Below are 56,857 nucleotides of genomic sequence, written 5' to 3'. Positions count from 1 at the left end.
CAAAGGCTGTATTATTCGGTGGTGGAACTGCGGCAATAATCTCATTATTATTTGCAACACAGGGCGGATTAAGCTTCCTGGATGCTGCTGATTACTTTATTAACCAGTTTGGTGTAGCTTTCATTGGACTTGTTGAGGTAGTGGTAATAGCATGGTTCTTGCGTAAACTAGGAGATTTCAAGGAACATGCAAATGAAATTTCAGATATTAAGCTTGGCTGGTGGTGGACACTAAGTTTAAGTGTTATTACACCACTTGTACTAGGATATACAATGTTTGGCTTGTTTAAGCAGAATCTAATGAAACTATTTGAAACAGAAACGGGTAACTATGGAAACTATTCTGATACGTTTATCCTGTTTGGAGGATGGTTTGTTGCTGCTGGCGCATTAGTAATTGGTGTCCTGTTAGCATTAACGAAATGGAAATCGCCAGAATCTGCAGAAGAAGAATCAAAGAAAACTGGGGAGGGGTAACAAAATGAGTGGTGGAGCGATATTCGTTATGATCCTTGGTATGGTAATTATTTGGGGAGGATTAGCAGCTAGTATCACAAACGCTGTGAAGAAATCCAAACAACAATAAGTAATAAATTATTAAGAGCCTTTACCGTATTCGGTAGAGGCTCTAATTTGTTTATGTTAGCTTTTATCCTTCGCCATTTTCTCCCATTTACGTAAGTACGGAAATGGATCAAACGAAAATTCGCTATAACCGTTGTCTTTATACATTCCATAATGTAAATGTGGCGGAAATTTACCTGAGGTTCCGGGTGGCCCATATCCAGTTGAGCCAACACTGCCAAGAACATCTCCGGGTTTCACTACTTGTCCGACCTTAATATCATCCTCATACCCGCTTAAATGACCATAGTAGTGATAAATATTGTATATATCCCGAATACCAATTCTCCATCCTCCATACAGGTTCCAGCCTTTTAATTCAACAACGCCGTATGTTGTGGATTTAACAGGAGTTCCATATCCAGCAAAGATATCTGTTCCTTCGTGGATTCTTAAACCACCAAAACCCCGTCTGTTTCCCCATGTACTTCGATAACTGTAATTATAGTTTAGCGAAACCGGAAAATCGCGATCTGTCAGATTAATACTCTTGAACTTACGGAATACTTTAGCTGTATTCATGATGGTTTGAACTGTAAGGTCCCGTTTATAGTGATTCCAGAGTGCAATTTTCACTTCATCTTTAGCTGGTCCGTATTCCAAAATTATATTAGCCATCGTATACAGAACATCTTCAGGCTGTTTTGGATTAGCCTTATTATCTCCATTTCCGTCTTTTCCATTTCCGTGAAAAAATTGTATAATATCTTCATCTTTAATCAAGGAAGTATTTCCAAGACCGTACCAGAGTTCATCCGGAATTGTTATTGATACTACTTTTTCTTCGGAGTCATCTTTCTTGCTATTCCGTTCATATTGATCGATTGCTGCTATATAATACCAGGGGACTTGCGTCAATGCCTCGGTTTTTTTGTATAATGCCATACGTTCATCATATAACTGCTCTTCTGCCAGTATCTCCTGTCCTCCGCAGTATAATCCAATCATTAAAATTGGTAACAGAAGTGTATATAGTTTCACCGACATGGACGTTTCACCTCCTTAGTGTTCTACTATAGTAATCAGCAGTTATTTATTCTCCCATCCCCTGTGGTGATTTCTTCATCTCTTTAATTATCCGGTTTATTGTATTGTCATAATTATTATCTTGAACACTTGAATTATGGAGACTTTGTATATCCTGCATCAGTAACTCATTTTCAGATACATAAATATCGAAGTACCCAGGCATTACAGAAACAGCTGATTTTTTGGCCATATCTGCTGCTTTCATGGAGTCCATTTCCTCACTTTTAGAATACGCGATAAGCACTTCTTCATCAGTTACGAGAGTAGCAACTTCTTCAAAACCATCATTCCGCAATATGATTCGAGTAATCATATTAGCCATCTTTGTTCGATCGATGGTTACGGAGTGATTTTTTTCAGGATCATTGTTCAATTGATCTTTCGTGTATCGTACATAACCTAATTTGTTATCACCGGCAGGGTTAGCAGGTTGGTTTTCCTGAGCCGGGTCCAGTTCATCAGTCATCTGCTCCCGTTCGTCTGAAGTGTTTTCTGTATCACCACATCCTGTAAGTACGAAAGTTACAATTATAAAATAAGATAGAAAAAGTTTCCTGTTCATAATTCTCCTCCTAAAGTAATTTCACATAACCTTAGTTTGTTGTATTGTGACGAAATCATTCACCAAATTATTGTAAAAATTGGTGGTTGTTAATTGCATGGATGTGATAAACTATAGTCAGCACAAGTGGGGTGACTTAATTGATTGAAATTCAAGGGAAAAAATACGAAATTATAGAAAATATAAAAGATGCTTTCCAAGAGGAAAAATTTAATGAACGATTTTCAGACATATTGTCAAAGTATGATTTTATAGTTGGGGACTGGGGATATGAGCAGCTTCGACTTAAGGGCTTTTATGATGACCAAAACTCAAAAGCTGCATTCGATACGAAAATAAGTACATTAGATGACTATTTGTACGAGTATTGTAATTTTGGCTGTGCTTATTTTATTATAAAAAAAATTGATTAAAAAAAGCAGTAGTTCCAAAAGGAACTACTGCTTTTCTTCTTCTGGGCGAACATCGCCTGGTTCATCATGAATAGGATGCGCACCAGGTGTTTGTCTTGGCAAGTCTTCATGTTGCTCTTTGTCTGGATAAACAAACGCACTCTGACGGCGTTGACCCTTTTCCCATGGTGTTGACTTACTAAAGACTGGTTCCTCATCATTAATAGCAGATCCAAAAGGTCCTTCAGGAAATTCTTCAGGTATTAAGTTGTTCTGGTTATTAACATTTGAAAAATTACTATACTTCTTCTTATCTTTCTTTGACACGCAACATCATCCTTTCTTTTTTAATCTCTGCAACTTAGTATTAAAATATCATGTTAATTTAATCCAATATAAATGGTTAATTTCGACTATAAAAATAGTTTGAATTTAAGATAAAAGGCAATTATTTAATAATTTGAATAAATAAATAATAATAACTAGTTAGTTAACAATTATTTACATTTAATTGGATACTTTTAGGTAATTATACCTATTATTTGTTTATTTGTTAGGTAACAAATTGGAAATTATTACAAAATTTATAGGTATTAATAACTCAGCAGTAACGCTTATTATTTGTAACAATATTGACACAATTGGTATTTATGTAATGATGTATTGTATATATTACTTATGTTTAATCGTATATATTGAAGAGAGAAAGAGGGTCAATAAATGCTTGAATCGAAACGGAAGGCAATTATATTTTTTCTAATCGCACTTGTATTAGCATTAGTTTCTGGATTTCTTGTATTAAAGAAAGTTCAAGCCTTAAACAGTAACCTTGGAACCATTGTGGAGGTTTATGTCGCTAACAACGATATTCCTTCAAGATCAATGATTAATCCAGAAGATATCACTACAGACGAGATACCAAAGAAATATTTACGTGATGAACATATTACAAATATTGAATCATTGAAAAATATAGTATCTGTTGTACCACTGTCATCTGGAGAGATTATTACTAAAAGTATATTGAAAAAAACTTCAACAATCACGGAAACAGATAATCGGTTGATAACATTGTTGAATTCTTCCGAAAAAATTTTTTTTGACCAAGAGTTATTTGCGCTGGATCGTGTGGATATTATCATTTCAAGCAGCTTTGGAGAAGAGCCTGTAACTGAGGTTTTCATGAAAGACGTAAAAGTTGCCAGGGTAGCTACCCAAAAAAAGGAATTTTCTGGCGTGCAGTTAGAGATTCCTTTTGAAAAGGTACCAGAACTTATACATATGCAAAATTATGCCGATAGCCTAAGAATTGTGAAATCAAATGTTGGCCAAATGCAAAAGCGAGCAGATAAAGAAGAAACTGAGGCTGAAAACAAACAAGTAGTAGAGGAAGTACCGGAGAAGGATAAAGAAAAGAAAGCAAATGCAGAAAAGGAAAAAAAGGATAATAAAGAATAAGAAAAGAATAGTGTATTTATTTCAGTATTTGGAGGAAGCGTATGGCTAAAGTAAATGATATTTATGTTATTGGAAAGAATGAGGAATTGATTTCGTCTTTAGGTGAACATATAAATGAATCATTTCAGATCCATTTTATAGCTGCTACAGATTTAAAAAAATACAACGCACAAATTGTCATTTTGTTAAATAGTAATAATTCAGCCGTCGATGATGCACAGGTTGTGTTATCAGACTCTCCTAATGCATCCATCATATGTTTGAATGATGAAGAGGATTTTGAATTGCTACGAGGATTAATAAGGCTGGGCATTTCTGATTATTATGTGTTTCCCGGTGAGGAGTTGATATTTCAAGAACATCTTGAAATATTAGCAAGAGAAGTGAAACAACGAATTGAAAAGGCTGATGAAACTGAGAGCTTCAAACGCGGTGGAGGTAAGATATTTGCCTTTTATAGCGGAAGCGGGGGAACAGGAAAGTCACTATTAAGTACTACATTTGCTCAGACGTTAAAATTAGAGTCGACAGCAAAAGTATTATTTATAGATTTAAATTTACAATTTGGTGGTGCTGAGACATTTTTGGGCATAGACAGTAATCGATCAATAATCGACTTGCTTCCGGTAATTGATGAATTAAATGAACCACATTTGCGAAACATTGCTGAAAAGGAAGAACACTCCGACTTAAATGTGCTGGTAAGTCCAAGAGACGCCGAGATGGCCGAGAAAATCAATGATGAATTTATTATAAAACTTTTACGAGCCAGTAAACGTAGCTATGATTTTATTATTGTTGATTTACCCAATTGGATTGATGAGCGGGTTTTTACCGTTTTAGAAGAGGCATACCGAATTTATTATGTAATGGATATTGATACAGTAGCTATTAGAGTATTAAAAGGTGTTGAAAATCTGTTTAATAGATTAGGAATTATAACAGATGATCGACTTGAACTTGTAATGAACTTTAAAGGTAAAGATAAGGAATTGACGAAGAAAGATATGGACCGTTTTGTATCCTACACAATTGCTGCAGAAATTAGAAAGGATATTAAAAATGTTCAGTCATATATTAATCAAGGTGAAACACTGCGTAAGGAGGTACAAGAGAAGAAATTGACTCCTGTTGCTAAAGATATACATAAATGGGTAAATTCGATGTTGAAATAATAAACAGGTGAGGTGGTATCATGTCTCTTTTTCAAAATAAAGGAGAAGCCAATGCACGTAATGATATTGATGCTAGCTTTGTCGCCAATTCCGGATATATAGATGAATTGGTAGAACACTATAAAACCAGACTTTTAACTGAAGTTAACCTGGAACAAATTACGAGTTTAAAAGAGTCAGACAAACGTTTGAAAATTGAACGATATGTTAGTCAGTTTATGGCTGAGGAAAAAGTAGTCATACCAAGACAGGATAAAGAAAAACTTCTTTCCAATCTTATTGATGAAAGTGTTGGATTCGGACCGTTGGAACCCCTTTTAAAAGATGATTCCATTACCGAAATTCTGGTAAATAGCCCAAGAGAAGTTTATGTTGAACGAAACGGTAGACTTGAGCGGACGAACGTTTCTTTTAAGGATGAATCCCATGTGCGTCACATTGTTGACCGGGTTGTTGCCCCCCTTGGTCGAAGAATTGATGAAAGCTCTCCAATGGTTGATGCTAGATTGCCTGATGGTAGCCGTGTGAACGCAATAATTTCACCAATTAGTCTAGCGGGTACGATAATATCCATTCGTAAGTTCAGAAAAACCCCATTTACTATGGATGATCTAGAAACATACAACACGTTCACAAATAAAATGTCTATCTTCTTGAAGGTATTAGTAGAAACGAAATTAAATGTATTAATCTCTGGTGGAACAGGAAGTGGTAAAACTACTTTGCTAAATGCTTTGGCAAAATCAATTCCACATGGTGAAAGGGTAATAACAATTGAAGATTCTGCAGAACTTAAACTTGACAGATCCAATGTTGTTGGAATGGAATCCCGCCCCCCAAACGTTGAAGGCAGTGGGGAAATAACCATTCGGAACTTGGTCAAAAACTCGTTACGGATGAGACCCGACCGGATTATAGTTGGAGAGGTTCGTGGAGCAGAGGCATTTGACATGCTCCAAGCAATGAATACTGGTCATGAAGGATCGTTAACAACTGTTCACTCAAACACTCCAATAGATGCAATTAATCGTGTAGAAGGGATGGTAGTCATGGCAGGAATGGATTTACCTACACATATAATTCGCGATTATATTGTTGGAGCATTGGATTATATCGTCCAGGTTCAACGCTTAACCGACGGAACTCGTAAGATCACGAACATATCAGAACTTGAAAAAATAGAAGGTAACAAAATAGAAGTAAGGGACATATTCAGATTTCAACGAACAGGTGTAGACAGTGATGGAAATATAAGGGGTGATTACACACCAACAGGGGTAATCCCGAAATGTTTACCACATCTTAAGATCTTTGGAATAGAATTGGAGAGGGATTTCTTCACCCCAAAGGAGGAAGTGGACTATGAACATAGCGGTGTCTATACTTTATAGTTTAGCAGTTTTGTCTCTTTTATTGTTTGTGTATTTTTACTTAGGTTATCGCTCCCAAAAGAAAGAATGGAAACAAATAGTAAGACAGTGGTACCCAGAAGAAGAGCGGAAAAGCTTTATTAGTAAATGGGGGGATCGTTTTGATGAGCAGGAATCCTCCCAAGCATTACGTAATAAACTGCAAAATGCAAATTTGAAATTGTTGCCTTCGGAGTATTTAGGAATATTGGTTACTGGCTATATCACATTACTTGTAATGTTTTTTTCCATATTCGGGATGCCATTCCACATAGCAATGTTGCTGCCAATACTATTACTTCTAGTAGCAAATTACTTATTATTTTATTTTAGAAAAAATAATTATGAAAAACGATTTAATGAACAACTTGGGGAAATTTGCAGGATTCTTGGAAATGCTGCACGGTCCGGGTTAACAATCAATCAGGGGATTGACATAGCAGCAAGAGAAATTGTAGCACCAGCGGGGGATGAATTCAAACGCATCTCCAATGAGCTGAAACTGGGTATCACGATGGAAGCTGCATTTCGTTCCGTACAAAAGCGAAATAAGTCACGTGAATTTAATCTGTTTATTGCAACACTTCTAATTCAAAAGCAAACCGGTGGGAACTTAGCATTAACGCTTGACACAATGGCAGATACATTTGAAGAAAGAAAAGTATTAGATCAAGTAATTAAGACAATGACCTCGGAAGAAAAGTATATTTCGTTTATTGTTCCTGCACTGCCTGTATTCTTGTTGCTTGTAATGAATAATGTGATTGATGGCTTTATTGATCCATTGTTTTCCGGATTTGGATTAATAATATTAATAATATTTATAGTATCGATTGTTTTATCATTTTTCCTGATACGAAAAATTACGAATATAAAGGTGTAGTATATGGATGCATTAATAATATTATCAATCATAGCTTTTTGGTTCTGTTGCCTTATCGGGATGAAACATTTCTGGTCTTTCATTCAGGAAAAACGTGTTGCATTAGACCATATTTCTGAGGTAACGCATGTTGATCCATTTGAAAAAAAAGTAAAGAAAAAAAACAGAAGAGCAGAGATTTTCAGTCGAGTTACAAATTATGCAGATGACTTTGCTGATTTAGGACAGCGTATTAACTTTTTTAGTGAAAACCATATGGTGAAAGAATGGCTGAGAAGGTCCGGTAATCCATTACAGTTAACTGTTGCCCGTTTTCAAGGCTTGAAAATATTTTTATTTATTGCGGGTTTTTTTACCGGCATATTAGCAATGATTATTGGGCTGCCATTCTCGCAATATATGATTATATTTAACCCAGTTATTGGTTACTTTATACCTATAATTCTAGTAAGAAGGGAAGCAAAAAAGCGTCAACAATTAATCAGAGTGGACTTACCTGACTTCATGGATACGGTAAGTACCAGCCTACAAGCAGGGGTTAGTTTAGACCATGCATTAAGGGAGGTGATTCGATATTTCGATGGTCCAATTCGAGAGGAATTTTCTCGATTTAATCAGGAAATTCATCTTGGTGTTCCTCGGGAGAAAGCATATCGCGAACTATTACAGCGGAATGACAATGAGGAATTCCAATCATTAATCAAAGCATTAATACAAGGGATGGACCTAGGAATACCGATAGCTAAGACGTTTAAGATACAAGCGGATGACTTGAGGCAAATACGACAGGAACAAGTGAAGGAATTGGCAGCTAAAGCATCTCCAAAAGTAACATTAGTGACCACATTTTTAATCGCACCCGTATCCATATTGATGATTGCTGGATTAATGATCATGAATATGTTAATGGGTGAAAATAGTATTTTTAATTTATTTTAAAAAATCAGGAGGGATTTAAGTGAACTTTATTCAAAAAATTTATGTAAAGGCAATGAACGGGTTTGAGACTTTAAAAAAGGATGAAAGAGGTTCACAGACGTTGGAATGGATTGGTATAGCGGCTGTAATAGTTATAATTGTTGGTGTTGTTTCACAGGCATTTAGTGGTGGAGATTTTGGGACTAAACTCGTTCAAAAATTTAGTGATCTAATTAGTAAAATTGGCAGCGGCGGTAGCTGAGGATGATTTATAGTTGATTAAAATATTACCGATAAGTAAGGGGACTTTAATTCATGTTAAAGAAGTTTTGCTATGTATTTTCAATCATCGCAGTCCTAATAGTTACTTCAGGTTGCAATGATAATGAAGAAGAAAACAAAGCGTTGAATGAGGAAGAGAATGCAACTGAGCATGAAGAACCAATAATAGATGAGAAAGAAACCACTGGCGATAATAATGATATGACATCACAAAATGATGATGCTAATACAGATAGCAATGATATTCTGAAACAGGTAAAGCCAATACCAACGAACATATCTGGATTTATATCTCAAAAGCAAGGAATGTTTGCCAATAAGAGTGTCTATGACAATGAAAAAGAAGTCAAAAAACAACTAAAAATGTTACCACCTTTGAGTGAAAATGCATCTGAAAAAGAGTTAAAAAAATATTTAGCCTATATGTATTGGCTAGTTGCAGAGGATTTACCGAATCCAAAAGATATGATTAAAAAATGGGAATTTTCTTCATTTGGTAACCCGGATTTACCTGACTCACGTTACCACTTTAAAGAAAATTATAATATCGAAGTTATTCTTGACTCGAGTGGAAGCATGGCTGCAGTTACTACTGTTGGCAAAACCCGTATGGAACTCGCAAAGGAAACTATAAATAACTTTCTTAAGAACATTCCTGAGAAAGCTAACGTATCGTTGCGAGTTTATGGTCATAAGGGGTCTGGTTCCGATGCAGATAAAGATATGTCATGTAGCGCAATTGAGCAGGTATACGGGTTCGCACCATATAACGCCAATAAAATTCAACAAGCTTTGAACAAATTTTCTCCTAAGGGCTGGACACCAATAGCTGCAGCACTCAAGCAATCCAAAGAAGCGCTGAAACAATTTGAAGCTAAGAATAATTCAAATTTAATTTATTTGGTTAGTGATGGTGTAAGCACTTGTGATGGAGACCCGGTAAAAGTTGCTAAATCCCTTTCCAATTCAAACGCGAAACCAGTTATTAATATAATTGGTTACCAGGCAGATGGAAAAGCACAGGAACAATTACAAAAAATGGCTGAAGCGTCAAATGGCGTTTATACAACTGCGAATGATCAAAATGAATTAGAAGAAGAATTCGACCGTGCGGAAGAAGTTTTAGAGTTGTGGAAGGAATGGAAAGAAGATGCATTGCAAGACTTGGATGCAATGAGTGTTAATAACGGTTTTGATATTATGGAACTATCCAACAATTGGCATTTTAGGTCCCTATCACAGGGGAATCATTTATTAGATACAATAAATTTGGCAGAAGAAGTGGGAATAGTAACCTTTGAACAAGAGCAAAAATTACAGAAAAGGGCTCATAAAGTAAATGATATGGTAACACAATTGGATGGTGAAATCGAAGAAAACCTAAAGAACATAAGTACGGAAAATATTAAAAAGACTAAGAAATCTATCAACGAAAAGTTTAATAAACAAACTCAGAATTAACACCCAGCGTACATTTAATAGAATAACGGGGTGATGGAAATTGGTAGATGGATAAAGAAACTATTAGTTTTGTTAACAATAATATTCATCGCCTTCTTTCCTGTAATTACCCCCACCGTTTACGCTGTGAGCTCATGGTCAGGAGACACGTGGGAGGGTAATACGTGGGAAGGTGATACATGGGAGGGTGATACCTGGGAAGGAAATTCTTGGGATGGCTCTGACCTGGAATGGAATGGCAGTACATGGGATGGTAAGGGTACTGATGGATCAGTTACTGAAGGTTCTGACTGGCTGGGCTATGAATGGACCAGTATACCATGGTATATAGAAGGTTGGTCAGAGGACGGCTTCAACGGTGATGGAACCACAGGAAATCCCTGGTCAGAAGAGGGTTACAATGGTGATGGAACCACAGGAAATCCCTGGTCAGAAGAGGGTTACAATGGTGCTGGCACCACGGGGAACCCCTGGTCAGAAGGCGGATTCAATGGTGACGGAACAAAAGGTGAGTCGTGGTCGGAAGATGGATTCAATAGTGATGGAACAAAGGCTGATTCCTGGTCAGGAGAAGGAACCGATGGTAATGGCACATCAGGAGATCAATCTTTTTATGACACAGGTGCATACAAAGTAACCCATTATTTAACGAATGATGTATTAAACTCTTCTGCCAATTTTATTAATAATGGGTTAGATAAAAAATCTGGTCTTGATGGTGCTCCTTTCCGGCCAGGAAAGTTTACTTCCAACTTTTTGCTTAACAGCACGAAATTAGTATTGGGAAACAATGACATAGTAAATGTCGCCGATGCAGGATTTAAGGCATATGATTCGTATGATTCTGTGAAAGATATTCGAGGTATGGTAAAAAACACAATAGATACTTCTGATACTGCTCAAGGATCTAGAAATGTTCTTTCGAATGCCTCAAGGGCTGGTAAATTAAAAACAACACGATCATTATTGTGGGATTCTTCGAAAAAAGTATGGAATAGCTTTGATATAGCAAATGTTAAAGGCACATGGAAAAGTATGGGTTCATTGTCTAAATTTAATGCTGGTTTATCAGCTGTGAATACGTTTGTTTCTGCTTATAAGACGGGGGATAGTATTGCAGACTTCGCGTCTTTAGATGACAGTACTTCAGGAACAGAAAAAGTTTCTGCAGGAGCAGATATTGGTGCAAATATAGGGGAAACTCTTATGAGCGCTGGAGGAGTCGGCTTAGCGATACCAGGTGGCCAGGCCATAGGAGCGGGAATGATGGCCGCAGGTGCAGGGCTTTATGCCGTGTCAAAGGGAGTTAAACTTGTAGCGAAAAACTGGGGTAAAGTTAAAAAAGCCACCAGTGCAGTAAAAGATACATTTACCAAAGCTAAAGGTGCGGTGAAAGATACAGCAAAGAAGGCTTGGGATGCTGTGACTGGGTGGTTATAATACCAGAATAGAGTATTATGCTCTATTCTGGTATTAAAAAGAATATATTAACAAATTGGAGAGTTATTAATGAATATGGATAATAAGGCACTTTTAAAACTTGGTCAAAAACATAGTAAATGGCTTGAAAGTACTAATATAAACCTTAATGCTTATAAGATAAACAATGATTCGTTTTTTTTCGTTCTTTACAGAGGTAAGTGGAGCACGAATATAAAAGGGTATGCAGTTATATCGCCAGATACCGATGATAGGGAAATGGCATTAAAGGCACTGCCCCCCCATGTTTATTACTCGGTAACTGAAAATAATATTAAAGATGGTGCTGAAATGAGGGTGAACCTGGATTTCACAATTCAAAAGAAATTGATTGGCTATTTAAAAAGTATATTAGATAAAGGTGTTCTAGAAGGAAATAATGAAAAGATTTATAGAAGGGCCTATGATACGCTGAATAGCATGATAGAGCTACAAGATGAGATGGTAAGAGTTTGGAATGAAGCTGAACAAATTATGAATTATGTGGATGAAAAAGGATACTTCACAGATGAGGAAATAGAGAGATTAATACCATATAACATTGCTATTAATCTAATTCAATATAAGCAATTAAAACCAAGATATGAATACTGTAATGATTTTGATGTTATTTACCAAAATCGGAATAGTGTAAAACAATACGGAACACCCATTCCAGATAGAATGTTAAAAGAAATGACAAGTGCAGTTGCAGAAGGTGAACTAGAAAGGTCGCTTGATTATTTGGCCGGGAATACAGTAGTAAATAATTATTCATATGACGAGATTTATGATAAGTGGCTTGCTAAATTTCGACGGAACTTGGATGAACTTGTTGAGAAGGATAAAAAACAGCTACGTTTTCCTTAAAATAAAATGCTAAATTGTATTGGTGTTGAGCGTCAAAATATTGAAACCTTTAGCTAGAAGGAGATAAATATGGAAAACCCATTAAAATATACATGGCAACTATATACAGGCAAGTTTGAGAAAATGTTTATATTGATGATAACAACTACATTCCCATTATTGCTGCTTCATTCCTTCGTAACCAATTATATTTATGCGATAACACCAAGCTATTTGGTGAATTATTCTTATGCGGATATATATTATGGTTTTTTAACTGTATTGTTTTTTTTATATGCTCAGATACCATATATCCGTTATGTGTATAACGAATATGTCGGAAAAGAAGATAGTCTGAAAGATGCATTATATCAATTTCTGGCCAATGGGTTTACCGTATTTATATTTGCTTGTTTGCTATCTTTTTTCTCAACAATAGGATTTATGTTGTTTTTAATTCCTGGATTGATCTTGTTATCTTTATTCTTTCCAGTTACATACCTAAGCATGTTTGACGAAAAGTCTACTTGGAAGTCTTTAAAGGAAGGAATGAGGATTGGTAAAAAGCATTTATTTAAAACCATGGTACTTATTTTATTCACTGGGTTGTTGGAAGCTGTAATAGGTGTGATGCTATCCGCACAAATTTTTAATATTACATCCTCTTATTCCGCACAAATCATATCGCAAATAGCCTTAAATATAATAGTTTTTCCTTTTGTAATAGTCTATCTAACTTCACTTATTATTAAATGGCGTGAAGCGGAGGATGTACTGGAAGTAGACAGTAAGGATATGAGTGAAATATAGGGATAATATTACTTGCAATACTATTTCCAGGTAGGAGAGTACCTTGAAGAATCATTAAAATACACTTGGGAAACATACACACACAAATTTGAAAATTATTATTACTGCAATCATTTAAGAGTATCAAAATGACTAACCCAGATAATATAAAAAGTTGTAGCCAAAACCGATAGAATTCAAGCAAATACAAAGCATATAAAGATAGTTTTAGGATATCACAAGATCATTTGTCGCTCAGATGACATTAAGGTTAGTATTCTCTCCATTTGTTATTATACTTCTATCATTTTGCACCATTAAATGGATTCTATGAAAAAGGACCTTCGACATCCAAAACTTTAGGTTCGATCATATACATATAGGTAGGAGAGTGTAAGATGATGAAACTGTGGAAGAAAAAATTCAGAGATGAGAATGGTTCAGCTACAATTGAATTTTTGGGCATTCTACCGTTAGCTTTACTGTTACTAATGATAATCTGGCAGTTTATCATAGGAGTGAATGGTGTCCTAATCGCCCAGTCAGCAGCAAATGAGTATGCTACGGTCTATTCCGTTACCCAAAATTCGAATGAAGCACAACAGGCTGCTTCTGAAATTTTATCTTCCACAGGCAATTACTTACAGACGGTTTCTATTAATGGATCAAGTGAAGGTGGCAGGGATTTTTTGGCAAGTGTGAAGGTCAGAATTAACTTAGTTTTTTTACCTGAGGAACTTTTTGGTAATCAAATTCCTTCTATTCCATATTCTACAGCAGCACATGGTAGGGTGATTAAATGATGAAAAAAACCCTTCAAAATGAGGAAGGAAACATTGCACTGTTCGTTCTGGGAATGTTGGGCATTATTATGATTCTTTTAATATTGGTTGTGAATTTAGGGGGAGCTTTAGCTGTTAAAGAAAGTTCTGCAACAACTGTTCAGCAAGCAAGTCTTGCAGGTTCCAGTGTTTTGTACGAAGAGGTACGTCAAATTATCTATGATTATGAAGATGAAACATTGGAAGGAGCGTTGCAGGCCTTTTTTGAAGATATCGAGGAAAAAGTTGATGTCAGAGCAGATGCTTTAACCTCAAATAGTTCCTATAATGGTTGGACAGCAAATGAAATACACATAGAAGCCTTTGATCAAGTTTTGAAGGATGAGTTGAACAGGTCTGTCGTACGAGAAAAACTGGAGGAATTACTGCAGTATGAGAACATTGAGTCTAAGGTGATCGATGAAGTTAAAGAATCAATCCTGGAAAATGACGGTGTTCTGGAAGGAGCAAAACTGTATATCCGAGACCATAGAATTTATGTAAGAGCAGCGAACGATATTGAAGCCTTTTCCTATGACGGGTATATGGAAGGTATTAAAGAGAATATTTATCAGGAATCTGCTGGGCCGAAAATTGATTTTATAAATGTGATATGGGATGGAAGCCGTACTGTGCCACTAGATTAATAACCATAATACTTAATACTTATAACGTGAATGGGAGTTTTGTAATTGAAAATGAAAAAGATCTTTTTCATTACAGGTTTATTCATCATACTCTTGCTCACTGCATGTGCATCTGAGACAGCAAAAGAGTTAGTTAAATATCATAATAGCTATCTGAATAATGTAAATAGTAAAGGTCAAGAGTTAAATAAAATAATAAAAAAGTCATTAAATACCCCAACGCTGACAGAGGCATATCAGATACAAAAAGAAAATGCTATGCCTATTGTAAAAGAGGTTGAAGAATATATTAATTCGCAAGACCCTAAAACGGATATAGTGAAAGAATTGCATCAGATGCGTTTGGAACAATTTAAATTGTGGCATGAAGGGATTCAATTAAAGTTTCAAGCAGTAAAGAAAATGGGAAATCAGTCAGTTAGCCAACAGGAAACGAAGGATATCATTGAAGAGTCAAATAGAATATTAAAAGATGCGATGGCATTGGGTAAGAAAGCCGATAATAAATTCCTCGAATTGGCAGATGAACATGGTCTTGAATTAGAGGAATAAAAGTAATGTAATAATCATTTTTATATTATTTTTGCTAGTTAAAAGGGGATGTCGTTTTTGTCTAAATCAGAAAAAAATTGGCGAAGGTTCTATATGATTATGATGATTTTTATTTATTGTTTCTATATTCCTATAGAGACATTTGAGTGGTTATCCGGTTCAGGAGGCATTCCATATACAGCTCTTGTGTTAGGTTTTGCTATACCATTATTACGTAAAAATCATCTTAATACCATATGGGATAAAGAAGGGAAAGAGTCATCCTAAGGCGCATTAAAACTATCCACTAACTTAAAAGGCGGAGGATCGGCAGGACATGTTTTAACTTATGGAAGTAATATAGTTTCCTACGGATGGGGGAAAAATCTGCGGAAAATGATGGTCCGGGATATGGGAGAACTGATTTTGCAGCGACTATGATTACAGATGGTGCAATTGCAGGCGGCGCGATAGTATTGAGTTCTGTAGCAGCCACTGTGGCAGCATCCAGTGCTGCAGGGTCAGTCGTTCCAGGACTTGGTACAATTGCTGGAGCAGGTGTTGGATTAATTGTGGGTGGTTTAATGGCAACTGATGCGGGAAGAAGGGTGCGTAATTGGACCAAGAACAAAGTTAAAGCTGGCCTTGATTGGGTTGGCAAAACAGCAAATAAAACCTGGGATAAAGCAAAGGATATTGGTAGTTCCATAGGTGAATTATTCTCATGGTAGAAAATCTTATCCAAATTTGTTTTATTTAGGAAAGGAGGTACAGGGGATATGGAAATAAAATCAGAAGAAACTGCAACTGATCAATTGGCTAGAAATGTATATAAGAGTCCACTTATTCCTGGGATAGTTGGTTTTGGAGTTGTAGCAATCCCCCACTGGTCGACCATATATTTTCTAATTGGGGGTTAATAATAGCATTACTTGTCTTAAGAGTTTTTTTGGGGTATTTAAAGCAAAAACATCTTGATTACAAGTGGCATGCTTTGACGGGCATCTTTGTTTATGACACAACTGCATTCTTTTTCCTTATCCCGTTTTGGCGCGTAGTAGGTGAACCTTTATGGTTATTACTTGTTCTAATAGGTGTCTATGTTTTATGTCTATTACTTACACATCATTTTCGGTATGTTGTTGCGGAAGGAGTACTATCAGCTAGATGGAGGAAAACACTATTCGGGAAAGTGTATTGGACCGTGGCCATTCTCTTGGTTATCTTTACAGCTGGCGGCTCCTATGGATTTACGAGGTCACTACAGGTTTTCCAAGGTTATAACACAGCCCTTTTTGTAATAACAGCAAGCTTAATACCTTTTAACCGCATGCAATCAATATCCAAAAGAAAGAATTGGAATTATCAATGGATACCGTTGCAAAAGTAAAAAAATCAAAATCACTTGGCTTGTTTCCGAATGTTTTAATTATTGTTATGCAAGATGGTAGTAAACACAAATTCGTTTTGGGGAAACGTAATAAGATTGCGGAATCTATTCAATCATTTTTAATTAAACAATGAAAGAATGGTCTGGCTGATTTTCTTAACGGGAAGAGTAATAACTTTATATGTTTCGATTGTACTTTTTTTTACAACAATTTTGACGTACATAATGTTCTAGAATTGGAGTGTGTTCGATGAAAAATTTGATAAAGTACATTTCGATTTTTCTTTTTAGTTTTTCGTTATTATTAACTGGGTGTTCCGAGGATGGATCTTCAACTGATAAAAAGCAAGAAGAAGCTGAACAATCTTCCCACTCCAAGGAAGCTGATGAAAAGAAAGAAGTAACAGCACCTGAGGCAGCAATTGAACCAGCTGAAATGGTGAAAGAAGGACCGGGGGAGCTTTTTTCTGCTGAAGATATGAACCCTGAAAAAATAAAAAAGGCCGTTGAATCTTTGCCAAAAGATCTAAAAGGTAAAGAAGCACACAATTATCTCATCCATTTATTGGCAGCAGATTATGGCCCAGCGATAGAGAAATATGAAAATTTTAATCCTTCCTTTCTAGTAGATGATGCTCCAGAAGGAAGTGAAGATGAAGAAATAGGAGAAGAAGAGAAAGAACTGCAAGTTGCGTTGTTAATGGATGCAAGTGGAAGTATGGGAGGCTACGTGGGTGGCGAAATGAAAATGAAAGCTGCTAAAGACTCCTTGAAACAATTTATTGCCAGCTTACCACCCGATGCGAAAACAATGGTCCGTGTCTACGGACATAAAGGAACAGGAAGTGACGCTGACAAGAAAATGTCTTGCAGTAGCTCAGAGGTTGTTTACCCATTAAGTACATATAATAGGAAAGAGTTCAACAAAGCATTATCGACATTTAAACCTGCGGGATGGACACCATTAGCTGCATCTATCAGAGCAGCTCAGAAGGATTTACAAGAAAAATCAGGAGATAATGTGAAAAATGTTGTCTACATAATTAGTGATGGAGAAGAAACGTGTGGAGGGGATCCAGTAAAAGCTGCAAAACAGCTGCATGGATCAGGCATCGCTACTGCAGTAAACATCATCGGATTTGATGTTGAAAATGAAGCACAGGCACAATTAAAGAAGGTTGCAGAAGCAGGTGGTGGGACGTTTACTAATGTTGATTCCGGTAAGGATCTGGTAGAAGTTGCTGGAGATAATATCAGCGAAGCACTTGAAGCGGCTGAATTAAACATGTGGAGTGCCCTAGAGGGTGTTGATTTAACATGGGATGCTATTCATATGAACGATGATTTGGATGCGATAAGTGCTGATTTTGGTGATTTAATCGTCAAAGAAAATAGTTTACTAGAAACCGGTTTGGAAGGCTTAATACAAACGAAAAAAATAACAAAAGAAGAAGCTGACGAAATTGAGACATTGATTAAAGAGCGTCAGGATAAGCTTGATAAATTTAATGAAGGTAAAGAAAAAGAATTGGAAAAACGAATTGAAGAAAAAAAGCAGAAAGCAAGGGATTCAATTGATCAGGTAAGGAGAGAAAAAGCAAAGGATTAAACACCATAGAAATTCACCTTTAGATAAAACGAATTGTTTGAAGATACATTGAATAAACGTAGAGAAAAGTAAAAAAAGTTTGGTAGTTAAAGAGAGTTGCTGTCGATTTTATGACTTTTTTATATGAAATAATCAGAAGTAACAAATATAAGTCGAGAATTAAACAGTTAGGAGGACTTTAAAAAATGAATAGGAAGTTAGTTACACTATTAATGATGAGCATGCTATTAATTTTATTATTAGCAGCATGCGGAAGTGATGAAGAGGCATCTGGAAGTAATGATAAAGATAAGGATAATTCTACAGAACAGGAAGCTGAAAAAGATAACAGTGATAAGGAGAAGGACGATAAAGCTGAGGAAGAAAAAGCTGATGAGGAAACAGAAGGCGCTGTAGCCCCACAATCATCTTCTGAGGAAATATCGTTTAGACAGGTATCATGGATGATGGGCTCCCCAGACCGGAGACCTAATGCAGGTGTTTGGTACTATACAGCGAATGATCACCCATCTAAATACGATGATACCTTTAAATGGGAGAAAGAAGATATTCTTCTATGGCAAATTAGTAATAAGGAATATCAAGGGTATGATGCTGATACAGAGTTATTAGTCAAAATGGATAATGATGTCATAAAGATTGTTGTTGGGCTGGAAAAAGACGATGACCCGTCTGATAAAAAAATGCCTAGGAACTTTCTAAAGGTTGATAAAGGTGCACTTGAAGGTAAAAGTTTTATCATCGAGACAGTGGATGGAGAAGAATTATCATTGAAGTAGACATGTAAAGGGAGAGAAATATTGAATAAAAATATGCCTCTTTCCGATTATGGGCGGAGAGGCCATTCAATCTGGTGACAGTATTCATGCCGGGAATCAAGTTGATGCGGGCAGTGCAGGGATCGGTGGTTCAGCCAGTAATAGTGGAGAAGCTGGTACTAATGGATCTACTGTAAATGACGGTAATGGTGCCAACGGAGATGCAACCAGTGATAACTCCACTGATGCTGGGGAGCCGCCATCCTTATTGAATACAATTCTTAAATCCGCAAATGGTAGTGATAGTTTTATAGAAATGGCTGCAAATAATGTTTTCCATAAACTGAATATTCACCATCAGCTATAGGAAGTTTCTTGGAATTGGAGGATAGTCTCATCCCACCTTCTTTTTTATGAGTTTACAATTAAATCTGAAAGGTAATAGATCGAATTATTATTTTAAGAAAGGTACGGTGTATCAATGAATAAGGAAGTGTCATTTAAAAATAGTCGAATCATGGGAACTACCATTTTACTATTAGGAATGGGTTTTTTGGCGAGCGTGGTTCCCAAGATCAATTTAGTGGTGATGACGCTTAATTTACTATTGGCACTTATTGGTGGATTCTTGTTTTATTACTTTTGGAAGATAACGAAACATAACAGTAAACGTTATTTCTCTTTACTGTCATTTGTGATGTTAAATGTGATGGCTATTCAATTTGCAATTCCACTCTTACGTATTTATTTTTTAACGCTAACTTTTTGGATTGGCGTTGCTATGCTGATTATCATGGTTACTTTGCCTTATATATATGCAAGAAAGATTGCATACGGTATTCAAAAGCCGGGTAAATCGAAATTAGGGAAAATTTACCTTGTTTATTTGGGTTTGTTGTTTCCATTCGGAGGATCTGCATACATGAATTCTTTATACACTTCTAATACTGATGCTATCGTCGTTGCATTATTTACATTTTTGGTATCCTTATTTTTTTTATTCATAGCTCCTGTATTACTAATTAAACCCGCAGAAATGGATGAAATTACGCAGAAATAAGGTTACATACCCATTGGGTGTTAAATGAAGCGGAAGATAAAATTACACAGTCAATAAAAAATTCATCCAGTTATAGATTATTAAAGGCATCTGGAGACAGTGATAAGAATAAAAATACTTCTTCTGGGGAGAAAACAGAAGGCGCTGTAGCCCCACAATCATCTCTATTGAATACAATTTTTAAATCAACAAGTGATAGCGATAGTTTTATAGATATGGCTGCTAATATTGTTAAAGATGTTAAAAATTATGCGCTACGATTAGGTGATGACGTAGCACAAGGGTTAATCGCAACACATGCTGGTTTTAAATTTAATCAGTTAGCTGATGGTAAATATTCTGTTTATGGAAAGAACAGTTTAAATAACTCAATTGGAAATTGGTTTTATGATAGGTATAGATCCTATAATTACAACGGTAACAATGCAATCTATGCCCCACATGCAAGACGGGTAGGCGAAGCAAGATATAACGCATTCATGCAATCAAAAAACATCGGTGGCCCTGGTAGTTTAATGTCATCAGCAGGTAATTCTACTAAATCCGCGTTAAACATCTCTTGGAACGTAGCATCCAGCAGCTTTTGGAAACCTTCTAACATGATGAAGTTAGGAGGTCCTGTTGGAGTAGCCCTAACTTCAGTTGGATCCGTTTCTGATGGATTTACAGACTTCGGCGGTTTAGCTTCTACAGACTTTGCAGCTACTCTGACAAGTGATGTTGCGGTTGCGGTAGTATCTACTGCGGCTGGCAGTGCAGTATCCAGTATGGCAGCAGGTGCCATGGCAGGGTCGGTGGTTCCGTGATTAGGTACCGTCGTCGGAGCTGGAGCAGGATTGTTAATAGGCATCGGTACAACTTATTTCTTTAATAGCACAGGACCTGGAACAGCAATAAAAGAAGGAATAAGAAATGTTGCGAAAGAAGGTTATGATGCTTTAGTAGATGGTGTCAAGTCGGTTAGGGATGGTATATCTGATGGACTATCAAAAGTAGGCAGCTTTTTTGGTTTTGGGGGATGAGCCTTTTATCCTCCCCTCCTTTTTAAAATTGAAAGTTTTTAGTTTAACTGCCTGCTAAAAGATAATTTTAGTGTCATACGAAAGGTAGGATGGAAGTATGGGAAAACAAGTAACCTATAAGGAAAGCCGAATAGTCGGTACTACCATTTTATTACTTATTACCGGATTTTTAATGAGTTGGGTCCCTAAGGGAAATTTTGTATTGTTGATGATTAACTTATTATTGGCATTAATTGCCGGTGTATTATTTTATTACTTTTGGAAAACAACAAAACATGATAGTAAACGTTATTTTTCCTTGCTGTCTTTTGTAATGCTAAATGTTATGGCTATTCACTCTGCTATACCTTTATTACGTATTTACTACCTGACCCTAACATTTTGGATTGGGATTATTATGTTAACTATAATGGTTATTTTGCCGTACTTATACTCAAGAGAGATTGCATTTGGCATCCAAAAGCCTTATAAATCTAAGTTAGGGAAGGTTTATTCAATTTATGCTGCATTGATTATTATTTTTGGAATAACAGCATTTACGGGTTCATTATACACATCAAACACAGATGCAATCGTACTAGCTTTGTTTGCATTTTTGCTTGCTTTACTATTTTTTTTCATTTCCCCTGTATTACTAATTAAGCCTGCTGAAATGGACGAAATTACGAAGAATTAAGGGCAAATCCAGTGGAGGTTAATATGTTAAGTTTTAGAGGATTTATTTAAACAATTGGTGTTACTCTCATCATTACATTGGTCTACGGTTTTATTATAGTTTTTTTTAATTTAATGCCTGTGGAATGGGTAGTCTTTTCAACGTTTATTATATCTTAAGGGGGTGTTGGGGTTTTAGCGCCATTATGGAATATGCAACCCCCTTATTTTGCAGCATTTTTGTCGGCGATTGTATTAACCGTGTTAAGTTTATTGTTTTCAGTTACGGTACTTAGAATACAAGTTATGGTTGAACCGAATACCGTAAATGAAAATTTACTTTCAAGTACTGCCTTTGCAATGTTGATTGCCTTTTTATTCATGCAAATTAATAATAGAATTGAGCGAGAAGACCATGATAAAAACTAGTTTTGAAATCTATAATAGACATCTTATCAAAATCATGTTGATTAGCTTAATTATTGTTATTCCGTTTTCACTTTTTATATATTTTTTAACGTATTATTTATATGATTCTTTAGAAGCGGATCAATACCCAAGTTTATATATGGTATTTTTCATAATAATGTTACTTATCTTTCCTTTTTTTATACATAATATGAACTTAAAAAAGGTTTTAAGAATTAAACTTTAGTAATGTATAACCGCCCAATACCCAGAATCCCAAAGTGATGACTCTCAATTATTCTGCGGTTTATCCCAGTGCGGATATTTATTATGGATTATTAACACTTATTAAAAATTAAACAGGTAAGTAAGAGCGCTTACAACTCTCACTTACATTTGATTTCCTTACACTCTAATAGCAGCATTTACGGATAATGTGGTTATTAATTACAAAATCCCTTCCAAAAACTCCCGAATCTCATCTGCTTCCATTTGGGTCTCATGAAATATGTGCTCGATTTCACCTTTTTTGTAAAGGTCATCTTTTCCAAGTAGAGCAAACCGGTTTTTCTGTAAATAGATGACGACTTGTTTCTTTGGATTCTCTTCATGTTGCATGAAGGCAAAGTCATAGCGTTGTAAATTGCCCATAAAGCTTATGTAACGAACCTCTTTTGTTACTGTTTCATCTTTCAGGTAATCAAACTTATCTTCCATGTTATTTCACCTCGAACAATTTATGTATTTTTTCGCAGTAAACACTTTCTTACTGCATAAGTGCAACTAAGGCTTATCTATATTAAGGCTTGCACTCCAGAGTATAAGGGCTATGAAAGCAAAATACGCTTTCATAAGAATCCCTTTAACGAATGCCAAGTTTACTAATACTATAACATGTTTTGGTTATTCAATCATTTTAAATATGATATAGTTGTATGTAGCAGGACTTTGGGAGGGTTATATTATGTATTTTGTTGAACGAAAAAAAATTGAAGAAACACTTATATATATGGAAAAGTTACTTAACGAAGTTTCCCGCCATAAGTATGAAACATTTATGGAAAAGTTATACTTAGAACGTACTGTACATATGGTAATTGAATCGATACTTGATGTTGGGAATATGATGATTGATGGGTTTATTATGCGTGACCCAGGAAGTTATGAAGACATCATCGATATTCTTGTGGATGAGAAAGTGGTGCCAGAAAATGATGAGGCAGGCTTTAAGGAAGTAATTCAATTACGGAAAATCGTAGTAAAAGATTATATTGAAGTAGATCATGCGTTATTGGATCGAACAATTCAGGAAAACAAGGACAAGTTAAATCAGTTCAGTTCATACATCAGAAGTTATTTGGATAACGAGTTAGGCGTCGCAAATGCATTTGCAAAAGAATAGTAAAGAGGTATTTATATAAATGAAGAAATACAAAGGGTATTTAATCGATTTGGATGGTACAATGTATCGGGGAAATGAACGGATTGACGAAGCAGCTGAATTTGTTTCCAAGCTTGATCAATTTGGTATTCCGTACTTGTTTTTGACGAATAATTCCTCCAGGACTCAAGAGCAAATATCCGATAAATTACAAAGTATGGATATCCGCTCAACTCCTGAACATGTTTTTACATCGAGTATGGCTACAGCGAAATTTATTAAGCAAAAAAAGCTTAATGCACGCTGTTTCGTGATTGGTGAAGAAGGACTGTATGATGCTTTACAGCGAGAAGGTCATATTGTTACAGATAAGGATTGTGATTTTGTCGTTATCGGAATCGATCATGAAATTAACTATGACAAGCTGTCTAAAGCATGTATTGCGGTTCGTGGAGGTGCTGCGTTTATTTCGACAAATAGTGATGTGGCAATTCCTACTGAAAGAGGACTTGAGCCAGGAAATGGGGCTCTAACATCAGTTGTGACTGTTAGTACTGGTAGAGAGCCAATCTTTATCGGTAAACCTGAAGAGATTATCATGGAACAGGCATTAGGTACACTTGGTTTTTCTAAAGACGAAACACTCATGGTTGGTGATAACTATCACACTGATATTCTCGCTGGTATAAATGCCGGTATAGATACATTAATGGTATTTACCGGTGTAACTCCATATAAGGATTATCCACTGCTTGTTAAAAAACCAACCTATTATGTACATAATTTAATCGAATGGATTGACCATTTAAATATTCACTAAAAAGCCCAGCAAATGCTGGGCTTTTGTTCTTGTATAGGAAATTATTAAATTTAAGTGCTGTGGATAATTGGACTTCCGAATCAGCGACGTCCAGCTCCAGCGCCTAGCGCCTAGTGGACTTCCCTCCCCGTGTCTACGATAAGTCAACATCGAATCGCTACGCTCTTCGTGTATCCTTTATCTCACACGGGAAAAGGAAGATCGACTAACACCGCCGCTTTGCGCGGCAACGTCGACCCACCCGCGATGCGCGGGCGCAGTCCATACGGCGCTGAACAGGCGCTTGCGCTTTTGTTTGTTAATCATCAATTAGCTGGTCATCACCAGTGGCATGCGCTAAACGACTTGATGCTGCAGCGGCAATTGCCCCTACGATATCATCTAAAAATGTATGGCATTCTCCTGTCGATTTATCATTCAAACGTTTTAAAATGCCTGGTTTTTGTTTATCAATATAACCATAATTCGTAAAACCAATGGAACCATACACATTTACAATAGAAAATGCCACAATCTCATCGATTCCATATAAGCTTTCATCGGTTTCAATTGTTGCTTGAAGTGGCTGGGCAAGCATATTCTGCTCAGCAAGCTTATCCAGTTGTATTCCTGTTAAAACAGCATTCTGCACTTCTCTTTTTGTTAATACACGATCCACGTTATGCAAGCAATCATCCATGCTCAATTCATCATGATATTTTGATTGCAGGTAATAAACCAGCTCCGCAATATCTTCTAATGTAACACCACGTTCTGTTAGCCATTCTCTTGCTTTTTGTTCCAGTTCACTCTGATTCGTATTTTCATCCATTAATATCACCTTTTCTCCGGAAATTTGTTAAGATATTTCTTTTTCAAACATACACTAATAATAGTCATGAAAGGGGAGACCAACATGAGGGATTTACTTGCAACATATTATGGGATTCAAGCAAATGAAAGAACTGTCTGGAATGGGGTAGAAGGACTCAAACATAATAACTTATTTTATTTTACCATTTCTGCTGAACAGAGGGAAATTATACATATGGAGCAGGCAGCACTTGCTTATTATCTATATGAAAATAATTACAGTCAAACAGCTATTCCGGTTCCAAATAGGAAGGGCGAGTGGTACACAGAATACCACAATGAGAATCACATGGTATTTCAATTGGAAGATAATCCTGTTGACAGCAGTGTAGTACATGGAGCATCTCTAGCTCGTTTTCACCAAACTGGTTCACAGTATCAGTACGAACCACAGGTAATTTCAAGCTATGGCCAATGGAAACAATTATGGATTGATAAGTTAACCGCCTTTGAAAAGCAGATTGAGGTGGATTCAGCTGAATATCCTAATGAATACCACAGACTCTTAGTAGATGCTTTACCATATATAATTGGACTAAGTGAAAACGCTATTCAGTATATACAGGAAAGTGAGTTTGAATCACGGTTTCATGAAGTTGATCAAGGTACTATTGCCTTCAGAAGATACCAGGGAGAGCTTGAATCAACCATATGGACAACTGATCTCGTATATGACCACCCGGTTCGTGATTTAGCAGAATATACCAGGTTTAAATTATTGAATCGAGAAGACCCAATGAGTGAAATTAAAGATTTTCTAAATGAATACAAACAGGTACGGACACCCTCTATATTCAGTTGGCGTTTATTGTATGCTCGATTATTATTTCCAATCCATTTGTTTGATATTATCGAACAGGGTTTCAAAGTGAAGCACTATGAGCAACACTATGATGAGCTTGAAGAAATTCTTGAACATCAGACCATATACGAGGGACGGTTAGGGAAACTTTTTGACCAGTTAGGCATTGATAGTAATGAATTACAAATTCCTATGTTACACTGGCTATAAGTTTGATATAGGAGCGGATAATTATTAAGAAGCCAATAATTTATATAACACGGAAAATTCCGGATGAGATTTTAGCGCCTTATCAGGATTCCCTTGACTTTCGTATGTGGGAGGAAGAGGATATTCCCGTCCCAAGAAATGTGCTCTTGCAAGAGGTAAAGGAAGCTGATGGTGTGTTATGCTTGCTTACTGAAAATATGGATCGTGAATTATTTGAGAATGCTCCACAGTTAAAAGTTGTTGCAAACATGGCTGTTGGTTATGACAATATTGATTTAGAAGCGGCTCGGGAAAGGAATGTTATCGTTACAAATACACCTGATGTGTTAACCGAAACAACTGCCGATTTAGCTTTTTCTTTACTAACTGCTACGTCACGCAGAGTTGTAGAAGCAAATGATTATATTCGTGCAGGCAAGTGGAATCATTGGTCACCATACTTAATGGCAGGCTCTGATATCCATGGGAAGAAAGTTGGAATCGTTGGAATGGGAAGAATTGGTGAATCGATCGCTAGACGTGCAAATGGGTTTGGTATGCCAATTATGTACCACAATCGTTCACGAAAGCCTAGTGCTGAAAATGACCTTGGAGCTACCTATATGGACTTTGATGAATTGCTTCGTGAGGCTGATTTTGTTGTTTCAGTTATTCCCTTAACAACTGAGACAAGAAAGCTGTTCAACGAGGACGCTTTCGAGAAAATGAAAACATCTGCTATCTTTATCAACGTGTCACGTGGAGGAGTAGTGGATGAAAAGGCTCTGTATCATGCTCTAAATGAGAATACGATTCATGCTGCTGGCCTGGATGTCTTTGAGGAAGAACCGATTGACGCAGATCACCCACTTGTGAAGCTGGACAATGTTGTTTGTTTGCCGCACATCGGATCTGCGAGTGTAGAAACTCGGACTAAAATGCTTCATCTTTGTATGGATAACCTTCTGGCTGTTTTTAGTGGAGAAGGGCCAATAACTCCTGTGAATAATCCATAAAAAAAGCAAAGCAGACTATTCTAAGTCTGCTTTTAATAAGTTATATTTTAAAATACCTGTTCGATTTCTGTAACACCTGGGACCTCTGCCATTAAAGCACGTTCAATTCCAGCTTTCAACGTGATTGTAGAACTTGGGCAGTTACCACAAGCACCCATAAGACGAAGAAGTACAATGCCTTCGTTATCAACATCAATTAGCTCCACATCTCCACCATCACGTAGTAAAAATGGGCGTAATTTGTTTAAAACTTCCTGTACTTGCTCTTGCATTATCCAACGTCTCCTTTCTAATATCATTATAAAACGGATTAGGAAAAAAATCTATCCAAAAATTTAATTTATGTGTAGTAGATATTTTCATTTTATCTTTTATTAAAGATTTTGTAAAATATAAGTAACTAAGATGTGGAGGTTTCGCAATGGGAAAAAATATCTTGATATCGGTTTACGGAGCAGAACAGATTTGTGCAAGCTGTGTTGGAGCCCCTGGATCTAAGGACACATATGAATGGTTGCAGGCTGCAATAGGGAGGAAGTATATTGATGATATCATTGAGTATGAATATATTGATATGAATCAGCCTCCTGATGTTGAAAAGCATCAGCAATTTGTTGAACGAATCTTTGAAGAAGATTTATTTTATCCTATTGTTTTAGTAAATGATGAACTGGTTGCTGAAGGGATTCCAAGACTGAAGACGATATATCGTGAATTAGATAAAAATGGGGCAGTTTTGCAACCATAAATGGAATGAGGTTTGTTTTGACATGGAAATCCCTTTTACCAAAATGCATGGATTAGGAAATAATTATATTTATATAGATTTATTTAAGTTTACTATTGCGGAGGAGCATCTATCAGGTCTTGCGCAAAGTGTATCCGATGTTTATACCGGGATTGGCTCAGATGGCATGATTCTGATTCAGCCGAGTGATGCTGCGGATGTTGGCATGCGAATTTTTAACAAGGATGGCTCAGAAGGACAGAGCTGCGGGAATGGATTACGCTGTGTAGCAAAGTATGCATATGAAAATGGGATTATTCAGCGTGAAAAATTTCAAATTGAAACACGTGCCAATACAGTTGAAGCTAAAGTAAGTGTGAAGGATGGTCTGGTCCATGAAGTCACAATTAATATGGGGGAACCAATATTACGACGACAGGCGATTCCGATGATGGGTGAAGATTCGCTTCAGGTTGTTGCTGAGCCATTTACTGTTGGAGCTGAAAAGTTAGATGTTACTGCAGTATCTATGGGCAATCCGCATGCAGTATTTTTCGTAGACTCTATAGATACGGCGCCACTGTATGAACTTGGACCGATAATAGAGAAGGACCAACGTTTTCCAGATGGTGTAAATGTAGAGTTTATTGAAGTGATTTCTCCAAAAGAGCTTAATTTTCAGGTTTGGGAACGTGGCTCTGGTGTAACACAAGCATGTGGAACGGGGGCATGTGCCTCAGTAGTAGCTGCCGTCTTGAATGGGAGTGTGAAGCAGAACCAGGACATTACTGTTCATCTGGCAGGTGGCGATTTAATTATTAATTGGGATGATAAAGGTTCCGTCTGGATGACTGGTGGAGCAGATGTAATCGCAACTGGAACATATTTTTTAGCCGATAATATTTGAATAGTTTCCTTGTAGTTTGTATACTGGTAGGTAACATATTGTATTGATCCGTCTGAAATAATGAGGAGGGAATTAAGATGGCTATTACGGTCACAGATCAAGCAGCAATCCAGGTGAAAGAAATGATGAAAGAAGAAGAAGAGGGTGTCCGTCTGCGATTTGGAATTAAAGGCGGCGGATGCAGTGGACTATCATACTCAATAGGCTTTGATTATGAAGTTAATGAGGAACTTGATATGGTTGACGATATTAATGGCATCCCTGTTGTAATTTATAAACAGGATATACCTATTATAGAAGGAACAACGATAGATTTTAAGCAAAACATGATGGGCGGCGGATTTAGTATCGACAATCCGAACGCAATGGTATCATGCGGCTGTGGATCTTCATTTAAAGCAAAAGAACGAGAAGGTTCACCAGAGAAGTGCTAATATATAAGCCAAAGCGCAGGAAATAAGGTGCTTTGGCTTTTTTTGACAGATAACTGCATAAGTGCAATTAAGGCTTAGCGATAAGCTAAGTTTTCTAATTGAAATTGAGTGGAGTCAAGAATAGATTAAATCCTGAATTAAGCTAATAAAGACTGATAAAATCAGATTGAAGACTGATAAATGCTAGTTGAAAACTGAATAATGCCTAAGAAGGATAATAAAGACTGAATAATGGCAGGGAATACTGAATCAAGCTAACACGTTTATCAAAAGCCTAAACACTTTAATAAAGTGTTTAGGCTTTTTTTTAAAACATACTTGTTGAATGCTTTGGCTGAATTCGGGCTTTCGGATCGATATATTGTTTTGCATTGTTTATGGCTGTTGGACCTTCACCGAATCCAGTGGCTATTAATTTTACTTTACCTGGATAAGTGGTAATATCTCCTGCACCATAAATCCCCGGGATATTGGTTTCCATTTTCGAATTAACAACGATACTGTTCTTCTCAATTTCCAATCCCCAATCTTTAATTGGACCAAGTGTTGATACAAAACCATAGTTACATAGAACGGAGTCGACTTCGACGTCTACTGATTTATCACCTTTTACTTCTTCCAATGTAACTTTGTTAATTTTTTCGGTACCGGTAATAGCTGTTGGGACAAAAGGTGTTAAAATATCAACATTAGAATTCATTAATTTTTCTACACTATGTTCGTGTGCTCTAAATTTGTCGCGACGATGGACAAGACTTACTTTCTTAGCTATTGGCTCTAGCATTAATGCCCAATCGACTGCTGAGTCCCCACCACCCAGGAGCATGACGTTCTGATCTTTATATTGATTCATATCTTTTACATGGTAGTGCAGATTGACACCTTCAAATTGATCACAATCTCCAACGTTTAGACGACGTGGCTGGAATGCACCATTGCCAGCTGTGATAATGATTGTTTTAGTATAGTGCACTTCTTTATCTGATATCAGTTTGAACGTATCATCTTCCATACGTTCAATTTTATTTATCGACTGTTCAAGAACAATTGTTGGATCAAACATATTTGCCTGTTCCTCAAGGTTGTCCACCAGGTCTTGTGCACGGATCTTCGGAAAACCTGCAACATCATATATATATTTCTCTGGATACAGGGCAGTTAATTGCCCGCCAGTATGTGGTAAGCTTTCAATTATCTTAACACTAGCTTGTCTCATCCCGCCATAAAAGGCAGTGAACAAGCCAGCAGGTCCAGCGCCGATAATTGTTACGTCATATACTTTATCTGACATGGAAATCCCCCATTTATCTTTTTCGTGTATGTGTACCATCCCTATATTATCATAAACAATTATTCTATGTGTATTGATGCACATAAGCAAGGGAACTTTATCAATGTTTGAAAAATACATCTTTTATAAATGAAAAAAATAAGGTTGAAAATTGTCGAAAGAACGTCTAATATAATCAATAGATATTTTATATTACATTTATGTAACAAAAGTTATATAAATGAAATAAACTTATTAGTAGTACTTGGCCACTTGCCAAGTTTTTCTAATGTCTTTTCACGTGAAATAAATCACAAATGAATCGAAAAAACGAAGATGGAAGTGATAAGAGATGAATCAGCCAAAAATTGTCATATTAGGTGCAGGTTATGGGGGAATGATGACGACTGTAAAATTGCAGAAGTCACTAAATATTAATGAGGCTACTATTACGCTTGTAAATAAAAATGACTATCATTACCAATCAACTTGGTTGCATGAAAATGCTGCTGGAACTTTACATCATGATCGGACACGAATTCCGGTTAAAGATGTTGTTAATATGAGTAAAGTCAATTTTATAGAAGACACAGTTGTTTCTATTAAGCCGGATGAAAAAAAAGTAAAATTGGAAAATAGTGTACTAGATTATGACATTCTTGTCCTTGGCCTCGGATTTGAAGCAGCAACTTTTGGAATCCCTGGGTTAGAGGAGCATGCGTTTACGATCGGAAACATAAACAGTGCCCGACTAATAAAAGAACATATAGAATATAATTTTGCAATGTACCATAATGAAAAAGTAAAGAATCAAGGCCGTCTAAATATTGTTGTTGGAGGCGGGGGATTTACAGGAATTGAATTTGTTGGTGAATTGGCAAACAGAATTCCAGAGCTTTGTAATGAATACGATATAGACAAAGCACTTGTACGTGTCATTAACCTAGAAGGATCACCATCTGTGTTACCAGGGTTTGATCCACAGCTTGTAGAGTATGCTATGAACTCCTTGGAGTCACGTGGTATTGAGTTTATCACTGGTGCAATGTTAAAGGAATGTAAATCAGACAGTATTGTTTATCAGAAGGATGATAAACTGTCAGAAATCCCCACCCAGACTACAGTTTGGGCTGCCGGAGTCCGTGCTAATTCGATTGTTGAAGCTTCAGGATTTCAGACAAATCGTGGAAAAGTAGAAGTTCGTCAGGATATGCGTGCACCAGGTTATGATAATGTATTTGTTATTGGTGATTGTGCATTAATTATGAACGAAGAAACTGGACGACCATATCCGCCAACAGCACAAATAGCAATTCAGGAATCTGGAGTAGTTGCACATAATGTCAAGGCCTTAGTTCAAGGAAAAGAAGAACTAGAAGTGTTTGAACCGAAAATTCTTGGGACAGTAGCTTCACTTGGTCATACGGATGCGATTGGAGTTGTGCTAAATCAGCGCAAAATATTTGGCTGGAGCGCTACTGTTATGAAAAAAGTTATTGATAACCGTTATCTCTTAAAATTGGGAGGACCAGGGTTATTAATAAGAAAAGGAAAATTTAATATATTTTACTAGATTAGATGAATATTAGAGAACTTGGCTTATCGCCAAGCCTTAGTTGCACTTATGAAGTAGGAAAGTGTTTATACTTTCTTAACTGCTAAGCAAAGGCTATAGTGATGCCTTTGCTTTTAATCATTTTTGTTATAAAATGGATTCTGTATGCAAAGTGTGAAGGGAGATACAACGGTGATACAGTTTGTAGTTTCTATATTATTGTTTTTTGTAATATTTTTTGGACTGGCCTTTATTTTAAATATGTTATTAAGAAAAACTTGGTTAATGGCATTTATTTATCCGGTGATTGTTTTAATGATAGTTGATGATATGTCATCACTTGATTACTTTAAAGATCCAGGTGGGTCTTTTTCAATAGCAATTTCTAAACTAATGGATATAACAGTTGCTGATATTAGTATTCTGGGAGCTGGTTTCCTGGGGACAATTGTATCAGGAATTGTTATTCGATTTTTACGAAAGAGTGGCTATCAAATGTTTTAATGGACAGCAGATAAGCGTTAACCCTTGTTTTTCGAGGGGTAACGCTTATTTTTTAGGCAGTTAAGAAAGAAATCCTTTCTTACTGTATAAGTGCAACTAAGGCACTCGCCATTAAGGCTTGCACTCCAGAGTATAAGGGGTTCTAAGAAAGCAAAATACGCTTTCATAAGAATCCCTTTAACGAATGCCAAATTTTCTAATAGTTCAGATTTCTTCCTAGCCATCATTTATCATCTTCAAATTTTTGTCATTAATTCATCCAGGAGATGAACAAATCTTTCTTTTTCTTCATGAGTTAAGTCCTTATCCCCGTATCTTATCTTTTGGTATAAATCAAGATAAGAAGGATTTATATTCAGACGGGAAAACCATTCCTCAATTGTTTCTGAAGGCTGTCTCCCCGACCCATTCGTATGAGCTTTCTGTTCAAGCTTGAATACTTTTCTCCTTAAAGGATTTACTGTTTTCCAGGATGAAAAATACTTCCGTAAGCCCCTGACTTCATTTGAGGAGGGCTTAATTGGTGCAGCAGTTGAAATGCTGCTCTGCTTTCCATCAGGGACATTTTCTTGAATAACCTTTTTCCTGAAAAGAAAAATTGTGATAACAATAAGTAAGGTTAAAGCGATTAAAATGGTCCACCAATTTATAATCTGTATCCCGCCATCGTAGGAACTGTCAATATTAGCTATTTCGTCGAATTCATCCATATTTTCTTTGAAACTGCTTGTCGCTTGGTTAAAGGTTTTTTCATCTACAAGATTGAGAAAAACCCGAAAATCAAGACCTAAGAAGCCAGCAAAATTAACGATACCAAACACGATGTATTGAAACAGGATAACAACACCTGACAAAATAAAACTGATAAGCCCTTTGATTAATGGATACAGGACATAAGTAAATATACCTCCTGCCAAAAGGATTATTCCGAAGGTGCTAAACGTTAAAGATGTCTTTAGTTTACTGTGTTTTTCCATATTGTTCATCAGCTTCAGCCAATACCCACAAAGAATAATGATGAATTGTAAAATACCAAACCATATTAGGTTAGGATGATTGATAAACATGATTTCAAGGAAAAACATAACGCTTGTTAGAGTTAGGATTGTGAGTTGATTGTCGGATGGATTATTCCTCTCAATATAAGCATATCGCCAAGTAATAAATCCAAGCCAAAGAGCTATAGCAAGTATTGGATAATTAAAAATATAATACATAAACGAAAAAGCTATTGCTATAACCGGTATATAAACTGCGTAGTTTTTTATCATCCGCATGCAAATATCAAATAGGATTAATGTTAGCCCTGTAATAAGCAGATAGCTCCAAAAGGGATAAGGGTCTTGGGTAAAAGTAAAAATAGGAATGAGTATAAAGTAAAACATAATTGATTCCGAAAATAATTGCATGAACTTTACTATACGACTGTTATTATCCATACATATCAGTTCCTTTTATGACTGGAATAATATGAGAATCATTAACGTGGAATAGCTGATTACCTTGGCTTATCAGCTTATTTATATAGTAGTTATTCGATTCATTATTTTCTCCGACCATTATTATCATTCGTGATTTTGTCTGGGACTGGTAAAGACGATACAATATGTTCTTTACCGGAATTATCAAACTTCCCTCACCAATACGAGTAAACAGTTCCAAAGTTTTCTTTAAGTGTTGGATGTCATGATGCTCAGGTAAATGAATAAGACTATCACTGTTCAGATAAATTTCTACTTTATGACCGTCTTTTATAATATTACTTGCTATGTATGCTGCTTCAGATAAAATCTTTTCCAGTCTTGGACTTGTGTATAAATTATCCAATGAACTTCTCTCGGATATGTTAACTATAATCGTCCAGGCGATGTAACGGTTTCGTTCGTATATTTTGGTTTGTAGCTTTTGTGTCTTGGCACTTGCTTTCCAATGAATTCGCTGAAAGGGATCAGAAGTTACATAATCCCTTGTTCCTAAAGGCTGAAGTACATCTTCATATGGAGAATGAATTGTAACACTCGTACCAGGGTTTTGGTTGCGAATTTCTCGCAGCTCATCTACTGCTTGTAATTCAGGAAAAACAATCAGTTCATTCAAATTCTTTTCATTAGGATATAGCATTAAATGTTCAAAACTCAGCAGGTGCGAAAATGTAAAATGGAAGTCTTTAAGACGACCAACACCACGTTTTACAGTCTTAAATGGAATTGTTAATGATACTTCACTTTTTCCTGGGAGTGTAACCGGAATTTGGTAATAATTTAAGCCCCTCCAGGTGGTTTGCAAATGGTCCTCATTCAAGACATGATCTTTCATTTTAAAGGATATATATCCATTTAAATAGGGGAGCAGCGAGTCATTTTTTATCTTGATTGTTAGGTTTAACGTTTCACCGGGGAATGCCCTTTTGAATTGTTTGGGAATTTCCAGAGTTAGATTTCTTCCAATTTGACGATTATATAATTGCAATCCAAGATAATAAATAACGATTATACCAATCAAAATGAATACGAGAGATCTATCAAGGTATAGACTGACAATTGTCAGGAAAACGATAAATGCTAATATGAGTTGGCGGTAAACATCGTTTTCTGCAGCTTTTACTATTTTCCATTGCATTACCTTGCTGTCCTCGCTTCAACAGGTACCTCAACAGACTGAATTAACTCTCGTACGACTTCTGTTTTCTCAGTACGTATTGCACCTTCCATGGAAAGAATAATACGATGTTCGAAAACATGGCTTGCAATAGATTTAATATCCTGGGGGCTGACAAAATCGCGATCGTCTATAAATGCGCGAGCTTGGCCAGCCCGCATTAAAGCTAATGCAGCTCGTGAACTGACACCAAGTTCAATATCCTTATGCTCCCTCGTTTTATGGACGAGCTCCAATAAATAATCCATTACAATGCTTGAAATACCAACTTGCTTTACTTCCTGCTGTAATAGAGTTATTTCTTCTGTTGACAGAATGGGTTTAACCTCTTCTATTGGGTCACTAAGGCGCTGATTTAATAATATTTCCTTTTCCTGTTCATAGCCTGGATAATCCATCATAATTTTCATAGAAAACCGATCAAGTTGAGCTTCAGGCAATGGAAATGTTCCGTGATTGGACTCAATGGGATTCTGAGTCGCAATAACAAAAAAAGGCAAAGGAATTTCTATTGTTGTACCATCAATTGTCGTTTGGTGCTCTTCCATGACTTCAAGCAGGCTTGATTGTGTTCTGGGTGTTGCACGATTGATTTCGTCAGCCAATAAAATGTTTGTTTTAACAGGGCCGGTTAACAATTCAAACTCCTGTGTTTTTGGATTGAAGAATCTGATACCTGTTACGTCACTAGGTAGTACATCAGGTGTAAATTGAATACGGTTGAATTGACCATCGATAATTTTAGCAAATGTTTTTGCTAATTTCGTTTTACCTGATCCAGGTACACTTTCAAGTATGACATGTCCATTACTCAAGAGTGCTGTAAATAATAAATCTATTGCGGATTCTTGTCCTAAAATTATATGGTTAATTGTATCTTTTGCCATTGTGAGTTTATGGTAAGCTTCCAAAATAAGGTGCTCCTTTTCGTGTAGCTAATAATCTTACAATTTATTTTATCACACATAATACTCTCTATGGCTTCTCATACATAAATGCTTTTCACTTTTTAGAATATTTTATAGAATTAATTACTTTTCAAATGCTTATGTGTATAATAATTTGATACTTGGTAACACTGTCCAGATAGGTAGTTATTTTCGGTTGCAGTTTCCTGAGGGTATTATGCCCAAAGCTGTTATATAAAATTAGCATGCTACCAGAAAGGTGTTATCATTGATAAAAACTAAAATTTTTCGAAGAGCTAGTATGTTTGTTTTATTCCTGGGAGCGTTTATGGTGACTTTATCGTCTATTTCAAATATCACGGTAACAGATGTAAATGCGTGGGTTGCAGAAGGACCTGAAGTTTCTAATGAATATACAGGCAAAACAGCAGGAGAAAAACAAGTAGCGTTAAAAGAGAAGAACTTAAATGTTGCTAAACAACAGAAAAGATATATTTCAAGTGAGCAAGTAGAAGGCCCAAAAACACTGAAAGAATATAGTGAAGAATTTATTGTGGAGCAGTTTCCTAGTACTACAGTTATGGCAACAGGTTATACTGCTGGTGTGGAATCAACAGGTAAGACACCAGATCACCCCCAATATGGTGTGACGTATTCAGGCGTAACCGTTAAACGAGACTTGTACTCTACTATTGCAGCAGATTTAAGCATTTATCCGATAGGAACAGTGATGTTCATCCCAGGATACGGATATGGTGTTGTTGCGGACAAGGGTGGAGCTATTAATGGAAACAAAATCGATCTGTATTATGAAACAGTGGAAGATGTATATTCAGAGTGGGGTAAAAAGCAAGTTGAGGTATATATCATTGAACGCGGTGATGGAAATTTAACAGAAAAAGACCTAAACAAACTAAACGAGAATGAATCATTACAAGTATTCAGGAATCAAATTACAAAAAGTTAAATCAAAAAGGAGAATCCCTTTATAAAGTGGTTCGGTTACGGCGTACAAAAAAGTAATTTGTACTCATAATTGGACTGCTTTTTTTATGGAGTTGCTATTGTCTTTAAATGGTACTGTTGATCGTGGATGGATTCGCTCATTTTCATCGAAGTTGACTATCAAGCATCCTTGCTAGTAACATGAATAGTTGATAGTTAGTAAATTAAGTCGGAATCCTGCTTCTCAGGTAGATAAAACATAATTGAGGTTAATATCCTGCATCTCAAGTTGATATATCACATTCACGGTCGAGAGGACTTGCAAAATATAGAGTGCGGAATTTAGTCCTTACCTCTTACATGTGAAAAGCTAGCGAGAAGTGTCACTGTATCATCCAATCAATATAATGTGAAAAGCATCAAATTGCTAGGCAATTCAATGCTCAATCGTGAGACTATTAGTATAATTGATAAATTAAAAATGCAATTGCAATTCCTGATAGGCCGCCGAAAAATACTTCGATTGGCTGGTGCCCCAGTAATTCTTTTAACTCCTTACGTTTTTCATAATCTTCCTTTTTACTCCAGTCCTTGGCGCCGTCCATAAAGTATTGAAAGTCTTTAACTAGTTGATTTAAAACTATTGCCTGTTCTCCTGCTTGCCTGCGTACTCCCGAGGCATCAAACATAATAATAATGCTGAAGACACATGCAATAGCAAACATAGTGGATGGGACCCCTTCTGAAATCCCGACACCAGTCGTTAGTGCGGCTACTGCTGCTGAGTGACTACTTGGCATACCACCATTGCTGAAGGCTAAACCAGGTTTGAATTCTTTTGTCACAAAGAAGCGGATAGGAATTTTTACAGCCTGTGCAAAAATAATTGCAGACAATGCTGCCCATAATGGAAAATTTGCAAAGAAACCCATGAATGTGTGAACACCCTCTCTGTTGCTTTAATTTTTCTAGTCATGAAACGGTGGTAAACTTTTAAACACTATAATTTGTAATTTTATCACATATGTGGAAACTTTTCATTTAATGAAAAAAGGATACTCCATAGGGAATATCCTTGCCGATTTCTCATGTATTATGCTTGTGCAGTGGAAGTCCATCTCGATGGAACACGCTTAGCTAAGCTTACCATAAATACAGCAGATAAACATGCCAGTGCAGTGTCTTTTACGAGAAACGGAATCATGCCTATCCATGCTACCGGATAGGAAATCTGCAACTCAAGCCATGTATTCATTGCAACATACATATAGCTTACACCTATTCCATAATTAATTATTAACCCGACAAGAGCCGCTACTGTATATACTGGAATGGAAGGCTTTTTGCTGAACTCTGCAATGAAACCTACAAAAAATGCTATGAATACAAATGAAATTATGAAACCTCCAGTAGGTGAGACAAGTGCCATAGGGCCTGCAGACATCTTTGCAAAGACAGGGACTCCGGCCACACCAATTAAAATATATGTAATCATAGAGATACTACCTAATTTTTTACCGAGCATTAATCCTGCTAAAATTGCGAAGAATGTTTGGAGTGATAATGGTACGGTTGCTCCACCAATTGGAACTGCAAGCATCGGAAACCACACTGCTATGTTGGCTCCCACAGCCATTAAACATACAAAGACTGAACCGAATGTTAAGTCAATCGGACGTAAACTTTTCACTTCAATCGCTCCCTTCAATACTGATGATATAAAATTACACGATCATTGTCAACTGTATTTTTAAATGGTTAACGATAGAAATGAAAAATACAGCCTCTCATAATTGAAAGGCTGTCCTAAGTTATTCTTTTATCGCTGCATCAAGTGCGATTTCCATCATTTCATTAAATGTAGTTTGTCGCTCCTCTGAAGTAGTTTCTTCACCTGTAAGGATGTGGTCAGAAACAGTTAGAACTGAAAGAGCCTGGCGATTAAACTTTGCAGCCAGTGTATATAATGCTGTTGTTTCCATTTCGACTGCTAGAACTTTATATTTAGCCAATAATTCATTTACTTCTTGTGCATTATCACGATAAAATGTATCGCTGGTAAACACATTTCCTACACGTAAATTCATTCCCTTATCAATTCCTACATCATACGCATTCTTCAGTAAATCAAAATCAGCTAATGGTGCATAATCAATACCATTAAATATCATCCGGTTCATTTGCGAGTCAGTAGTTGCTCCTTGTGCCAGAATAACGTCCCGGACTTGAACGTCTTTTTGAATGGCACCGCAAGTACCTACGCGTATTAGTTTCTGAACATCATAACTTTGGATCAACTCATTTACGTAAATTGAGATGGATGGTACACCCATACCGGTACCTTGAACAGATACACGCTCACCCTTGTAAGTCCCTGTATATCCGTACATTCCCCGTACTTTATTATACTGTGTAACGTCTTCTAAGAACGTATCTGCAATAAACTTTGCTCGTAAGGGATCACCAGGTAACAAAATCTTATCAGCAATATCGCCTTTATTTGCTCCAATATGCACACTCATGTGAATGTTCCTCCTATATTAGATAATGATACAAAATAACGTTATCACAACCTGTGTGCAAAAACAAATAAGTTAAAGAAATCATTAATTTATTGCTTTTCTGTTTCAATCAAGATTATAATTGTATATAATGAGAGAAGGTATTTCAAAATAAAGAGATACATATAAAGGATATTATTGTTGGAAGGATGAGTTAAGATGCAAGAACAATCATTTACAATCACAGCAGATACTGGTGTACATGCACGTCCAGCTACACTATTGGTAAATAAGGCTGGACAATTTGAATCAGAGGTTGAAATTTCATATAATGAAAAAAGTGTTAACCTTAAGTCGATTATGGGTGTTATGTCATTAGGAATTCCTAAAGGAGCAGAAGTGAAAGTCTCTGCAACAGGAAGCGACGAAGAAGAAGCAATCAAAGGTGTAACAGAAGTGCTTAAAGAGCATCTAGGGGAATAATAATCGAGCTAGGGAACTATTCTCTAGCTTTTTATTTTTCACTGATGGAAAATATGCAATTTTTAGAAAATGGATAAGTAAATAAAATAAGCATGTACTCCGAAGTATCAGATAGCAATAGACACTTTCGAAATCCCATTTAACGGTAAACCAAGTTTACTAACATAAATATGACTATAAAGAAGAGGTGACTTTAATGAACATTTCTGTTTCCCAGCTTCCTGGAATTGGTCAGAAAATTTCAATGAAGACTGCAGAAGATGACATGCTGGTAATAATCGTACACCATACAGGTAAAAGAGAGTTATATTTCTTTGATGACGCTGATAGTGATGAAGCAGATTTTGCTATGGATCTTACACCGGATGAGACAAGGGAAATTGCTGCACAGTTACTCGGTGCAACCTATCAGCCCGTTGGAATTGATAAAATGCGTATGTTTAAACGCCAGATTATTATTGATTATATAACATTGGAAGAAGCATCTTCACTTGCACATAAAACGATTGAAGAATCAGATGTTCGTAATAAAAGTGGTGCAACTATTATTGGGATTGTTCATGGTGATGATGTTACAGCAATACCTGAAGCAGACACAACACTAATACCAGGCGATATCCTGATGTCGGTTGGAAAAGAAGATCAAATTTCCACCTTATCAAAGCTATGTAAGGGTGAGGAATGATGAGTTTTGTTCACTGATTTTCCAACGCTATTAGGTGCTGGGATAGTATTACTCAGTATATTTGTATTAGGGTTTATCGGATTCAGAACGAGGTTTCCAAACGTAATACTGTATATTTTATTAGGTGTTTCGTTTGCAGGGTTTTTGGAAGGTAATGAATTATTACATTTTTCCAGTGAGATTGCCATCGTTTTATTGTTCTTTGTACTTGGGTTGGAATTCAGTACAAAACGATTAGGCGGAATAGCTAAAAAAATATGGAGTTCAGGTCTTTTGGATGTAATCTTAAGCCTGGGTGTTTCTACTTTAATTGCGTTTGGCTTTGGAATGGACTGGTTCACAGCATTTCTCATTGGTGGTATTACATATGCGACAAGTTCATCGATCACAGCGAAACTGCTTGATGATAAGGGCAGGATGGCAAACTCAGAAACCGAGTATATCTTAGGTATATTAATCTTTGAGGACTTAGTTGCGCCAATAGTAGTTGCCATATTAATTGCAATGAGTTCAGGTGATGCTTTTGGTGGTGTGGATTTTGCAATACTGTTAGGCAAAATAATTGGAATGGCACTTGTAGCGATTATCTTAGGAAAAACGTTATTCAAGCACTTTGAAAAGTTTTTGCAGCGTATCGATGATGAGGATTTCAAATTTGCCTTATTAGTAGGTATCGCAGTTTCCTATGGCGGGTTGGCATTATACTTGGGGTTATCCGAAGTGCTGGGTGCATTTTTAGCCGGTGTGATGCTAGCTGAAATTGGTAAAATTGATCGAATTGAGGGTACGGTATCCCCAATTAAGAACCTTGTTTTACCAACCTTCTTTGTCTATTTTGGAACAACAGTTGATTTAGGTGAAGGCGTACCAATGCCAGTACTGTTAATTGTACTGTTAATATGGTCAATTATAGCTAAAATAGCAGTCGGTATTGTTGGTGGAAAATTATATGGCTTGTCAAAGCGTGTAGCTTTACGTGCGGGATTATCACTTTGTGCGAGAGGGGAATTTTCAGTAGTTATTGCAGGAGTTGCTGTCGGGTCGATTAAAATATTCAGTGGAGTTTATATCGTAATAGCAGCATTTTTAGGCATGGTTCTGTTCAATTATGCTCCCAAAATAACAAGGAAAATATATGGACAACCAGAGAAGAAAAAGAAGAACATGAAGGTTCCAACTGCGTAATAAAGCAGTCTCACAATAGTTGTGAGACTGCATGCTATTTATGACGGGCTCAGTTTAGGGAGAGTTAATGCTAATAACAATAATAATTAGCAGACATTTCGCCCCTGTTGTTGAAGAATCCATTTTTTAACGAGATGAGGATCCGGTTTACTGGTTTGGCGGATCCTCATTCCGTTATTTCCTTAAAAATCCTCGTTTTTAGCCTGGGTTCGGATCCTCGTTCCGCTATTTGTCATTTCTGCTTCAAAATTTGGCTGATTCTCTGCTATTAGCGGAATGAGGATCCGTCTCACCCTTCTCTGAGCACATTTTCTGTTATTTAGCGGAACGAGGAATCACTTCGATTGCTTGTGGCGATACTTCATCCTATTATTGTATAATCCTGGTTCCATTGATTTGCACTGCAGGCGGATGCTTTCCGCGGGAGTGAGATTAGTTTCTACAATCGTTTGGATAAATGATGAATATAAGTATTTATGAAATTGACTTAGGTGTTAAAAAAATTTCTCCCTAAAACTGAACTCGATATGCTATTTGTAATAACTTTTTGTATAATATTTTTCTTCCAGTCCTTCAATCCATTCCAATGCCTTTTGATTGAACTCTGAATCTTTTAAGGCTAGCTTTTGCTTTTGATTATCAATTGCTTCATGTAGTGATTGATTATAATCAGGAACTTCTCCTTCAAAAGGATGTACTGCTGATTTAGTTACATTCATTTTTTCATAATGTGCCAGAGCCTTTCGTTCATGAAAAAATACGCCATCCACTAGACCAGGATTATGAAGGTCACCTTGCATCGGATGTTTTTCGACTGCAAGAACTTTGATTAAAAATCGTTTGTCGCGATCTTCCATTACTTCTCCTATGTATTTTCCTGAATTATAATTAGCGCGTACGGTATCTCCAATATTAATTGTTGTCATGATTAGCCTCCCTTTACTCTATTGTGCCAAAATAGTAGTGGTTTGGGCAATCATTAGGTTTTTTATTTAGCTTAGAAATTAATAATGATATAATGTAATTAAGGATGTGAGCAGTAATGATGGAATTTTTGTATTTTCCAGAAGATAAAACAGAATATATTCCGGCTATTATCCAGCTAGTCATTTTTATGATTGGTGCCGCAGTAGTTATGTACTTTTTTTATAAAGTGTCAAAAAAAGAAGAGAAAAAGTTTAATGAACAATACCAAGAAGAGTCCTTCGATGATAAAGAGTGAAAACGAGCTTATTAAAATTAAGCTCGTTTAATTTTTGCCTAATTGCAGATACTTGTAGTAAAGCATCTGCAAAGGAGTAGCGTTGATGAGGGTATTCTTCGTAATAATATTACTTGTTTTAGTTTCATGCCAGTCAAATGAGGAAACGACTAGATCCGTTGATATGTATAACGAATCCGGGGATATGATTGGTACAGCAGAGTTATCGGACAGACCTGAGGGTGTACAGGTGAAGCTAAAGCTTGAGGGTCTGGAACCTGGCTATCATGGAATTCATGTTCATGAGTTCCCTAAATGTGAGGGGCCAGAATTTATTAGTGCAGGAAATCATCTCAATCCAGATGGAAATGAACACGGATTAATGCATCCAGAGGGAGCACATTTAGGTGATTTACCAAATGTTGAGGTAGATTCTGGTGGGCTTGCCAAAGCTGAATTAATGCTTGCTGGTGCAACGCTTATGGAAGGGAAGAAATCTATTCTTAAAGGAGAAGGGACATCCTTGATTATTCATGCTGGACAGGATGACGGAATTAGTCAGCCTGGTGGAAACTCTGGAGCAAGGATAGCATGTGGCAAAATATTAAAAGAACCTAATGAGACAAAAGAGTCCCCGACAGATCCTACTAAGTTTAATGAAAAGCAAGAGGAATAAATTATAATAAAAATTGCTCTCTCAACATTAGTCGAGAGAGCAGTTTTTTTTATAATTTATTTACAGCATTGATTATCCGTTTAACTCCTTCTTCCAATGTCTCTCTAGGACAAGCGATGTTCATGCGCATGAATGTTTTTCCTTCTTCGCCATAATCGGTACCTGTATTAAGTCCAACTTTGGCATTTTCAATCATGAATTTCTTTAGTTGTTTGCTGTCCATTTCCATTGCACTGCAATCAATCCAAAGTAAATAAGTACCTTCTGAACGGATAACTTCAAGAACATTAGTGTTTTCCTGGAACATTTTCGTTACATATTCCTGATGTTCCTTTAAAACATTCCTTAGTTCATCAAGCCATTCTTCACCATGTAAGTATGCAGCCTCCATTGCTGTATTACCCATTGTATTTAGCATATGATGTCCTTGACTGTTCAACTGTTTGTTAAGTGCATCTCGCTTTTCTTTATCAGTAGTGATAACATATGATGCTTGCAGTCCGGCAAGATTAAACGTCTTTGATGGGGACATGCATGTAATTGTTTGTTCGGCAATATCGTCAGAAAGTGAGGCAATCGGAATATGCTTCTCGTTCGGGTATGTCAGATCCCCGTGTATTTCATCTGATAAAATTAATACATCATATTTCAGGCAAAGCCGTGCCATTTCCTGTAACTCCTCTCTTGTCCAAACACGACCTACAGGGTTATGTGGGGAGCATAAAACGAATGCCTTAACTCCTTGCTTTAATTTGTTTTCAAAGTCGTCAAAATCAATGTGGTAATAATTATCTTTCTGTAGAAGAGGATTTTTAACAACTTCTCTGTTATGTGTCTCTATTACACTGTAAAATGGTGTGTATACAGGTGTTTGGATTAAAACCTTGTCATTAGGCTCTGTGAATGCCTGAATCGCCATATGCAAGCTTGTGACGACACCCGGGCTGAATGAAAGCCAGTCTGAGTTGATTTCCCAATCATGTCGTTTGGTAACCCAATTTATGATTGAGTCTTTTACATCATCGTCAATAATGGTGTATCCGTAAATACCGTGATCAGCACGATCTTTCAATGCATCGTTTACAGCTTGTGGGGCTTGGAAATCCATATCAGCTACCCACATTGGCAGGACATCTTCTGTCTGGAATACAGGTTTTAGCATATCCCATTTTACTGAACGTGTATTTTTACGGTCGTGAACTTTTTCAAATATTCCCATTGTAAAACCTCCTACTAATCAATAATTCAATTATATCGGATTTAATACAAAAAAAAAGCAAAGCGCTTGTACGCCTTGCTTACAGGGGGAATACGAGAAAGTCTTACAATTATAGTATTACCCCCTGTATAGAAATATAAACATAAAATGACAAAAAAACTTTAATTTTTTTCCAATCGATGAAACTTATAACATCAATTGTTTCGTTTTATATTTACAAGGCAGGCAGGAAGGCAAATGGAGGACGAGGAATTAAAAAGACTAGAATTAGAAGGAAGCGCAGAATCGACAGAAGGAGGTGGTGAATCACCAGAAGAGAGAGCTGAATCACCAGAAGAGAGAGCTGAATCGCCAGAAGAGGGAGCTGAATCAACTTAAAACAAAGAAAGAGCACCAAATTGCGTGCAATTCAATGCTCAATTGGCCTTAAATTCTCTAACTAGTTACAATCGTTTCTCTAATTTAGCCTTTTCTTCCTCAAATCCTGGTTTGCCAAGTAGTGCGAACATGTTTTTCTTATAAGCCTCTACACCAGGCTGGTCAAACGGATTAACGCCTAGCAGATACCCGCTGATTGCACATGCTTTCTCGAAAAAATAGACCATATAACCGAATGTGTATGCATCAAGTTCTGGTAATTCGATAATAAGATTTGGGACATTTCCGTCGGTATGTGCCAGTAATGTTCCCTGAAATGCTTTTTCATTGATGTCGTGAATTGTATTTCCAGCAAGATAATTAAGTCCATCCGAATTTGCTTCGTCTGATTCCAATGTGATTTCTTGTTTGGACTTATTGACATGTAAGACTGTCTCGAAAAGGTCACGTCTTCCGTCCTGAATGTATTGTCCCATCGAGTGAAGGTCTGTCGTAAAGTTTGCTGAAGCTGGAAAAATTCCTTTTTGATCTTTTCCTTCACTTTCACCAAACAGTTGCTTCCACCATTCAGACACATATTGAAGGTGTGGTTCATAGTTAACAAGCATTTCGACTGTTTTCCCTTTGTTATATAGTACATTTCGGATTGCGGCGTACTGATATGCCGGATTTTGGGTTAATGATGGATCTGCTAAGTCGTTCATGGCTGCTTGTGCACCTTGCATCATTTCATCAATTGATACACCACTGACTGCAATAGGTAATAATCCAACTGCAGTTAAAACAGAATAACGTCCACCAACATCATCCGGAATAACAAAGGATTCGTATCCTTCTTCGTCTGCAACTGTTTTTAATGCACCTTTTGCCTTATCAGTTGTTGCATATATACGTTTTGTTGCTACATCCTTACCGTATTTTTCCTCAAGGAATTTCTTGAATATCCGAAATGCTATAGCAGGTTCAGTTGTCGTTCCACTTTTGGAGATAATATTAATCGATACATCTTTTCCCTCAAGAATATCAAATAACTCTTTCATATACGTGGAACTCATATGGTGACCAACAAAAATAACCTGGGGTGCCTGCCGTTTATCCTTGGATAGAAGATTTTGAAAGGAATGATTAAGCATTTCAATCGCTGCGCGTGCACCAAGATATGATCCACCAATTCCGATGACAAGTAATATATCAGTGTCTTGTTTTATTTTGGCAGCTGCTGCCTTAATTCGGGAAAATTCCTCTTTATTATATGTTTCAGGTAAATCAACCCACCCTAAAAAGTCATTTCCAGGTCCGGTTTTATTATGTAATGCATTGTGTGCTGTCGCTATATAGTCCTGTAAATAATCAATTTCGTTCTGATTGAAGAAACCTAGTGCTTTACTGTATGAAAAATTAATAAGTGTCATGTTTTCCTCCTTCATTAAGCTTACATTTTTTACTTTACCGAAGTGATATTGTGAAATCAAGAAAGAGCTTGTATATATTTTACCTAAAGTGAAAAACTAATGAAGAGAACATGAGTAAAGGAGGTTTGTTGAAATGAGTGGTATACAACGAGCATGTTTAGCATTAACCGTTATTGGCGCAATAAATTGGGGACTTATCGGATTATTTCAGTTTGACCTGGTTGCTGCAGTATTTGGTGGTGGTGAACAGAGTGGTGCTTTTGCACGTGTTATTTATACGTTAGTAGGTATAAGTGGTCTGGTAACATTGTCATTATTATTCAAACCAGATGAAGCTTTTGCTGATCGACCTGAGCCTCGTACAGATACTTAAATTTGAAGCTAAAACAAAAAGAGGCCTTTCCAAGTATTGTTGACTATGTCAAAAACATACTTGAGAAAGCCTCTTTAAAATTATTATTTTTTATTATAAGATCCTTCTGACTGTTCAATCCATTCTTCCAACTTGTCTTTTAATGTATTGAATCCTGCGTTATCGTTTTCTTGTTGCTTTGGTGCTTGATTCTTTTGAGGTTTTGGACGGTTCTTAGGTGGTTCTTCTGTAGCACGAATCGATAATGAAAATTTATTATTATCTTCATCCACATTCAATACTTTCACTTTTACTTCGTCCCCGGTTGTTAAATGATCATTAATATCTTTAACATACCCATGTGTCACCTCAGAAATATGAACTAACCCTTGGATTTCTTCGTCTAAAGCAACAAATGCACCATATGGTTGAATCCCTGTAACTTTTCCTTCTAATATCTGACCAGTCTCAAACTTGTCTGACATGCTGAACAACTCCTATACTCTATTCGATTCTTTTCACACAATAAAATATTTTAGCATAAATTTCGATTCCAAGCAAAAAATAATAGAAATTTACTGAAGGAGTGAGCACATGGTTCCGATAAATTCAGAAGTTGAAAATAAAATATATCCATTGTATGTATTGGAAGAACGATTAAAGCCCGAGGGATTTGTGATCGGATCAAACTGGGATTATGAAAAAGGGTATTTTGATATGAAAATTGATGATGATGGTGTTTATTATTTTCTAAGGATACCATTCTATGCTGTAGCGGGATCACTTGATTATCCCGGAGTAACTGTGCGAGTTGATCAGCCGTTTTTACTCGCACATCAGTATCAACGAGGATTTGATGAAGAAGGGGTTGGCGGGGCATTACGTGGTGCATTTGACCAATTTCAGTCCCCGGTAAACGCAGACGCTGATGTACCTGATGAATACGTTGAAGCAGGGAGAGATATCATGAAAAAGGTAGAGCGACTTCTCTTACCAGGAAGTTAATGTCAAAAGGATATCCCCTTTTTTAAATGTCGTATCTTTTGGGGGGTTAATCACCCAATCGTCATCGCGTATAAAACCAAATAAAAGTTCTTTTTTGTCCAAGTAAAAAATTATTCCATTTTTAAAAGTGGAATCCTCCAGTTGTTCTGGAAGGGGTAAGTGTGAAAATTGCTGATTGTTTAAGACGCTTAGTACTGTTTCAAATGGTCTTGTATTTTTAAGGTGGTAAAGCTCATGATAAAATAAAGTACTGATAAAATCATTTGTCCGGATAATAGTGTTTGCTCCAGCACGAATTGCATTCTCAATTTGTGAAATAGAGAGAACCTCTGCGTTAATTGATACATGCTGATTATTTCCGCGAATTGCTACTATTGCCAATATAGTTGTAATGTCAGCCTGGCGCTCTTTTTTAGTGATATCGGAAGCTATAATAACTGACTTGGCCTCTAGAATGTTAGCTTGTATTAACGTTGAATCTTCACTTGGATCCCCATGGATAAAGTGAACAGGATAATGCTGATATGGCAGATGATCAAGCGTTCTGTCAATCAGGACGATTTCTTCTTTAGAATCCTTCGTATCAATCATATTCACTAGCTGCCTTGTCCGTTCATTCCATCCAACTATTACGATGTGATCCGCACCTTTGAATTTTACTTTTCCTTTTGACAAATCTTGTTCATGCTGAATGGTTCCGGCTGACAATGTCATTATGTAAAAAGTAAGCAGCCCACCACCGGAGAGAATAAGCAGTATTGCAATAACTTTTCCGAGGGGGGTTAATGGAACAAAATCACCGTAACCAACCGTCGCCCCTGTAATAAAAGCCCACCAAATTCCATCAAATACCGATGGGAATGCAGATGGTTCAACAATGTGAATAATAACCCCAAAAAAAGTCATTACCACAAATATAGATAGCAAAAGCCTAACAATAACTGGCAGTCTGAAATAGATATGTTTGAAATATTCAATACTCATTATATAATGCACCTTAGATTATTTTACATACTAGTATGGGCAAAGGTATTAATGTTATATACACGATAAGCAAAAAACTCACCCGCTAAGAGGTGAGTTTTTCAGGTTAGACTTGTTGTAGCTTTTCTTTGATACTTGTATATACTTCCCGCCAAATATCCTGATTATCACGGAATGATTTGGTCATAAATAAGTACATTTCCTTTGACTTTTCCTCATAATCATCCGCCTCTTTTGACGGGAGGTTATCACGGGCGTCATCCAGATATTGTTGTATTGCTTTCGCCCTGGGCCCCCATTTTGCAACTTCATTGCCAGCTTCATCAATAAAAATAAAGATAGGAATGGAACGTGCCTTACCATTTGTTAAGTATTGATCCATTAACTCCAAATTTTCATCTCGCAGAAGCATTTTAACTGGAATATTAGCCTGTTCAACAATTCGAATCAAAATGGGGATATTCAACATTGCATCGCCACACCAATCCTCGGTTAAGACAATTACACGGATATTTTTGTCAGCAAGTTTTTGAAAAAACTGTTTTTCTGCAGGTGGTGTGAAGTGATCATAAATATGTAATAAATTTTGTTTGTTTTTTTCCATTGACTCGATGTAGGCATCAGGTGTGATACCTTCTTCATACCATTGATTTAAATCCATTGCCGTACACTCCTTTGTCTGTTCCTTTAAAAGAGTGTACCCAATATTTCCTGTAACGTAAACAAAAGTGCTCTTTTGTATGATTTTTTGTTATGATTGGTATGGAAGATTTTAAGGAGGTAGTTTTAATGGAGCAAGCAAACAGGGATTTTTTGATGGAGTTATTAGATACACCATCCCCATCAAGTAATGAGATGGAGATTCAAAAAAAGTGGATTAACTATGTACAGGACTTTGCAGATGAAATTAGAACGGACAATGCTGGTAATGCTATTGGAGTAATTAACCCAAATGCATCATTTAAAGTGTTGCTTGCAGGTCATTGCGATGAAATAGCATTAGTCATTAATCGAATTGATGAAGATGGATTTTTGCATTTTGATAAAATGGGCGGGATAAATCCAAAGGCCGCTGTTGGAATGAAGGTTACTGTACTTGGATTTAACGAAGAAGTAACAGGCGTAATTGGTGTTAACGCACAGCACCATGGTGGATTAAAAGATGACTTTGGCTTAGAGGATCTGTTTATTGACTGTGGTTATAAAACGAAAATTGAAGCTGCAAAATTTGTTCAGATTGGTGATTTAGCTGTCTATAAAACGGAGCCGGAAATATTGATGGATCGTTATGTTGCTGGTCGCGGATTGGATAATCGAACCGGATCATTCATTGTTGCTGAAGTATTGAAGCGGCTCTCTAAAAAAGGGTGTAATGTTGGTGTATATGCAGCAAGCACTGTCAATGAGGAGACAAACATGGGTGGTGCTTATTTTGCTGCTGCCGGTGTTGAACCAACAATGGCTATTGCTTGTGATGTAACATTCTCGACTGATTATCCTGGTGTCAATAAAAATAAGCATGGGGACATAACACTTGATGGTGGTCCTGTTTTGGCAAAAGGTGCACCAATCAACATTAAAATTAATAAATTATTGGAAAAAACAGCAAGAAAATTAAATATGGCTGTGCAATATGAATTAACACCCCGGATGACTGGTACAGATGCAGACAAAATGCGTTTAACAGGTCCTGGTGTGCCCGTATCATTAGTATCATTACCTTTACGTTACATGCATTCCCCGGTGGAAACATCAAGTTTAAGGGATATTGATGAAGAAATTGAATTGCTTGTTACGATGATTGCTGATCTTACTGGTGAGGAAAGCCTTAATCCTTTGGAAGACTAAAGTTAATAAAACTATCAAAATCTCAAGCCTAAAATAAGGTTTGGGATTTTTTTAGCAGTTAAGAAAGTATAACTACTTTCTTACTGCATAAGTGCAACTATGGCATTCACCAAAAGGCTTGCACTCCAGAGTATAAGGGGTTCTAAGAAAGCAAAATACGCTTTCATAAGAATCCCTTTAACGAATGCCAAGTTTTCTAATATTACGCTGCTGGCGAATGTGAAGCCACCGTCTATCATGAAAATGAACTACTAATCGAATTATAGAGGTGTTCCATACAGAAATAGCGTATCCTGTATTCGCTTGTTAAGCCTACTATAGAAGCTAAAGAATACTCCATCAACTATCATGAATGAGATTTGAAATCAAGCTAGAGAGAAGTGAAATTACTTGCTCACAATGGATTTACCATTTCTAAGAAAACATATTACGCTTTCATATGACCTCCTGTATCGATAAGCCGCGTTTTCTAAGGTGCTTGTATAGGCAATAAGTATGTTATTGCATTGAACAGGAAAGTGACTTTTTTACCGGTTTACTTGTAATTAAAGCAATAATTTATGTAAAAGTAGTGTTTTTTGCTGTGATTTTATAAAGCATATTTGTATACCAACTAATGAATCGGGTCATTTTACGTATTTATTTTTACAAAAATAGGAAAATTTTACAATAGAGAAATAGTCTTGATACTGTACGAGGCTGCTACAATAGTTATTTGGAAAAATTAAACAAATAATTAGGAAAGATATCTAGTTCTATTGTCTGTACGATAATGCCAGGTAACCGGTACTTATTAATCAAATGCGGTTGTTGCAATATTTGTCGACAAGATATGACAGATTTTTCGAAATTATTACAGTATAGTTACATTAACAACAAAGATTTTACAAACAGCTCCACTTCAGCTGAGAACCTACACTAAATTTTTTAGTAAAGGAGGCTAGGGGAGTTTTTTGTTTGTTTAATTACGGTATAAAAAAATCAGGAGGAGGAATGAAATTGCTAAGTAAAAAGCTTCAAACAAGAGCTTTTAGTATTGCAGCATCACTGTTAATGGTATTTTCGTTAATAGTGCCTGGAATGTCTTATGCTGAGACGAATGGTAATATACATCATTCGGCAAAAGATACGCAGGGTGCTGCAAAAGAAAAGGTCAATAATCGTTTGCTGGATCAATTTAAGAATGATGAAAAAGTAACGTTTTTAATTAAGTTCAAAGAAACAGCAGATACGAAAAAAATTGCTAAAGAAGCAAGAAAAAGTGCAGAATCTGCAAATATGACAGCTAAAAAAGCTGAATTTATTCAACGTTCTGCTGTAGTATCTGCATTAAAATCTGTCTCTCTTGAATCACAGACAAATGTAGAACAGTATCTTCAGCAGGAAGCTGATAAAGGAAATGCTGAAGAAATCAGGTCGTATTATATCGTTAACGGCATGGCTGTTACCGCAACGAAAGAAGTTGCTGAGAAGGTAGCCAGTTTTGCTAACGTTGAGAAAATATTACCGAATGAAACCCGTGAACTGTTAACACCGGTTACAAAAGAAGCAAAAAATGGTCCACAGTCTGAAACTGCTAATATAGAGTGGAATGTTGAGCGTGTTGGAGCTCCTCAGGTTTGGGATATGGGGATTGATGGCTCTGGAACAGTTGTAGCAAGTATTGACACAGGTGTTCAGTGGGATCATCCTGCTCTTAAGGAAAAATATCGTGGCTATGATGCTGCAACCGGTGAAGTTAATCATGACTATAACTGGTTCGATGCCACTGCAGCACAATCAGAACCATACGATGACCAAGGACATGGTACACACACAATCGGAACAATGGTTGGTGGTGAACCCGATGGATCTAACCAAGTTGGGGTTGCTCCTGGCGCACAGTTTATTTCTGTAAAAGCATTCACAGCTGCTGGAGGAACTGATGCTGATTTATTAGCAGCTGCAGAGTGGATTTTAGCACCAACTGATTCAGAAGGAAATGCGCGTGTTGATATGGCGCCAGATGTTGTTAACAATTCATGGGGCGGTGGACCAGGACTTGATGAATGGTACCGCGATGTTGTTATTAACTGGCGTGCAGCGGAAATCTTCCCTGAATTTTCTGCTGGTAACACAGGCTTATTTAACCCGGGTGGCCCAGGATCTATTGCTACACCAGCAAACTACCCTGAATCGTTTGCAACGGGAGCAACAGATATAAATGATAATTTAGCAAGTTTTTCTTTAGAAGGTCCTTCACCATATGATGAGATAAAACCAGATATTTCAGCTCCTGGAGTAAACATACGTTCATCTGTACCAGGTGGACAATATGAAGGTGGCTGGAATGGCACATCAATGGCAGGTCCTGCAGTATCAGCTGTCGCTGCGCTATTACGTCAGGTTGATAGCAGTATTACAGTTGATGAAATGGAGCAAATACTAATGGATACTGCTATTCCATTAACGGATGAAACCTATACGGAATCCCCAAATAATGGATTTGGCCATGGTTTGGTAAATGCGTATGATGCAGTATCAGCATTACAGAATGGAATCGGTACAATCGAAGGTCAAGTGACTAAACCAGGTGAGGATAATGAAGCACCTACATTTAATCACACTGCACCAGCAGAAACTTACGCTGGCATGGACCTTGATTTGAATGTACAAGTTACAGATAATATTAGTGTTGCATCAGTTGAATTAGATTACCTGGATACAAATGGAGAATGGCAAACTGTTGAGGCCGGACGTGTTTCCGGTGATTTTAAAGAAGGCGAATTTGTAGCAACCATTCCAGGAGAGCAAATTGCTGAGGATTCACTGACATATCAATGGACAATAAATGATTTTGGCGAAAATGAAGTTGTCAGTGAAGAATATAATGTTGAAGTGAAACCAGGAATTTCTATAGGTTACTCAGAAGACTTTGAAGCTAATCCTATAGGCTGGACATCTTTTGGTGAAATGAACAGCTGGGAATGGGGAGTACCAACCTCTGGGCCTGGAAACGCAGCATCAGGAGAGAATGTATATGCAACAAATTTGGCTGGTGAATATGAAAGTGATATGAATGCGACACTGGTTATGCCACCAGTTGATTTACCAGAAGGAAATGCCTATTTGCAATTTAATCAATGGCATAATCTAGAGATGTATTCTTCAGGAACAGCTTACGATTTCGGTCATATCTTTGTATCTACTGATCAAGAAGAGTGGACACAGCTGTTGGAAGTGAAAGGTGAAACAGATGGCTGGGAAAGTGCCGAAGTTGATTTATCAGAATATAGCGGCCAACGAGTTTATCTTGGATTTAATGTTACAACAGATGGCAGTGTAACAAGAGAAGGCTGGTATATTGATGATGTAGCATTATCTGATACGTCACGAAGCAGTAAAGCATCTTTAGGGAAAAAAGGTAACAATAACGGAGTTCGGGGTAATAATGGTCTAGGAGTAATCCAAGCAGATGAAAAAGCTGGAATGAAAGAAAAGGTAAATCCAGCTAAAATTAAGCCGGAATTACCTAAAAAAGATAATCCTCCTGCCGAAGAGGATATAATTAATCCTAACTTATTACCGATGAGTGCGCAAGTAAGTGTATTGGAAAGCGGGCGTTCGGTAATGACTGATCCAGCAACTGGTGAATATTCCTTAAGCCATGCAGCAGGAACATTTACGTTGAAAGCTGAATCATATGGATTTGAATCTCAAGAACAATCTGTAACACTGGAAGCGGATGGATCGGCACAAGCTGATTTCACCCTTGAGGAAATTCCTCAAGCAATAGTAAGTGGGACAATTACTGATGAAGCAACAGGTGCCCCAATTGAAGGCGCAACTATTTTATTGGTAGAGGATGCTAATGTTACACCTGTTGAAACTGATGAAAATGGTAATTACTCTATCACAGGATATGAAGGAACTTACACGTTAAAAGTAATGGCAAGAGACTATTATAGTCAGGAAGTGGAAGTAAACCTAGACGAGGATATTCAACAGGATATCGCGCTTGAACCATTCTATACGTATCCTGGTGGAGAAATCGGTTATGATGATGGTACTGCTGAGAATGCTCGTGCATTTTATGATGCCGGTAATGGGTGGGCAGTAAAAATGTCCTTACCTGAAGAAAAAGATTCAGCAGTAGTAACCGATGGTGTTTTTCAATTCCATGGTACAGATTGGCCAACACCAGGTGGTACGGAATTTGCAGTTGAAGTATGGGATTCATCTGGTCCCGATGGAACACCTGGAGAAAAAATTGCAGGTCCAGTTGATGCTGAAGCGATAAGAGATTTAAGTGAATGGACTGTAGTTGATTTACGTGAGCATAATATTATTGTTGAAGATGATTTCTATATGGTATATATTCAGCAAGATCCAAATCCAAACGCACCTGGACTGGCAACAGATGAAAACGGAACGAACGCAGAACGAAGCTATCAGTATGTAGCTGGAGTTTGGTCACCATCTCCTGCTTCTGAAGGTAACTATATGATTCGTTCACGAGTAAGTTATGAAGTAAATGATCCAGTTATTTCTTCACCTAGCGAAGATTCAATCACAAGTGAACCAAACATGACAGTTGAGGGGACTGCATCTCCTACAACCACGGTTCAATTGTTAAATAATGGAGAAGAAATTGGGACTGCTGAAGTTGGTGAAGATGGTCAGTTTGCCATTCCAACTGAACTTTCAGAAGGCGAAAATGAATTTAAAGTATTATCCATGATGAATGGTGGTGTAGCAGGCGAATCTGAGACTGTTACAGTAACCCTGGATACAATGAGTCCTGAATTAACCATTGATAGTCCAGAAGATGGGGATAAAACCAATCGTGAAACAGTTACAGTTGAAGGTACCGTATCAGATGCTAACCTTGACTTTGTTGAAGTAAATGGTCGAGAAGCAACTGTTAACGACGGTGGTACGTATTCAAAACGAATTCTGCTTGATAACGGTGAAAACGAAATTGAAGTTATTTCCCAGGATCTTGCAGGAAACGTTCAGACAGAGACTATCACGATTGATGTAGACTTTGTTGCACCAACGGTTGAAAACCTGATGCCTACTGAGGATAAAGATCTGGAAGCAGGCGAAAGTGTGCGAATCGAGTTTGATAGTGAGCCAGGCCAAAGAGCTACATTCTTTATCCATATGCCACTAACAAATGCGGTTGCACAGATATCTAATGCAACGGAGCTTCCAATGATGGAAATGTCTGACGGGCATTACGTCGGCTATTATACAGCCACTAGTAATGTTGTTGCAGAGGGTGCAGTTATCGAAGTGAAAGTTGTTGATGATTTCGGTAATGAAACACGCAAGACAGCAGAAGGAAAATTATTTATCAATGTCGAATGATAAATAGGCTGTAAAGGAGAAGGTTGCCTCTTGGGTCGTAAGTTCTTGCTTACGATCTTTGGGGCAATTTTTTTTGTTTGTTAAGAGTGCTGGTACATAGCTGAAATTTCCCGCTCTTTGAGACGAATAATAACAGGATAGAATGTTTAGAACGTTTTTTTCAATGGTTGTGTCTAACAAACAGTCGAAGCGGATCCTCATTCCGCTAAATAGCAGAAAAGATGCTCTCGGAAGGATGAGACGGATCCTCGTTCCGTTAAAAGCTCGAAATCAGCCAATGTTGAGGTGAAAATGACAAATAGCTACTATGAACAAAACTGGCTCCTTAATCGTAAAGTCGTGGGTTAATTTGGTAGACTGTTACTAAGAAAGAAAAACCCAAATCAGAGCCACATTACGAAAGGAGCCTTACTATGAATA

The 56,857-nt window shown here is 36.9% G+C and carries 68 protein-coding genes (1 of these 68 cut by a window edge); 49 read left to right on the top strand and 19 right to left on the bottom strand.

The genetic code is table 11. From position 1 onward, the window contains the following. On the top strand, positions 1–476 hold the end of the coding sequence (locus tag ACTWQM_RS18515) for a sodium-dependent transporter (RefSeq protein WP_443259639.1). Its footprint begins 1,060 nt before the window's first position; the window shows 476 of its 1,536 coding nt (coding positions 1,061–1,536); its start codon lies off the left edge, out of view; it ends in the stop codon at positions 474–476. 4 nt (positions 477–480) lie between these two features. After that, on the top strand, positions 481–585 hold the full coding sequence (locus ACTWQM_RS18510) for a methionine/alanine import family NSS transporter small subunit (RefSeq protein ID WP_443259638.1): 105 nt from the start codon (positions 481–483) through the stop codon (positions 583–585). 56 nt (positions 586–641) lie between these two features. Here the strand turns inward: ACTWQM_RS18510 and ACTWQM_RS18505 are convergent, their stop codons facing one another. Beyond that, on the bottom strand, positions 642–1,571 hold the full coding sequence (locus tag ACTWQM_RS18505; protein ID WP_443259664.1) for a M23 family metallopeptidase: 930 nt from the start codon (positions 1,569–1,571) through the stop codon (positions 642–644). An 85-nt stretch (positions 1,572–1,656) separates the two neighbouring features. Continuing rightward, on the bottom strand, positions 1,657–2,214 hold the full coding sequence (locus tag ACTWQM_RS18500) for a YhcN/YlaJ family sporulation lipoprotein (RefSeq protein WP_443259637.1): 558 nt from the start codon (positions 2,212–2,214) through the stop codon (positions 1,657–1,659). Positions 2,215–2,354: 140 nt separating this feature from the next. Between ACTWQM_RS18500 and ACTWQM_RS18495 the strand changes: the two genes are divergently transcribed. Further along, entirely contained in the window at positions 2,355–2,627 is a 273-nt protein-coding gene (locus ACTWQM_RS18495; protein WP_209481556.1) for a YutD family protein, read from the top strand. Positions 2,628–2,651: 24 nt separating this feature from the next. On the opposite strand, the gene ACTWQM_RS18490 is transcribed toward ACTWQM_RS18495, so the two are convergent. After that, complete coding sequence (locus ACTWQM_RS18490) at positions 2,652–2,933, bottom strand: hypothetical protein (RefSeq protein ID WP_443259636.1); 282 nt, start codon at positions 2,931–2,933, stop codon at positions 2,652–2,654. Positions 2,934–3,326: 393 nt separating this feature from the next. Between ACTWQM_RS18490 and ACTWQM_RS18485 the strand changes: the two genes are divergently transcribed. The 26 genes from ACTWQM_RS18485 (at position 3,327) to ACTWQM_RS18360 (ending at position 22,209) form a co-directional block, all read left to right on the top strand. Beyond that, positions 3,327–4,064 carry an SAF domain-containing protein gene (locus ACTWQM_RS18485; RefSeq protein ID WP_443259635.1) on the top strand — a complete coding sequence of 246 codons (738 nt, stop codon included), beginning with the start codon at positions 3,327–3,329 and terminating at the stop codon, positions 4,062–4,064. A gap of 41 nt (positions 4,065–4,105) precedes the next feature. Further along, entirely contained in the window at positions 4,106–5,239 is a 1,134-nt protein-coding gene (locus ACTWQM_RS18480) for an AAA family ATPase (RefSeq protein WP_443259634.1), read from the top strand. Positions 5,240–5,259: 20 nt separating this feature from the next. Continuing rightward, positions 5,260–6,630, top strand: coding sequence for a CpaF family protein (locus ACTWQM_RS18475; protein ID WP_443259633.1), 1,371 nt, complete (start codon positions 5,260–5,262; stop codon positions 6,628–6,630). Next, the gene (locus ACTWQM_RS18470) at positions 6,602–7,531 is read left to right on the top strand and encodes a type II secretion system F family protein (protein WP_443259632.1); all 930 of its coding nucleotides are present in this window, start codon (positions 6,602–6,604) and stop codon (positions 7,529–7,531) included. The genes ACTWQM_RS18475 and ACTWQM_RS18470 overlap by 29 nt, the downstream gene beginning before the upstream one ends. A gap of 3 nt (positions 7,532–7,534) precedes the next feature. Next, positions 7,535–8,470, top strand: coding sequence for a type II secretion system F family protein (locus ACTWQM_RS18465; protein ID WP_443259631.1), 936 nt, complete (start codon positions 7,535–7,537; stop codon positions 8,468–8,470). 19 nt (positions 8,471–8,489) lie between these two features. After that, the gene (locus ACTWQM_RS18460; protein WP_443259630.1) at positions 8,490–8,711 is read left to right on the top strand and encodes a hypothetical protein; all 222 of its coding nucleotides are present in this window, start codon (positions 8,490–8,492) and stop codon (positions 8,709–8,711) included. Between the two features lie 53 nt (positions 8,712–8,764). Continuing rightward, positions 8,765–10,192, top strand: a complete 1,428-nt coding sequence (locus ACTWQM_RS18455; protein WP_443259629.1) for a vWA domain-containing protein — start codon at positions 8,765–8,767, stop codon at positions 10,190–10,192. A 126-nt stretch (positions 10,193–10,318) separates the two neighbouring features. Further along, the gene (locus ACTWQM_RS18450) at positions 10,319–11,632 is read left to right on the top strand and encodes a hypothetical protein (protein WP_443259628.1); all 1,314 of its coding nucleotides are present in this window, start codon (positions 10,319–10,321) and stop codon (positions 11,630–11,632) included. Positions 11,633–11,701: 69 nt separating this feature from the next. Further along, on the top strand, positions 11,702–12,520 hold the full coding sequence (locus ACTWQM_RS18445; RefSeq protein ID WP_443259627.1) for a hypothetical protein: 819 nt from the start codon (positions 11,702–11,704) through the stop codon (positions 12,518–12,520). Between the two features lie 69 nt (positions 12,521–12,589). Beyond that, complete coding sequence (locus ACTWQM_RS18440; RefSeq protein ID WP_443259626.1) at positions 12,590–13,309, top strand: hypothetical protein; 720 nt, start codon at positions 12,590–12,592, stop codon at positions 13,307–13,309. Between the two features lie 377 nt (positions 13,310–13,686). Beyond that, positions 13,687–14,091 (top strand): TadE/TadG family type IV pilus assembly protein, encoded by a 405-nt coding sequence (locus ACTWQM_RS18435; protein ID WP_443259625.1) that lies wholly within the window; start codon positions 13,687–13,689, stop codon positions 14,089–14,091. Beyond that, positions 14,088–14,756: a pilus assembly protein TadG-related protein gene (locus ACTWQM_RS18430; protein WP_443259624.1), complete on the top strand. Its 669-nt coding sequence runs from the start codon at positions 14,088–14,090 to the stop codon at positions 14,754–14,756. The genes ACTWQM_RS18435 and ACTWQM_RS18430 overlap by 4 nt, the downstream gene beginning before the upstream one ends. A gap of 45 nt (positions 14,757–14,801) precedes the next feature. Beyond that, the gene (locus ACTWQM_RS18425) at positions 14,802–15,308 is read left to right on the top strand and encodes a hypothetical protein (protein WP_443259623.1); all 507 of its coding nucleotides are present in this window, start codon (positions 14,802–14,804) and stop codon (positions 15,306–15,308) included. 57 nt (positions 15,309–15,365) lie between these two features. Continuing rightward, on the top strand, positions 15,366–15,575 hold the full coding sequence (locus tag ACTWQM_RS18420) for a hypothetical protein (protein ID WP_443259622.1): 210 nt from the start codon (positions 15,366–15,368) through the stop codon (positions 15,573–15,575). Between the two features lie 86 nt (positions 15,576–15,661). Further along, positions 15,662–16,018, top strand: a complete 357-nt coding sequence (locus tag ACTWQM_RS18415) for a YtxH domain-containing protein (RefSeq protein WP_443259621.1) — start codon at positions 15,662–15,664, stop codon at positions 16,016–16,018. A gap of 48 nt (positions 16,019–16,066) precedes the next feature. Continuing rightward, on the top strand, positions 16,067–16,207 hold the full coding sequence (locus ACTWQM_RS18410; RefSeq protein ID WP_443259620.1) for a hypothetical protein: 141 nt from the start codon (positions 16,067–16,069) through the stop codon (positions 16,205–16,207). Positions 16,208–16,236: 29 nt separating this feature from the next. Beyond that, entirely contained in the window at positions 16,237–16,677 is a 441-nt protein-coding gene (locus ACTWQM_RS18405; RefSeq protein WP_443259618.1) for a hypothetical protein, read from the top strand. Further along, positions 16,656–16,811: a hypothetical protein gene (locus ACTWQM_RS18400; protein WP_443259617.1), complete on the top strand. Its 156-nt coding sequence runs from the start codon at positions 16,656–16,658 to the stop codon at positions 16,809–16,811. Before ACTWQM_RS18405 ends, ACTWQM_RS18400 begins: the two co-directional genes overlap by 22 nt. Positions 16,812–16,927: 116 nt before the next feature. After that, positions 16,928–18,286, top strand: a complete 1,359-nt coding sequence (locus ACTWQM_RS18395) for a vWA domain-containing protein (RefSeq protein ID WP_443259616.1) — start codon at positions 16,928–16,930, stop codon at positions 18,284–18,286. A gap of 185 nt (positions 18,287–18,471) precedes the next feature. After that, positions 18,472–19,065 (top strand): hypothetical protein, encoded by a 594-nt coding sequence (locus tag ACTWQM_RS18390; protein WP_443259615.1) that lies wholly within the window; start codon positions 18,472–18,474, stop codon positions 19,063–19,065. A gap of 49 nt (positions 19,066–19,114) precedes the next feature. After that, positions 19,115–19,411: a hypothetical protein gene (locus tag ACTWQM_RS18385; protein WP_443259614.1), complete on the top strand. Its 297-nt coding sequence runs from the start codon at positions 19,115–19,117 to the stop codon at positions 19,409–19,411. A gap of 114 nt (positions 19,412–19,525) precedes the next feature. Beyond that, positions 19,526–20,104, top strand: coding sequence for a hypothetical protein (locus ACTWQM_RS18380; RefSeq protein ID WP_443259613.1), 579 nt, complete (start codon positions 19,526–19,528; stop codon positions 20,102–20,104). A gap of 17 nt (positions 20,105–20,121) precedes the next feature. After that, entirely contained in the window at positions 20,122–20,910 is a 789-nt protein-coding gene (locus ACTWQM_RS18375; protein WP_443259612.1) for a hypothetical protein, read from the top strand. A gap of 30 nt (positions 20,911–20,940) precedes the next feature. Continuing rightward, the gene (locus ACTWQM_RS18370) at positions 20,941–21,126 is read left to right on the top strand and encodes a hypothetical protein (protein ID WP_443259611.1); all 186 of its coding nucleotides are present in this window, start codon (positions 20,941–20,943) and stop codon (positions 21,124–21,126) included. 97 nt (positions 21,127–21,223) lie between these two features. Further along, complete coding sequence (locus ACTWQM_RS18365) at positions 21,224–21,802, top strand: hypothetical protein (RefSeq protein WP_443259610.1); 579 nt, start codon at positions 21,224–21,226, stop codon at positions 21,800–21,802. 191 nt (positions 21,803–21,993) lie between these two features. Continuing rightward, entirely contained in the window at positions 21,994–22,209 is a 216-nt protein-coding gene (locus ACTWQM_RS18360; RefSeq protein ID WP_443259609.1) for a hypothetical protein, read from the top strand. Between the two features lie 426 nt (positions 22,210–22,635). Here the strand turns inward: ACTWQM_RS18360 and ACTWQM_RS18355 are convergent, their stop codons facing one another. After that, on the bottom strand, positions 22,636–22,905 hold the full coding sequence (locus ACTWQM_RS18355) for an SAV0927 family protein (RefSeq protein WP_443259608.1): 270 nt from the start codon (positions 22,903–22,905) through the stop codon (positions 22,636–22,638). 247 nt (positions 22,906–23,152) lie between these two features. On the opposite strand from ACTWQM_RS18355, the gene ACTWQM_RS18350 reads away from it, so the two are divergent. Both ACTWQM_RS18350 and ACTWQM_RS18345 read left to right on the top strand, forming a co-directional pair. Then, the gene (locus ACTWQM_RS18350; RefSeq protein ID WP_443259607.1) at positions 23,153–23,590 is read left to right on the top strand and encodes a DUF86 domain-containing protein; all 438 of its coding nucleotides are present in this window, start codon (positions 23,153–23,155) and stop codon (positions 23,588–23,590) included. Positions 23,591–23,609: 19 nt separating this feature from the next. Further along, positions 23,610–24,389: a TIGR01457 family HAD-type hydrolase gene (locus ACTWQM_RS18345; RefSeq protein ID WP_443259606.1), complete on the top strand. Its 780-nt coding sequence runs from the start codon at positions 23,610–23,612 to the stop codon at positions 24,387–24,389. A 298-nt stretch (positions 24,390–24,687) separates the two neighbouring features. Here ACTWQM_RS18345 and ACTWQM_RS18340 read toward each other — a convergent pair whose 3' ends face one another. Continuing rightward, positions 24,688–25,200: a phosphatidylglycerophosphatase A family protein gene (locus tag ACTWQM_RS18340; RefSeq protein WP_443259605.1), complete on the bottom strand. Its 513-nt coding sequence runs from the start codon at positions 25,198–25,200 to the stop codon at positions 24,688–24,690. A gap of 84 nt (positions 25,201–25,284) precedes the next feature. On the opposite strand from ACTWQM_RS18340, the gene ACTWQM_RS18335 reads away from it, so the two are divergent. Both ACTWQM_RS18335 and ACTWQM_RS18330 read left to right on the top strand, forming a co-directional pair. Next, positions 25,285–26,253 (top strand): hypothetical protein, encoded by a 969-nt coding sequence (locus tag ACTWQM_RS18335; protein WP_443259604.1) that lies wholly within the window; start codon positions 25,285–25,287, stop codon positions 26,251–26,253. Between the two features lie 23 nt (positions 26,254–26,276). Continuing rightward, on the top strand, positions 26,277–27,248 hold the full coding sequence (locus tag ACTWQM_RS18330; protein WP_443259662.1) for a 2-hydroxyacid dehydrogenase: 972 nt from the start codon (positions 26,277–26,279) through the stop codon (positions 27,246–27,248). Between the two features lie 47 nt (positions 27,249–27,295). Here the strand turns inward: ACTWQM_RS18330 and ACTWQM_RS18325 are convergent, their stop codons facing one another. Continuing rightward, a complete protein-coding gene (locus ACTWQM_RS18325; protein WP_443259603.1) occupies positions 27,296–27,547 on the bottom strand; it encodes a NifU family protein in 252 nt (83 codons plus the stop codon). A 122-nt stretch (positions 27,548–27,669) separates the two neighbouring features. On the opposite strand from ACTWQM_RS18325, the gene ACTWQM_RS18320 reads away from it, so the two are divergent. The 3 genes from ACTWQM_RS18320 to ACTWQM_RS18310 all read left to right on the top strand — a co-directional run bounded on the left by ACTWQM_RS18320 (position 27,670) and on the right by ACTWQM_RS18310 (position 29,316). Next, positions 27,670–27,996, top strand: a complete 327-nt coding sequence (locus tag ACTWQM_RS18320; protein WP_443259602.1) for a YuzD family protein — start codon at positions 27,670–27,672, stop codon at positions 27,994–27,996. Positions 27,997–28,018: 22 nt separating this feature from the next. Next, the gene (dapF, locus tag ACTWQM_RS18315) at positions 28,019–28,882 is read left to right on the top strand and encodes a diaminopimelate epimerase (RefSeq protein WP_443259601.1); all 864 of its coding nucleotides are present in this window, start codon (positions 28,019–28,021) and stop codon (positions 28,880–28,882) included. Between the two features lie 77 nt (positions 28,883–28,959). Continuing rightward, positions 28,960–29,316 carry a HesB/IscA family protein gene (locus tag ACTWQM_RS18310; RefSeq protein WP_092492135.1) on the top strand — a complete coding sequence of 119 codons (357 nt, stop codon included), beginning with the start codon at positions 28,960–28,962 and terminating at the stop codon, positions 29,314–29,316. Positions 29,317–29,623: 307 nt separating this feature from the next. Here the strand turns inward: ACTWQM_RS18310 and ACTWQM_RS18305 are convergent, their stop codons facing one another. Then, complete coding sequence (locus ACTWQM_RS18305) at positions 29,624–30,607, bottom strand: NAD(P)/FAD-dependent oxidoreductase (protein ID WP_443259600.1); 984 nt, start codon at positions 30,605–30,607, stop codon at positions 29,624–29,626. 331 nt (positions 30,608–30,938) lie between these two features. Here ACTWQM_RS18305 and ACTWQM_RS18300 point away from each other — a divergent pair, with 331 nt between their 5' ends. Next, a complete protein-coding gene (locus tag ACTWQM_RS18300) occupies positions 30,939–32,159 on the top strand; it encodes an NAD(P)/FAD-dependent oxidoreductase (RefSeq protein ID WP_443259599.1) in 1,221 nt (406 codons plus the stop codon). A 174-nt stretch (positions 32,160–32,333) separates the two neighbouring features. Then, the gene (locus tag ACTWQM_RS18295) at positions 32,334–32,645 is read left to right on the top strand and encodes a YuiB family protein (protein WP_443259598.1); all 312 of its coding nucleotides are present in this window, start codon (positions 32,334–32,336) and stop codon (positions 32,643–32,645) included. Positions 32,646–32,881: 236 nt separating this feature from the next. Here ACTWQM_RS18295 and ACTWQM_RS18290 read toward each other — a convergent pair whose 3' ends face one another. From ACTWQM_RS18290 to ACTWQM_RS18280, 3 genes are all read right to left on the bottom strand, one after another. Then, on the bottom strand, positions 32,882–33,916 hold the full coding sequence (locus ACTWQM_RS18290) for a hypothetical protein (RefSeq protein ID WP_443259597.1): 1,035 nt from the start codon (positions 33,914–33,916) through the stop codon (positions 32,882–32,884). Between the two features lie 160 nt (positions 33,917–34,076). Next, on the bottom strand, positions 34,077–35,264 hold the full coding sequence (locus ACTWQM_RS18285; RefSeq protein ID WP_443259596.1) for a DUF58 domain-containing protein: 1,188 nt from the start codon (positions 35,262–35,264) through the stop codon (positions 34,077–34,079). Next, the gene (locus ACTWQM_RS18280) at positions 35,264–36,214 is read right to left on the bottom strand and encodes an AAA family ATPase (RefSeq protein WP_443259595.1); all 951 of its coding nucleotides are present in this window, start codon (positions 36,212–36,214) and stop codon (positions 35,264–35,266) included. The genes ACTWQM_RS18285 and ACTWQM_RS18280 overlap by 1 nt, the downstream gene beginning before the upstream one ends. A gap of 325 nt (positions 36,215–36,539) precedes the next feature. On the opposite strand from ACTWQM_RS18280, the gene ACTWQM_RS18275 reads away from it, so the two are divergent. Then, positions 36,540–37,178: a 3D domain-containing protein gene (locus ACTWQM_RS18275; protein ID WP_443259661.1), complete on the top strand. Its 639-nt coding sequence runs from the start codon at positions 36,540–36,542 to the stop codon at positions 37,176–37,178. Positions 37,179–37,614: 436 nt separating this feature from the next. On the opposite strand, the gene ACTWQM_RS18270 is transcribed toward ACTWQM_RS18275, so the two are convergent. The 3 genes from ACTWQM_RS18270 to deoD all read right to left on the bottom strand — a co-directional run bounded on the left by ACTWQM_RS18270 (position 37,615) and on the right by deoD (position 39,678). Next, complete coding sequence (locus ACTWQM_RS18270) at positions 37,615–38,088, bottom strand: divergent PAP2 family protein (protein WP_443259594.1); 474 nt, start codon at positions 38,086–38,088, stop codon at positions 37,615–37,617. Between the two features lie 161 nt (positions 38,089–38,249). Next, on the bottom strand, positions 38,250–38,846 hold the full coding sequence (locus tag ACTWQM_RS18265) for a biotin transporter BioY (RefSeq protein WP_443259593.1): 597 nt from the start codon (positions 38,844–38,846) through the stop codon (positions 38,250–38,252). A 121-nt stretch (positions 38,847–38,967) separates the two neighbouring features. After that, entirely contained in the window at positions 38,968–39,678 is a 711-nt protein-coding gene (deoD, locus tag ACTWQM_RS18260) for a purine-nucleoside phosphorylase (RefSeq protein ID WP_443259592.1), read from the bottom strand. Between the two features lie 198 nt (positions 39,679–39,876). Here deoD and ACTWQM_RS18255 point away from each other — a divergent pair, with 198 nt between their 5' ends. From ACTWQM_RS18255 to ACTWQM_RS18245, 3 genes are all read left to right on the top strand, one after another. After that, on the top strand, positions 39,877–40,140 hold the full coding sequence (locus ACTWQM_RS18255) for a phosphocarrier protein HPr (RefSeq protein WP_443259591.1): 264 nt from the start codon (positions 39,877–39,879) through the stop codon (positions 40,138–40,140). Positions 40,141–40,336: 196 nt separating this feature from the next. Beyond that, positions 40,337–40,825 (top strand): cation:proton antiporter regulatory subunit, encoded by a 489-nt coding sequence (locus ACTWQM_RS18250; protein ID WP_092492146.1) that lies wholly within the window; start codon positions 40,337–40,339, stop codon positions 40,823–40,825. A 6-nt stretch (positions 40,826–40,831) separates the two neighbouring features. Then, positions 40,832–42,010, top strand: a complete 1,179-nt coding sequence (locus tag ACTWQM_RS18245) for a cation:proton antiporter (protein ID WP_443259590.1) — start codon at positions 40,832–40,834, stop codon at positions 42,008–42,010. 530 nt (positions 42,011–42,540) lie between these two features. On the opposite strand, the gene ACTWQM_RS18240 is transcribed toward ACTWQM_RS18245, so the two are convergent. Further along, entirely contained in the window at positions 42,541–42,936 is a 396-nt protein-coding gene (locus ACTWQM_RS18240; protein ID WP_443259589.1) for a kinase-associated lipoprotein B, read from the bottom strand. Between the two features lie 116 nt (positions 42,937–43,052). Here ACTWQM_RS18240 and ACTWQM_RS18235 point away from each other — a divergent pair, with 116 nt between their 5' ends. Both ACTWQM_RS18235 and ACTWQM_RS18230 read left to right on the top strand, forming a co-directional pair. Beyond that, entirely contained in the window at positions 43,053–43,232 is a 180-nt protein-coding gene (locus ACTWQM_RS18235; protein WP_443259588.1) for a hypothetical protein, read from the top strand. A gap of 85 nt (positions 43,233–43,317) precedes the next feature. Next, complete coding sequence (locus tag ACTWQM_RS18230) at positions 43,318–43,887, top strand: superoxide dismutase family protein (RefSeq protein ID WP_443259587.1); 570 nt, start codon at positions 43,318–43,320, stop codon at positions 43,885–43,887. 49 nt (positions 43,888–43,936) lie between these two features. On the opposite strand, the gene ACTWQM_RS18225 is transcribed toward ACTWQM_RS18230, so the two are convergent. Beyond that, entirely contained in the window at positions 43,937–45,106 is a 1,170-nt protein-coding gene (locus ACTWQM_RS18225; RefSeq protein WP_443259586.1) for a MalY/PatB family protein, read from the bottom strand. Between the two features lie 237 nt (positions 45,107–45,343). Here ACTWQM_RS18225 and ACTWQM_RS18220 point away from each other — a divergent pair, with 237 nt between their 5' ends. Further along, a complete protein-coding gene (locus tag ACTWQM_RS18220; RefSeq protein WP_443259585.1) occupies positions 45,344–45,484 on the top strand; it encodes a hypothetical protein in 141 nt (46 codons plus the stop codon). 65 nt (positions 45,485–45,549) lie between these two features. Here ACTWQM_RS18220 and ACTWQM_RS18215 read toward each other — a convergent pair whose 3' ends face one another. After that, positions 45,550–46,896 (bottom strand): glucose-6-phosphate isomerase, encoded by a 1,347-nt coding sequence (locus ACTWQM_RS18215; protein ID WP_443259584.1) that lies wholly within the window; start codon positions 46,894–46,896, stop codon positions 45,550–45,552. Positions 46,897–47,029: 133 nt separating this feature from the next. Between ACTWQM_RS18215 and ACTWQM_RS18210 the strand changes: the two genes are divergently transcribed. Beyond that, complete coding sequence (locus ACTWQM_RS18210; protein WP_209481528.1) at positions 47,030–47,269, top strand: DUF378 domain-containing protein; 240 nt, start codon at positions 47,030–47,032, stop codon at positions 47,267–47,269. An 83-nt stretch (positions 47,270–47,352) separates the two neighbouring features. Here the strand turns inward: ACTWQM_RS18210 and yugI are convergent, their stop codons facing one another. Next, a complete protein-coding gene (gene yugI, locus ACTWQM_RS18205) occupies positions 47,353–47,733 on the bottom strand; it encodes a S1 domain-containing post-transcriptional regulator GSP13 (RefSeq protein ID WP_443259583.1) in 381 nt (126 codons plus the stop codon). Between the two features lie 109 nt (positions 47,734–47,842). Here yugI and ACTWQM_RS18200 point away from each other — a divergent pair, with 109 nt between their 5' ends. Beyond that, positions 47,843–48,253 (top strand): YugN-like family protein, encoded by a 411-nt coding sequence (locus tag ACTWQM_RS18200; protein WP_443259582.1) that lies wholly within the window; start codon positions 47,843–47,845, stop codon positions 48,251–48,253. On the opposite strand, the gene ACTWQM_RS18195 is transcribed toward ACTWQM_RS18200, so the two are convergent. Both ACTWQM_RS18195 and ACTWQM_RS18190 read right to left on the bottom strand, forming a co-directional pair. Continuing rightward, positions 48,239–49,237, bottom strand: a complete 999-nt coding sequence (locus ACTWQM_RS18195; RefSeq protein ID WP_443259581.1) for a potassium channel family protein — start codon at positions 49,235–49,237, stop codon at positions 48,239–48,241. The genes ACTWQM_RS18200 and ACTWQM_RS18195 overlap by 15 nt on opposite strands. A 106-nt stretch (positions 49,238–49,343) precedes the next feature. After that, positions 49,344–49,898, bottom strand: a complete 555-nt coding sequence (locus tag ACTWQM_RS18190; RefSeq protein ID WP_443259580.1) for a thioredoxin family protein — start codon at positions 49,896–49,898, stop codon at positions 49,344–49,346. Positions 49,899–50,026: 128 nt separating this feature from the next. Here ACTWQM_RS18190 and ACTWQM_RS18185 point away from each other — a divergent pair, with 128 nt between their 5' ends. Further along, complete coding sequence (locus ACTWQM_RS18185; protein WP_443259579.1) at positions 50,027–51,085, top strand: M20/M25/M40 family metallo-hydrolase; 1,059 nt, start codon at positions 50,027–50,029, stop codon at positions 51,083–51,085. Positions 51,086–52,078: 993 nt separating this feature from the next. Continuing rightward, entirely contained in the window at positions 52,079–56,437 is a 4,359-nt protein-coding gene (locus ACTWQM_RS18180; RefSeq protein WP_443259578.1) for a S8 family serine peptidase, read from the top strand. Positions 56,438–56,857 lie beyond the last annotated feature (420 nt).

This window comes from Virgibacillus sp. L01 (assembly GCF_052246775.1).
Classification (GTDB): Bacteria; Bacillota; Bacilli; order Bacillales; family Amphibacillaceae; genus Lentibacillus.
The sequence above is the reverse complement of the archived record's forward strand: the minus strand, read 5'-3'. Positions and strand labels throughout refer to the sequence as shown.

Bases quoted from the DNA above. Each gene is read 5' to 3' on its own strand.
- ACTWQM_RS18445 (WP_443259627.1), top strand. From the start codon at position 11,702: ATGAATATGGATAATAAGGCACTTTTAAAACTTGGTCAAAAACATAGT.
- ACTWQM_RS18475 (WP_443259633.1), top strand. From the start codon at position 5,260: ATGTCTCTTTTTCAAAATAAAGGAGAAGCCAATGCACGTAATGATATT.
- ACTWQM_RS18215 (WP_443259584.1), bottom strand. From the start codon at position 46,896: ATGACACTTATTAATTTTTCATACAGTAAAGCACTAGGTTTCTTCAAT.
- ACTWQM_RS18500 (WP_443259637.1), bottom strand. From the start codon at position 2,214: ATGAACAGGAAACTTTTTCTATCTTATTTTATAATTGTAACTTTCGTA.
- ACTWQM_RS18200 (WP_443259582.1), top strand. From the start codon at position 47,843: ATGGTTCCGATAAATTCAGAAGTTGAAAATAAAATATATCCATTGTAT.
- deoD (WP_443259592.1), bottom strand. From the start codon at position 39,678: ATGAGTGTGCATATTGGAGCAAATAAAGGCGATATTGCTGATAAGATT.
- ACTWQM_RS18510 (WP_443259638.1), top strand. From the start codon at position 481: ATGAGTGGTGGAGCGATATTCGTTATGATCCTTGGTATGGTAATTATT.
- ACTWQM_RS18325 (WP_443259603.1), bottom strand. From the start codon at position 27,547: ATGATATTAGAAAGGAGACGTTGGATAATGCAAGAGCAAGTACAGGAA.
- ACTWQM_RS18505 (WP_443259664.1), bottom strand. From the start codon at position 1,571: ATGATTGGATTATACTGCGGAGGACAGGAGATACTGGCAGAAGAGCAG.
- ACTWQM_RS18255 (WP_443259591.1), top strand. From the start codon at position 39,877: ATGCAAGAACAATCATTTACAATCACAGCAGATACTGGTGTACATGCA.
- ACTWQM_RS18340 (WP_443259605.1), bottom strand. From the start codon at position 25,200: ATGGATGAAAATACGAATCAGAGTGAACTGGAACAAAAAGCAAGAGAA.
- ACTWQM_RS18465 (WP_443259631.1), top strand. From the start codon at position 7,535: ATGGATGCATTAATAATATTATCAATCATAGCTTTTTGGTTCTGTTGC.
- ACTWQM_RS18400 (WP_443259617.1), top strand. From the start codon at position 16,656: ATGGATACCGTTGCAAAAGTAAAAAAATCAAAATCACTTGGCTTGTTT.
- ACTWQM_RS18225 (WP_443259586.1), bottom strand. From the start codon at position 45,106: ATGGGAATATTTGAAAAAGTTCACGACCGTAAAAATACACGTTCAGTA.
- ACTWQM_RS18210 (WP_209481528.1), top strand. From the start codon at position 47,030: ATGAGTGGTATACAACGAGCATGTTTAGCATTAACCGTTATTGGCGCA.
- ACTWQM_RS18390 (WP_443259615.1), top strand. From the start codon at position 18,472: ATGAATAGGAAGTTAGTTACACTATTAATGATGAGCATGCTATTAATT.
- ACTWQM_RS18275 (WP_443259661.1), top strand. From the start codon at position 36,540: ATGGTGACTTTATCGTCTATTTCAAATATCACGGTAACAGATGTAAAT.
- ACTWQM_RS18270 (WP_443259594.1), bottom strand. From the start codon at position 38,088: ATGGGTTTCTTTGCAAATTTTCCATTATGGGCAGCATTGTCTGCAATT.
- yugI (WP_443259583.1), bottom strand. From the start codon at position 47,733: ATGTCAGACAAGTTTGAGACTGGTCAGATATTAGAAGGAAAAGTTACA.
- ACTWQM_RS18285 (WP_443259596.1), bottom strand. From the start codon at position 35,264: ATGCAATGGAAAATAGTAAAAGCTGCAGAAAACGATGTTTACCGCCAA.
- ACTWQM_RS18345 (WP_443259606.1), top strand. From the start codon at position 23,610: ATGAAGAAATACAAAGGGTATTTAATCGATTTGGATGGTACAATGTAT.
- ACTWQM_RS18240 (WP_443259589.1), bottom strand. From the start codon at position 42,936: ATGACAACAATTAATATTGGAGATACCGTACGCGCTAATTATAATTCA.
- ACTWQM_RS18220 (WP_443259585.1), top strand. From the start codon at position 45,344: ATGGAGGACGAGGAATTAAAAAGACTAGAATTAGAAGGAAGCGCAGAA.
- dapF (WP_443259601.1), top strand. From the start codon at position 28,019: ATGGAAATCCCTTTTACCAAAATGCATGGATTAGGAAATAATTATATT.
- ACTWQM_RS18185 (WP_443259579.1), top strand. From the start codon at position 50,027: ATGGAGCAAGCAAACAGGGATTTTTTGATGGAGTTATTAGATACACCA.
- ACTWQM_RS18350 (WP_443259607.1), top strand. From the start codon at position 23,153: ATGTATTTTGTTGAACGAAAAAAAATTGAAGAAACACTTATATATATG.
- ACTWQM_RS18485 (WP_443259635.1), top strand. From the start codon at position 3,327: ATGCTTGAATCGAAACGGAAGGCAATTATATTTTTTCTAATCGCACTT.
- ACTWQM_RS18235 (WP_443259588.1), top strand. From the start codon at position 43,053: ATGATGGAATTTTTGTATTTTCCAGAAGATAAAACAGAATATATTCCG.
- ACTWQM_RS18300 (WP_443259599.1), top strand. From the start codon at position 30,939: ATGAATCAGCCAAAAATTGTCATATTAGGTGCAGGTTATGGGGGAATG.
- ACTWQM_RS18365 (WP_443259610.1), top strand. From the start codon at position 21,224: ATGGGAAAACAAGTAACCTATAAGGAAAGCCGAATAGTCGGTACTACC.
- ACTWQM_RS18355 (WP_443259608.1), bottom strand. From the start codon at position 22,905: ATGGAAGATAAGTTTGATTACCTGAAAGATGAAACAGTAACAAAAGAG.
- ACTWQM_RS18385 (WP_443259614.1), top strand. From the start codon at position 19,115: ATGGGCGGAGAGGCCATTCAATCTGGTGACAGTATTCATGCCGGGAAT.
- ACTWQM_RS18395 (WP_443259616.1), top strand. From the start codon at position 16,928: ATGAAAAATTTGATAAAGTACATTTCGATTTTTCTTTTTAGTTTTTCG.
- ACTWQM_RS18180 (WP_443259578.1), top strand. From the start codon at position 52,079: ATGAAATTGCTAAGTAAAAAGCTTCAAACAAGAGCTTTTAGTATTGCA.
- ACTWQM_RS18455 (WP_443259629.1), top strand. From the start codon at position 8,765: ATGTTAAAGAAGTTTTGCTATGTATTTTCAATCATCGCAGTCCTAATA.
- ACTWQM_RS18290 (WP_443259597.1), bottom strand. From the start codon at position 33,916: ATGATAAAAAACTACGCAGTTTATATACCGGTTATAGCAATAGCTTTT.
- ACTWQM_RS18415 (WP_443259621.1), top strand. From the start codon at position 15,662: ATGGGGGAAAAATCTGCGGAAAATGATGGTCCGGGATATGGGAGAACT.
- ACTWQM_RS18335 (WP_443259604.1), top strand. From the start codon at position 25,285: ATGAGGGATTTACTTGCAACATATTATGGGATTCAAGCAAATGAAAGA.
- ACTWQM_RS18250 (WP_092492146.1), top strand. From the start codon at position 40,337: ATGAACATTTCTGTTTCCCAGCTTCCTGGAATTGGTCAGAAAATTTCA.
- ACTWQM_RS18190 (WP_443259580.1), bottom strand. From the start codon at position 49,898: ATGGATTTAAATCAATGGTATGAAGAAGGTATCACACCTGATGCCTAC.
- ACTWQM_RS18410 (WP_443259620.1), top strand. From the start codon at position 16,067: ATGGAAATAAAATCAGAAGAAACTGCAACTGATCAATTGGCTAGAAAT.
- ACTWQM_RS18305 (WP_443259600.1), bottom strand. From the start codon at position 30,607: ATGTCAGATAAAGTATATGACGTAACAATTATCGGCGCTGGACCTGCT.
- ACTWQM_RS18430 (WP_443259624.1), top strand. From the start codon at position 14,088: ATGATGAAAAAAACCCTTCAAAATGAGGAAGGAAACATTGCACTGTTC.
- ACTWQM_RS18360 (WP_443259609.1), top strand. From the start codon at position 21,994: ATGCAACCCCCTTATTTTGCAGCATTTTTGTCGGCGATTGTATTAACC.
- ACTWQM_RS18320 (WP_443259602.1), top strand. From the start codon at position 27,670: ATGGGAAAAAATATCTTGATATCGGTTTACGGAGCAGAACAGATTTGT.
- ACTWQM_RS18440 (WP_443259626.1), top strand. From the start codon at position 12,590: ATGGAAAACCCATTAAAATATACATGGCAACTATATACAGGCAAGTTT.
- ACTWQM_RS18230 (WP_443259587.1), top strand. From the start codon at position 43,318: ATGAGGGTATTCTTCGTAATAATATTACTTGTTTTAGTTTCATGCCAG.
- ACTWQM_RS18480 (WP_443259634.1), top strand. From the start codon at position 4,106: ATGGCTAAAGTAAATGATATTTATGTTATTGGAAAGAATGAGGAATTG.
- ACTWQM_RS18435 (WP_443259625.1), top strand. From the start codon at position 13,687: ATGATGAAACTGTGGAAGAAAAAATTCAGAGATGAGAATGGTTCAGCT.
- ACTWQM_RS18310 (WP_092492135.1), top strand. From the start codon at position 28,960: ATGGCTATTACGGTCACAGATCAAGCAGCAATCCAGGTGAAAGAAATG.
- ACTWQM_RS18195 (WP_443259581.1), bottom strand. From the start codon at position 49,237: ATGAGTATTGAATATTTCAAACATATCTATTTCAGACTGCCAGTTATT.
- ACTWQM_RS18470 (WP_443259632.1), top strand. From the start codon at position 6,602: ATGAACATAGCGGTGTCTATACTTTATAGTTTAGCAGTTTTGTCTCTT.
- ACTWQM_RS18380 (WP_443259613.1), top strand. From the start codon at position 19,526: ATGAATAAGGAAGTGTCATTTAAAAATAGTCGAATCATGGGAACTACC.